Below are 44279 nucleotides of genomic sequence, written 5' to 3'. Positions count from 1 at the left end.
GAAAGTGGCGGGCATCCGCCAGCTGCTTTTAGGAAAAAAGCCCACAAATGCAAAATCAGGAGGAGAAAAACGATTCGGTTTTCTCCTCCTGATTTATTTTAGGGGCTATTTAGACAGCCCCTTTTTCCTATGCATAGGCCATATCCGCAAACAAAGAATGAAGATCTTCCACGATAAAATCCGGATAAATCTTTTTTCGGTCTACATCTTCAGGTCTTGCTATTCCTGTCAACACCAGACAAGTCTGAATTTCGTTAAATTTTCCCATTAAAATATCCGTTTCCAGACGGTCGCCGATAATCAGGCAGCCCTCCTTTTCAACATGTAAGGTTTGTAAAATGCGATTGCCATAAAAAACAGACGGTTTTCCTGTTACTTCGTAGATCGACTGCCCGGAAGCCACTTCAATAGCACGGGCAATGGCATAGGTATCGGGGATCAGTCCCCCGGGAACAGGACAGACCGGATCCGGATTGGTAACGATGATCTTCGCACCATTTCTGACAGCATCCATAGCCCGCTGCAATTTTGCATATGTAAAGGAGCGGTCAAGCCCGACCATGACATGTGTTGCCTTCAGCGGGTCATCGGTCATGCGGATCGACATGTGCTCAAATTCTGTATGGATGGCTGCCTCACCGACCACATAGACGACTGCATCCGGAAAAGTTTCGGCAAAATACAGAGCAGCAATATAAGGACCTGTCAAGATCTCCTCCCGGCACACTTCAATGCCAAAATCCTCCAGCTTTTTTTGGCATTCTGCCCTTGTCCTTGTTGGTGAATTCGTAATGAACAATATCCTTTTTCCCTTTTTCCTTAATGTGTTCAGGATTTCTTTGGCTCCCGGCAGCAATTCATCGCCTAAATAGATCGTCCCGTCCAAGTCAAAGCAGTATGCTTCAAAGTCTTCTATATTCATCGTTGGTCCCCCTGTGTCATGAAGAAGTAAGTAAAGTTTCGGTATATACGTGATCATTCCGCAGCCGTTTCTTTGTTTGTTTATCAAACAGATGGATGGATGATTCATCCATTTCCAGATGGACTTTGTCCCCGATCCTCAAATCATTGTTGGCCTTGCACCTGATGATGATCGGCTGGTTGGCCACACAGGTATGAACGATCATATCCGCTCCGTTTCTTTCAATCAGTTCCACTTCACCTCTCATGCTTGTTTCCTGGGCGGATATCGTCAGATCTTCCGGCCTGATTCCCAAGATGACCGGTTTGCTGCCGTTTTCCTTCACAAGTCTCTGCTGGCTCATTGAAAAAATCTGGAAAGCTTTCCCGGGTCCAAAGGCAAACCGGTTTCCTTCCACCTGCCCCTCCAGAAAATTCATTCCCGGCATGCCGATAAAGCTGGCGACAAAGATATTTTCAGGCGTTTCATATACTTCCGCAGGGGTGCCGATCTGCTGAACTTCACCGTCTTTCATAATGACGATTCTTGTTGCCATCGTCATGGCTTCCGTTTGGTCATGCGTCACATAAATGGTTGTTGTCCCCAGCTGGCGGTGGAGCCTGATGATCTCTGTCCTCATATGAACGCGCAATTTTGCATCCAGGTTCGAAAGCGGCTCATCCATGAGAAAAATACTGGAATTCCTCACAATGGCTCTTCCCAGGGCCACCCGCTGCCTCTGTCCACCGGAGAGTTCCTTTGGTTTTCTTTTTAATAAATTGGTTAAACCGAGGGTTTCTGCTGCCTCTTCCACTTTTCTTTTGACCTCGGCTTTCGGCACTTTTTGGCGGCGGAGCCCGAAGGCCATATTTTCAAAGACATTCATGTGCGGATAGAGCGCATAGTTTTGAAAAACCATAGAAATTCCTCTTTTTTTCGGTTCCACATCATTGGCTCTCTGACCATCAATGAATAGATCCCCTTCTGAAATGTCTTCGAGTCCTGTAATCATCCTTAAGGAAGTAGATTTTCCGCAGCCTGAGGGGCCGACCAGGACGATAAATTCCTTTTCCTCAATATCCATATTAAAATTTTTGACAGAATATTCATCGCTGCCATCGTATTTCTTATATACGTTGCGCAATTGGATCTTTGACATGATTCATCCTCCAGCTGTTTTCCACAAATTCCTTCGAATTTTGAGCCCGCTGTACGGTATTTGTTTCAAATACATATACCAGCTGCTTGCCGCGCAGCGCGTAAAGCAAAGGCATAAACGGAATAGTTCCTTCGCCAATCTGCAAATGTTCATCCTGCAGACCGTGGTTATCATTGATATGAAGTCCGAATAAATAAGGAAAAGCTTTTTCGCACTCGTTGAAAAATCCTACCCCTTTATTCATATAGCAGTGTCCCGTATCGAGCATGATCCCCATCCGCGTGTCATTCACCCGCTCGATAACAGAGATGAGCTGATCCATGGTAACACCCACTGCTCCTTCCGCAAAAGGAACATTTTCTATCACAAGTTTCATGGGTTCAGGCAGTTCTTTCAGCAGGTTTTTGAAAAATTCAGCTGCTGTCTTAATCCCCTCATTCATAAACGAGCAGTTACCAAGATGAAACAGTACATAATCGACATCCAGTACTTTCGCTGCGAGCAGAGCTTTGTTTACAATCCTTTTTGTCTTCTGGTCCGGGGAAGAAGGGTTGCAGCCGTCAATCGGCATATGAAAGCCCAGGGACACGCCATGGTCTTTTGCCAGTTTCGCGATCTTCTCCAGCTCCTTCCTGCTCATCTCCAGCAAAGGCCTGCCGTGGTGCTCGCCTTCCCCCATGATTTCGATCGATTTCCAACCTTTATGAATCAAGGTCTCAACGGCTGCTGCAGCAGGCAGCGAAAATAATGTATAGGTTGAAATGGCGTAAGACATTGTCGTTCATCCTTTCTGCTTATTTGATGCCTGAGTGCATGAAACTTGAAATGAACTGCTTTTGAAAAATAAAGAAAGCCATCAAAAGCGGCATAGCAACAAACAAGGTAGCAGCACCGACCACTCCCCACTGGGCACCCGAATCCGATGCCTTGGCAAACATGGAGAGCCCCACTGTCAACGGACGGTTCTGGTCTGAGTCCGTAATGATCAGCGGCCATAAAAAATTGCTCCATTGATGGCAGACAGAGATAAGCCCAAAAGCGATATACGTTGGTTTGGCCAATGGGACATAAATATGCCAAATCATTTGCAGCTTATTGGCCCCTTCCATCTTTGCAGCCTCTTCCAGTTCAAAGGGAACACCTTTAAACGTCTGTCTCAGCAGAAAAATTCCAAAGGCAGAAATAAAATAGGGAACCATAATTGCCCATTTTGTATCGTAAATCCCCAACTGGGCAATTGTATTTGAGTTGGGATAAATGAGCAGTTCAATCGGAATCATAATCTGTACGAGATACAACAGAAACACAATTCCCTGCCCGATAAAATTCATCCGTGCAAACGCATAGGCAGCAAGTGTGATGGTCACCAGCTGGACAGCCAAAATCACAATGACAATGATTAGCGTATTGATAAAATATTGGCCGAAAGGGGCGGTATTCCAGGCTTGAACAAAATTATCAAATGTCAATTGATAGTTTTCGGCTTTTGTATCTTTAAAGGCCATATAAATGATCCCGAACAGCGGGAGGCCCCAAAGCAAAGCCAATACATAGGTCGATAGATTAATCAGACGATTCAACGTAAACCACCTTAACTGTAATGAATTTTCCGGTCTGATCCGAAGAACTGAACCGCAGCTATCAGCACCATCAGGATCAAACATACGACCGTCGCGGTTGCCGATTTCCCGTAATCCATGAAACGAAAAGTGCTCTCGTAAATATAATAGAGAAGCAGATTGCTGGCATTGTTCGGTCCGCCCTGCGTCATAACAACCAGCTGGTCAACGGTTTTAAAGGCATTCGTTGTTGCAATCACAAAAGAAAATAAGGTTGTCGGCATGAGCAGCGGAAATACAATTTTTCTAAATTGAACCCACTTAGATGCACCGTCCATATAAGAAGCTTCCAGCAGTTCTTTGGGAATATTCTGCAGGGCAGCCAAATAAAAGACCATAAAGAAACCTGCTTCTTTCCATATAACCATCACAATGATGGCCATCAGGGCGGTTGAGGAATTACCGAGCAAATTCAATTCTCCGGCACCGAAAAACTTCAACATATTGTTGATCATCCCGTATTCCGGAGTATAGAAGAACAGCCAGATAAATGCTGCGGTCACCATTGGAATGACCACCGGGTAAAAGAAGAAAGTTCTTGCCAGTCCGCTCCCCTTGATTGCCCGGTTCACGAGCATGGCCAGCCCCAAGCCAATGAACACACTTGTTGGGACCGTTCCGGCCGCAAACCACAAATTATTGATAAAAGCCTTCCGAAATACCTCATCTTCCCACATCATCATAAAATTTTGAGCTCCGATATACACCGGGTCCTCTGTTGAAAGATCCGACTGAAAAAAACTCATGATCAGCGTTTTAATCATCGGATACAACGTGAACATGACAAGGAAAATGAGGGACGGAAGGAGAAAAAGCCAGGCTGTCGTGTTTTCTTTCCAGTAATTGCTTTTTCTCAATTCCTTCACCCCATCACATATTCATTATTTGTAAGGTTCCAACAGGACTTCCGCCTGCTTTTGCGCTTCATCCAGCGTCTGGTCGACATCCGCACCGTTAATAGCGGCTTGAATCGCATCAGATAAAATTTTGAGAACCTTGCCTTGTTCATAAACAGAGATTTCTTTATGTGCATATTCCAGTTGCTCCATAGCGGTCAGCGCCTGAGGGAATGAATCTGTATATTCTTTCAGCGCTTCGGTTTCATAGCTTGATTGACGAGTGGCAATATAGCCTGTATCAATGCTCCATTGGGCTGCACGTTCAGGATCTGTAATCCATTTGATGAACTCCATGGAAGCGAGCTGTCTTTCTTCTGAAATATCTTTAAAGATATAGAAGTTCCCTCCGCCCGTCGGCGTGGCCAGTCGTTCATTCGCCGGCAAGTAGGCCACACCAAATTCAAAATCTGCATTATTTTTTACATTCGTCAAGTTACCGGTGGTTGTCAGCATCATAGCCGTCTTGCCTTCAATGAAATCAGTCGGGACCGTATTCCAATCCAATACGCCTTCCGGCATAACTTTGTGGGTTTTTGCCAAATCCACCCAGAAATGAAGAGCTTCCTTGGCTGCATCAGAGTTGAAATACACTTCTTTTCCGTCATCGCTCATCAGGTTTTTGTCACCTGCCTGAAGAGCCAGAGCCTGATAAATCCAATATCCGCTGATCGTGGCAGGCAATTCAATTCCCCACTGTCCGTCTTTTGTCAGTTTCTTGCTGTATTCAGTGACCTCCTCCCAGGTTTCAGGAGCTTTTTCAGGGTCCAGTCCGGCTTCTTTAAACAGGTCCTTGTTGTAATAGAGCAAAACTGTGCTGCGCTGGAACGGCACAGACCATGTCTTTCCTTCCGCTTGAGAGTTCTCCATAAATCCCGGGAAAAAATCATCCATCATTTTTTGCGCTTCCGGATCTTTTTCGACCATGTCATCCAATGGGATAATGGAATCTTTCAACTGAAACAAATCAACTGACAGAAGAACAGCCATGTCAGGGGATTTTCCATTTTTCACTGCTGTTTGAACCTTCGTCATCGACTCATCATAGTTTCCGCTGTATACAGGCGAAACTGTAACTTTCTTGCCGTTGACTTCAATCCCTTCTTTGTTGAATTCTTCGGCATAGCCGTCAATCACTTCAGTAATCTCTCCACCGACATTCACCGGATAGTACCATGTCAGGTCAATGGTTTCTCCGCCGGATTCGCTGTCCGAATCTCCGTTATCGTCAGTCGAGCCCGCAGGATTGCTTCCGCATGCGCTGAGCAGGGTAAAAACAAATAGAATAAGTGCCAGAAATAAGGGGGTTTTCCTCATTGATTTGACCTCTTTCTTATTTGGAGTATGTATCCATTTTCTTCAAGGCGCGTTAGCTCAACCCTCCTTTCCAACATAAAGAGACCACAAATAGACTGTCTTTCCCAACAGTTATTTGTGGCCTCTCTCATCGCGCCTGTTTGCTATCTACTTTTCAATCATAAATATACAGGCTCATTATTGAATTCGTATCAATCCAATGTAAAGATTTATTAAAGATCATTCATATCCACTTTCCACAATTCCGTATTGGACGTCGAGACTGCAGCAGCCCCGTGTGCCAAAGCCTCCCGGGCATGATCCAATGTCGAGAGCAGTCCCCCGGTAATCACCGGAACAGGCGAAACCTCCGACAGCTTTTTTAAAAAGTCGCAGGCCCGGCTCGGCATGATTTCAATCATATCGGCTTGCCTCTGCTCCAAACCTGCAAGCAGATGCTCATACACTTCCGTGTCTATGAGAAATATTCGTTGAATGACATACAATCCTCCTGCTTTTGCCCTTTTAATAATTGCCGGCTTAGTCGTAACGATGGCAAACGGCTTAACATAATCACGGATAAAACCAATCCCGTGGGGATCCAGCTGCAGACCGCCGATCTTCTCAACATGGAGAATGACAGGCAGACCCGCATCCTGCAACACCCCCACATACTGCTTTACCTGCAAAATATTTCCTGTCATTAAAATAACAGCCGCTATATTCTCTTTATATTTTATCGCGCGTTCAATACATTTTGGTTCCTTGATCGCAGCAATCAGCTTATGCTTCTCCAATTTTTCTTCAAACGTCCGTTTCATTGAGTTCAACTGTGCGTCCCCCTTTGCAAACTCTATACACAAGTGTAACTTAATTTGCGGCGCTGTTCATTGATAAATGACTCCATGTGTAATATAGGAAAGTTGGCATTTTTAAAAAAGCCGGGTTTTCATAAAAAGCACAAAAATGTGCTTGAAAAGTCCCCTTCGTGCTGCCCCTTTTTAACGATTGCTTTTTTCATTTTATATTTGAATCAATCATACGTCCTTTGATTTACATGATAACTTTAAGCTCCCTAATGCTATGAATGATCCGATGGTTTCCTTTACTTTTGAAAAAGGTATGAATATAATAAAGTTATCTTCATAATGTAAAAAAGGGACGCCAGCTGCAACTGGCATCCCCGGGCATACCAGCTCCACTGCATGAAGTGGAGCGGCCCGAGCCAAGAAATAACTCTCCTCGCTCGTCCTAAAAGCAAGGGAGAGTTATTTCTTTTTATATAAAGAGATAACTACGGCGAACACTGATACGATGAGACTTGAACATAGAATCATCAAGACGATGGCATCGTATAGAGTTACCATCAGCGTCACCCCCCTCTCTATAAGGAAGTGCCGCTGCTCACCCTGCTTTTGAAGCTGTATGCTCACTATATTTTACCATAAAAGTTTCAATGTTTTGACATTATTTTTTGGGCGCCTTTCGCTTTCTATTCACCATATAATAGATCCCCGCTCCAATGAGCGCCACCACCAGAATAACAGGCAAATTTCCTACAAGGAAAACAAACAATCCGGATGCTGCCGCCAGCAAAAAGTTCAGGCTGACTGCCATCTGTTTTTTTGTCTTCTCCCACGTATCAAGATCATTACTTCCTACACCCGGAACGACTATTTTACTTTCCTGCATATTCAGTTGAACCGTCGAATAAGCGGTTTGATGTTCAAGATATTTCATCTTGCCTACAAGTACTTCAATTTCCTCCTGAACCTTTGCCAGGTCACCGGAAATTTTCAGCAGATCCTCTGTCTTTTGCGCATCCTTCATAAAATCCAGAAGCCTTTCTTCCACAGCCCGTTTCGATTTTAAACGTGACTCCAAATCTACGTACTCTTCCGTTACGTCCTGTCCCGAAACATTTCTGCTCAATACCTCAGCAGCTTCTTTCTCTGCGTCTTGTAAAAAGGCCTGAAAATATTTTTCCGGAATTCTCACAGTCAGAGTGCCGCTTCTCAGATCATTTTCATTCCGATATTCATTGGATTCAACTACGTAACCGCCGTATTCCTCTACCTTCTTTCCAATCTGCCGGCTGGCTGTGTCTAAGCTTTTCACCCCGATGTCCAAGTTGGCACGGTGTATAATCATCCGTTCGTCCATTTCGGCCTGTGCGTCTTTCTCCTCTTCAACCGGGACTTCTTTTTTCTGATCGAGCATGGCCATTTCGCTGGAACTTGCAGACTCATCTTGTCGTGTACTTTCATTCATGGATAGTGGTTCTTGTGAATCGCCCGAGCTGCAAGCACCCAGAAAAATAGTCAGAAAAGCGATGAACCCCCCTATGAGGTATCTCTTTTTCATCCGCACCCTCCCTTGAATCAATCTTCTTCACTCTTGGTCTTGCCAGTCCTCCATCATGCCGGGTTTTGCATGTCTTGAAGAGAATTTGGGGAACTTAATATCTGCCGATATCCATAAAAGGCATCCTTTATCACACCTGCTGCGGCATGAACGGCAGGCCAATGACTGACAGGACCACGAGGCTCCATTTCCATTTTTCTTTACAAACCTTTATGGATATGCCTATAATAGACTACTATACAGCATATAGGATGAAAAAAGGATACCCGCTGTAAAAAACGGGCATCCCAAGTATAAAAAGTAAAAAAGTGCACCGACCGAGTCAGAAGAGGTAGCTCTCCTAGCCGATCCAAGCCAGGAGAACTATCTCTTTTTTAGCGAAAAGGAAGGTGGGGTTACAAAAAAAAACAGACCCTCACAGGGCCTGCCTTTTACCATCATTAAACTTTTTGAACGTTTGTAGCTTGAGGACCACGCTGTCCTTGCTCAACATCAAAAGTTACATTTTGACCTTCGTCTAAAGATTTGAAGCCTTCACCTTGGATGGCTGAGAAATGAACGAATACGTCTTCTCCCGCTTCACGCTCGATGAATCCAAAACCTTTTTCTGCATTAAACCACTTAACTGTACCTGTTTCCATGTATCTTTTCCTCCTGGTGCGTTGAACCGCACTTGTATTACTATCCTTGCTCAAAACCTTAGACGAAAATCAAAATTTCTTCTCAATCTGAATTAGAGCAAAAATAATTCTCTTTAAGAATAACAGATGTATTTAAAAATAGCAAATGTTTTGACGTTTTATTTTTAAAAAAAGGATTTTCACCCGATAAATCAAGTATTTTCCTTTGCTGCAATCACGTAAAGTTACAAAGGGATGCCATCTTCACCGGCATCCCTTTACGGGTTTTCAGCGCACTCCGGCGTTGATGAAGTTCCTTGCGGACAGGTACTTCTTCAGCAGTTTCGATTTCATCCGTCAAGGCATCCGCCTTCTTTTCGAGCTGGACGGCGATTGATTCCAGCTGTTCGGGAGTCGCTTCCCCTACCGATAGACCCGTAAGCTCCATCTCCTCAGCTTCCGCAATTTCCCGGATCTCCTGAAGTGTTTCTTTAATCTTCTCCTTCAATTTCTCTTCAAAACCGATAGTAGATTTTTTCCATACGAAAGAATACTTATTGGCATTGGCTTCAATCTTTGTGCCATCCAAAAAGTAACTTTCCAGTGTAATGTGTCCGTCATCAATCAGCCGGAGAATCATGGTCTCGAACAATTCATCCATCAGGTGTTTCATGCGGTTGCCCCGGAAGTCATTGATGGTACGGAAATCCGGTTTTTGTCCGGCAGCCAGCCATATCGCCGGAAGGTTTTCTCGTGTCAGCTTTTCAATTTCACAGCAAGAATAAACTTTTTGTGAATAACCGTACAAAATGACTTTGAGCATTAATTTGGGATGAAAGGGAGGGCGTCCCCCACCAGAATAATGGGCGAAAAGCTGCTCATCCGGAATGGATTCGATCATCTCATCCACCACACGAGCAACATGATGTTCGGGGATCAGTCCCTCCACATCCAGAATGGCAAAGCTCTGGCGGTTATTATAAGGCTTAAACTTGGGAGCAGGGCGGATTTGTGAAACCGCAGCTTCTTCTTTTACTTCTGGAGGAAGGGTCATCTGTGTGTTATAATCATTAGTAGTGATCTTCGGATTACTCATAAAAAATCGTCCTCTCTAAAATGTTGGTGTGGTAACTTACATTTTACTAGAAAGGGCGATTTTTTTGTATGCCTTTTTTTGAAGTAAACGAAATAGGGCTTTCACAGAAAATCAGTTTTTACTGACTTTTTGTGAAAGCCCCGGAAATATAAGTCATGCTGAATGCAAAGCACAGCCGTATGGCGAGCTTGAAAAGCACGCTTAACCCTGTTCGGCGCAAAAATTATTTACTGCCCACATCATACACCACGCTTGTTTCCCCAAACGAGGGTATGAAGCTGCGGAAGAACCTTCACGTTCCTTAACTCTTGATCCGCTATCACTTTATTGACTAGCCATTCATATTTCCCCAATAAATAAGGGACAAGCTGCTGATCATCCTCAGATTTATAATCATCATTCCCTACCTGCAAAAAGAAGGGGATGTCCGGATATGTATGATGCACCTTTTTGGCATAGTCGAAATCCTGTTCATCAAAAATGACCACCTTTACACTGCAGTTCGTTGTTGAGGATTCCTGGAGTTTTTCAATAATCTCATCCAATGTATCGAAGTTGGTATCCATCCCGGAACTTGGCGGCTTCGGAGAAATCGTTAATTCATCGATGTCCAAAAACCAGTCCTGCCACTTGCTTCCTTGCGTTTCCAGACCAATTTGTATCCCGTTCTCTTTTAAAAGATCAATCAAATAGCTGAGATTTTTTAATAATGCAGGGTTTCCGCCTGAGATCGTAACAAAAGAAAACCCATCCCCCCCAAGCAACTGAAGCTCCTGCCAAATCTCTTCTGCGTCCATTTGCCTGATCGAATCTTTTCCAGAACCATCCCAGGTAAAAGCAGAATCACACCACGAACATGAATAGTCACAACCGGCTGTTCGGACAAACATCGTTTTTTGGCCGATGACCATTCCTTCTCCTTGAATGGTCGGGCCGAATATTTCCATGACAGGTATCTTACTCAATCTCCATCCACTCCCGTCTTGCCTCTGCATAACTGGTAGGTGTTTCATATAAACGGACAAACTCAACTCGAATTCCATCATATTGATCCTGTCTGCTTTTCAGGGACTCCGTCATTTTTTCATATATCCAGACGACCATGTTTTCAGCAGTTGTATTCATTTTGGGCAATGTCTCATTGACATAGCGGTGATCCAGATAAATCTCAATTTCCTCTTTCCAGATCTTTTTAATATCCCCAAAGTCGATCACCAGACCAATGTCATTGACAAACCCGCTGATGCCAAATATGACTTTATACGTGTGTCCGTGAAGATTTTTACACTTCCCTTCATAACAGTGAAGATGATGGGCCGCATCAAACGTAAATTCCTTACTGACCAGTACGCGTTTGTGGTGGTATTTCAGTTCTTCTTTTGTGATATCCCGATCCAATTTTTGCAGATCTCCCACAATCCGAAACCCAAAGAAGTCTTTCCCCATTAACCTTCCGCTCCTTTTTGTGATGCCAGATATTTCTCCAGTCCTCTTCTTCGCAGTTTGCATGCCGGGCACTCTCCGCAGCCATCTCCTTTGACTCCTTCATAGCAGGTCAGTGTCTTCTCCCTGACGTAATCCAGAACATTCAGTTTATCTGCCAGTTTCCAAGTCTCTTCCTTATCCAGCCACATCAGCGGGGTATGAATCACGAACTGCTGGTCCATTGCCAGATTAATAGATACATTCAAAGATTTGATAAAAGCATCCCGGCAATCCGGATAGCCGCTAAAGTCGGTTTCACTCACACCGGTAATGATATGTTTTGCATCCGCCTGGCTTGCCAAAACAGCCGCAAATGAAAGAAAGATCAGGTTGCGTCCCGGAACGAAAGTCGAGGGCAGCTCCCTGTCTCCTCCGTCTGTTATGTCCATATCGTTTCTTGTTAATGCATTGGGCGTCAATTGATTCAGCAGCTGCATATCTAATACATGGTGCCTCACATTCAACTCTTGCGCGATGGCTTTGGCACATTTAATTTCATTTTTATTCCTTTGATTGTAGTTAAAAGTGACGGCTTCTACTTCTTTAAAAGTCTTCAGTGCCCAAAATAGACACGTCGTACTATCTTGTCCGCCACTAAACACTACGATAGCTTTTTCATCCTTAAGCATGGTCAAACTCCTTTGCAAAAGAAAAAGCAATACCCCAAGATAGAGTACTGCCTTATCTTAGTTTTTTTAACGAGGGGGGCTAGAACCTCTATTCATTTGATCCTATATTATGATAACAAACTTGGATAGAGCGGCACAAGGGGGCTTCTAATCACATATTGAAAAACGCATGAAGGATCATTAGTAAACACACGAAAGTTCTATTTACTTTATGACCATTATCTAAATTCTATTTTTATTACTTTGAATCTATTCCCCGCTATTTGTTAGGCAGTTATACTTAGAGAGTTTTACTGACTTTTTAATTATTTGAAAGTTCAAATAGGAATGCTATAATCATAATTGTTAGAAAATTACAGGAACAGGAGGTTTTTTTGTAATGGTTGTTAACGAACAAGCAAAAAAGGTCTATTTGGAAAAAGACAAGTTCATCTTAGAAAACAACATTAAACCGCTGGTAACAAAAGAATTAATTGAGGAACACCGGCGTACTCCCGTTGGAAAGCACAGCGCCCACCTGCTCAAAGTTCTTAATTACCTACGAAGACATCACGAAGAAATTGAAGACAAATATTTAATCATTAACTTGGAGCCCCATAAGAAGTGGTGTCTGGGCCGCCATCCCGGAGGCAGAGGTGTTCAATACGAAGTATTTGATGATGAAGTGTTTGACAGCCGGGAAGCTGCCGAGCACGCCCTATTCCTAAGACGTTTGAGAAAGTTTGGGCTGGTAGATGAAAATTACAATCCTTTAGGGGGGAAGGCCTAATGGCGATCAACGGATATACGGATAAAATGAGTGTTCAACCCGGACAAAATCTTAAGTTTATGGTAAACAGTGAAGGCGGAAAATATCGGACGGAAATCGTTCGGCTGATTCATGGTGACACCAATCCTGAAGGCCCCGGGTTAAAGGTAGAAAAAGTAAACGCCAGCGTCAACAAAGAATATAACGGTAAAAAACAAGAAATTTATATGGGATCATACATAAACTTTGACGATCCTCCCGCATTGCAAAACCTGGACAGTTTTTCATTGCAAGCGATGATTTTGTCAACCACTCCTGAATTGGGAGAACAGGCCATCCTATCCAAATGGGATCCTAAAGGAAATAAAGGTTACGGCCTATTTATAGATAAAGATGGATGCATAGCCCTATTTATCGGGGATAAAGACGGCAACGTTGAAAAAATCAGTACAGAAACGCCTCTATTGTATGGAGCCTGGTTCTTTGTGGGAGCATCTTTTGATGCGGCAACCGGCAAGGTGACTGTTTTCCAAGAAGCCAGAGTCACCAAAACCAACGGGAAATTTTCAAACAAGTATGGTGTGGAGAAACACAATGCAACTGTTAAAAAGACTACAAACATCCGACCTCAGGCAGCTAATGGCGCTCCCTTTATTATTGCCGGCGTGATTGACAAACAGGCAGATGGGAAGTTCAAAGCGATTCAACGCTATAACGGTAAAATCGACCGCCCCAGAGTAGCAAGCATTGCTTTATCCAAAGACGAAATGGACCAATGGATTGAAAACCCGACAGGCGCCTACGTCGCCGCTGCTTGGGACTTTTCCAAAGGGATTTCCAAGGAGGGCTTTGATGATATCCGCAGAGTTTATGACACCTCTCCCAACCAGATTCACGGGGTAACGGTAAATATGCCCACCCGTGCTGTAACAGGATATAACTGGACGTCCGAGGAGCATAATTTCGTCCATGCTCCTGAACAATATGGAGCGATCCACTTCCATGACGATGATTTAACAGATGCCGGATGGGATGTAGACTTTGAATGGACACTCCCTGACGACCTGCCAAGCGGCGTATACGCTGCACATGTTGTTTCCGGGGAGGATGAGGACTATATCACATTCTTCGTCAGACCGAAAAAAGGAAAGCCGACAGCCAAAGCAGCTTTAATCATGCCGACCGCCAGCTATCTCGCCTATGCCAATAACCGGTTCCAGGATGTGCCGCTGGCTCAAATCATGTTTGGGCGGGCCCCGGTTGTCCAGCAGGAAGACATGTACCTGGGAGAGCATGCAGAATACGGGCTGTCGACCTATGACTTCCACAACGATGGTACCGGTGTCTGCTTCTCTTCCAACCTGCGGCCGATTTTGAACATGAGGCCAAAATACCGCCACACCTTGTCTCCTTCTTTATGGCAGTTTAATGCGGACCTGCATTTAATCGACTGGCTTACGGAGAAAGGCTTCGAATTTGATATTATCACAGACCAGGACGTTCACTTTGAAGGAGCGGATCTCTTAAACCAATACAATGTCGTCATGACCGGTTCTCATCCTGAATATTATTCCGGGCCTATGATGGATGCGCTAGAGGATTTCCAGGATAATGGCGGGCGGCTCATGTACATGGGCTCCAACGGATTCTACTGGATTGTGACATTCGACCCGAATAATCCAAGCATCATGGAAGTGCGTAAGAACTTTGGAAACAACGCATGGAAAGCCTGGCCGGGTGAAGTTCACTTGAGCTTGACGGGTGAATTCGGAACCATCTGGAAACATAGGGGCCGTGCTCCTCAAAAAATTGCAGGAACAGGCTACGGCTCGCAAGGGTTTGAAGTATGTTCTTACTTCCGCAGAACAGAAGACAGTTATGATCCAAGCGTATCCTGGATCTTTGAAGGCATTGAAGATGAAAAGCTCGGTGACTTTGGATTGGTTGGCGGAGGAGCTGCAGGCCTTGAGCTGGATATCTACGACAATGAGTTGGGCACGCCGCCGCATGCAGTGATCATCGCATCGTCCGAAGACCATTCGAGCGTATATATGCCTGTAGCAGAAGAACTCTACTTTAATATTCCGGGAATGGCCGGGGATGAGAATCCAAGAGTAAGAGCAGACATGGTCTATTATCCAACCCCCAATGGAGGAGCGGTGTTCTCCACCAGTTCCATCTCTTACTGCGGCAGCTTGTCCCATAACAACTATGACAACAACATCTCGAAGCTGACGGAAAACGTATTGAAGAGATTTATTTCAGATGAGCCGCTGCCAACAGCCAAACGTGAAAAAGTTCAAGTATAGGAATCAGCAGCCCGGAAATCATGATTTGATTTCCGGGCTGTTTTTTAAAATGAACCGGATTTCGCGCTTTGAATCTGGATTTCGCGCTTTGAACCGGGGATTCGCGCTTTGAACCGGGATTTCGCGCTTTGAACCGGGAATTCGCACTCTGAATCAGGATTTCGCGCTCTTTAAACCGGGGATTCGCACTTTGAATCCGGGGATTCGCACTTCGAAACTGGATTTCGCGCTTTGAATCCGGGTTTCGCGCTTTGAACCGGGAATTCGCACTTTGAAACCGGGTTTCGCGCTTTGAATCCGGGTTTTCGCACTTTGAAACTGGACTTCGCGCTTTGAAACCGGGTTTCGCGCTTTGAATCCGGGAATTCGCACTTTAAAACTGGATTTCGCACTTTGAAACCGGGTTTCGCGCTTTGAATCCGGGGATTCGCACTTTGAAACTGGATTTCGCGCTTTGAAACTGGATTTCGCGCTTTGAAACTGGATTTCGCGCTTTGAATCAGGATTTCGCGCTTTGAACTGGGAATTCGCACTCTGAATCAGGATTTCGCACTTTGAAACCGGGTTTCGCGCTTTGAATCCGAATTTCGCACTTTGAATCCGGATTTCGCACTTTGAATCCGGAATTCGCACTTTGAATCCGGATTTCGCACTTTGAATCCGGATTTCGCACTTTGAACTGGGAATTCGCGCTTTAAACCGGGTTTCGCGCTTTGAATCCGGGTTTTCGCACTTCGAAACCGGGTTTCGCGCTTTGAATCCGGGGATTCGCACTTTGAATCCGGGGATTCGCACTTTGAATCAGGATTTCGCGCTTTGAATCTGGATTTCGCGCTTTGAAACTGGACTTCGCGCTTTGAAACCGGGTTTCGCGCTTTGAATCCGGGTTTTCGCGCTTTGAACCGGGTTTTCGCGCTTTGAACCGGGTTTTCGCGCTTTGAACTGGGAATTCGCACTTTGAAACTGGAGTTCGCACTTTGAAACGGGGATTCGCGCTTTGAAACCGGGTTTCGCGCTTTGAATCCGGGTTTTCGCGCTTTGAACCGGGGATTCGCGCTTTGAACTGGGAATTCGCACTTTGAAACTGGATTTCGCACTTTGAAACGGGGATTCGCACTTTGAATCCGGAATTCGCGCTTTGAATCCGGAGTTCGCGCTTTGAAACCGGGTTTCGCGCTTTGAATCCGGAATTCGCACTTTGAATCCGGAATTCGCACTTTGAATCCGGAATTCGCGCTTTAAACCGGGGATTCGCACTTTGAAACCGGGTTTCGCACTTTGAAACGGGATTTCGCGCTTTGAATCCGGATTTCGCGCTTTGAATCCGGAATTCGCACTTTGAATCCGGAATTCGCGCTTTAAACCGGGGATTCGCACTTTGAAACTGGATTTCGCGCTTTGAATCTGGATTTCGCGCTTTGAACCGGGGATTCGCGCTTTGAATCCGGATTTCGCGCTTTGAATCCGGGAATTCGCACTTTGAAACTGGATTTCGCGCATAGCACGCAGATCCATGAAGCCCATAGCAGCCAAGTAAACAACAAAATGGATAATTTTAAGCAGCCTTAAGGAACAAAATGCATTTAACCGGAATGGATAACATCGTCCCCTTTTCTGGCCATTGACTCGGAAATCGCCATTGAATTTTTGAATGCAAGAGAAAACAAAATGCTTTCCCTCGATCTTTTGGAATTTTATCTTGAAAAAGCATTGTAAGGCTTCAAGTTCCTTTAAGAACGCTGAAGCCGTTTTTTTATTAAAACAATCAGGCCTGGACGCATGCGCACGTATCTTTCCAACTAGAAGCAAAGTGCTTTGTATGACTGGAACATCCTCCCCTTTTAAAACACTGTCTGGCCATTTTGTTCTTTAAGAACGGCAGAATCAAATGTAACCGCGCATCGGTGATACACCCAGTAATACCGATCCGGCTCCATCGTACATGCTTTCATTAAGAAATGCATGCTGAGTAACAACCCACGCATCGCGAAGATGGCGCTGAAGAGGGTGGCTGTCAAAGATTGCCGCGGTGCCAGCTAGCAGGTAGGCTTCCTGCACCGCACGTGCACCCTCACGGGCAGCTTGAGCGGCTGATAAGCGAAGCATGCTGGTTTGATCATCGGAAACACCGTCGCCCTTTAAAATAGATTCCCACGCTGATTCAGTAGCCTCATAGAAGAAAGCGCGTGCGGATCTTAGGGATGCTTCAGCCTTTGCCAAGGAGATTCGCAGGTATGCGCGTTCAGCCATCTTCGGTGCCCCTGTGATACCGGAACGGATGCTGGCTGTCTCAGAAATTTCATCTAGAGCAGCACGGGCTATCCCAAGATTGACTACAGCCAGTACCTGAGCTGCATAAGCAATAGATGGATACTGAAAGATCGGCTCTTCAATAGAAGACTCACCACCCCGGACAAAGGTCCAATCATCAGAGACAAAGACATCTTTCACCCGCAGGTCATGGCTGCCCGTACCACGCATTCCGATGACTTCCCAATTATCGACAATTTCTACATTCTCAGGTTGCAGGACAGCGGTAAGTGGTTTTCCTCCTTCTCCGGAACCAATCCCGACACCAAGAAGATCTGCTCCCATACAGCCACTTGCGAACTTCCAAAGGCCGTTAACTCGCCAGCCCCCGTCAACTCTCACTGCGGGTTGAACCGGAAACAATCCCCCTGCGAAAGCCACATCTGGCCCTTCTTTGTATATTTGTGCAAGTGTTTCACGCGGCAGGGCCGCAAGGTAAAGTGAGGAAGAACCAAAACTGGCTACCCATCCGGTGGAGCCATCTGCCTCTGAAATAGATTCTATTAATTTGAGAAACTGCGAGGGTGAAAGTCCATCTCCTCCAAAGCAGCGCGGCGTGTGAGCACGGTAGACACCCAACTGTTTTAGCTGCTCCACCATGTCCCGAGGAACGTGACGTTTCGCTTCAAATTCGTCCCGCCGGTTACGGACCTCAGTCAACACACGGTTAAGCAGGTTCTTACTTTTTATTTCAACAGACATCATACTTTCCTCCCCATATATTTTTAATGTCAAGTAAACTATCCAGTGAAGCATACGGACTTTATCTCATCAGCCTGCCGCCATTCAGATCAAACGTTGCCCCGGTAGTAAATCCCCCGGATTCGGAAGCTAAATAGGAAACTAAATCCGCTACCTCCTGTGGCTCTCCTACACGTTTAAGAGGAATGGTCTCTATCATTTGTGCCAATTTATCAGGATCCATTTTATCCATCTCTGGTGTACGTACAGAGGCTGGGGCAACAGCGTTAACTGTAATCCCATAAGCAGCCAACGATCGTGCAAATGCTTTACTCAATGCTATTTGCCCTGCCTTGGAGGCAGAATAATGGGCACCTGAAGTCAGTGGACCTGCCTGTCCTCCAAAAGAAGACATATTAATGATTCGTCCCCACTTTCTCTCTTTCATTGCAGGAATGACAGCTTGTGAAAAAAAGAACGTACTTTTTAAATTTACAGACAGAACGTGATCCCACTCTTCCTCATGAATCTCCTCAATCGGAGTTTCAAAACGAATTCCTGCATTATTTACCAGAATATCAATTCTGCCCCATTTGCTTAAAATGTGGCTGACAACTTCTTGAATGCCGTCAATATCAGATACATCTAATTGACAGAACATGACTTGGTCTTGTTCTGCTTCCTTTTGAAAAAGCTGTTTAGTCTGTTCAAGATTTTCCTTGTTTCTGATGACAAAAACTGTCTTTTTTCCTTCGTTAACAAAATTTTTGGCAATAGCCAACCCAAGACCTTTATTTGCTCCGGTAACAATTGCAACTTTCTGATCGTTAAATTCCATCATTCAAACCTCTCTTTCACAAAAGTAATAGTCTTTAACAATGTTAAAACATCTATTCTTAATAGCATCCGTCAAACAAAGACGCTGCATTGAAAAAACTCAATGCATAACTTAAAACGTTTACATCAAGTGATCCGAACTACAAATGCCGGTTTAAAAGATTATCTTTAGAACCATAGTAAGATATTAGAAAAACTCAAACCACACCACAATCGGTTTGAATATTCCGGGAAACTTAGTATGATTCGTACCATATCCATACGGGTGGAGAAAAGGACGTTATCCAAAATTGATGGTCACTGCAGAAATGGTAAGTAACTATTTAAGGAAGGTGAAATGATATTAAAAAGCGCTGAAATTGACAAAAAGCCAGCTATTTTCTAAGTCATATCTAACTGTTATATTCATTCTATAAAGGCGAATCATACCAGAAAAACTTCATTCGGCTATGTACCATTACATTTACGCCTGCCTTGCTGTGACGGACAAAACACAAACTGATTTTCAGGAGACAAATTATTCCAAATAGGGGGCTTATAAAGCTTTGGCAAATGACTTTTGACGAAATCACATCAGTTGCCTCTTATTGTTCAGCAGGTCATGTATGAATCACATAATGGATAGTTCCTCTAGTTATAAAAAGGAAAGGTACCCTTAGTGAAGGGCTGGATCCATTAGTAAAAATTGGTGTAAGCACCGATAATAAAACCGCATGAAATCAAGGGTTGCAAATTTGATTTCATACGGTGTTCAGATTTTTAATGGGATGTGTCCCCACCTCTATAGATGATCATTCTAATTTTCACTCAATGTTTTCAACAGCAACGGATATTCCCTGCCCGACACCAATACACATCGTGGCCAGTCCGCGCCTGGCTTTACGCCTCCTCATTTCATAAAGAAGAGTCGTCAGTATTCTCGCTCCACTCGCTCCCAAGGGATGGCCAAGTGCGATGGCACCTCCATTGACATTGACTCTGCCCGGGTCAAGCCCGAGCTGCCGGATGCACTCTATCGACTGGGAGGCAAATGCCTCATTCAATTCCACCAGTTCAAAGTCTTCAACAGACAGTCCTGTCCTTTCCAGAAGCCTGCGGGTGGAATAGATAGGGCCAAGCCCCATAATTGAAGGATCCAAGCCGGCCGCGGCAGACGCGGTGAACCGGGCCATCGGTTCCAGACCGAGTTCCTCCGCTTTATCCGAGCTCATAAGTAGCAGCGCAGACGCACCGTCGTTTATTCCAGAGGCGTTTCCGGCCGTGACCGTCCCGCCTTCAAACAGGGGGTGGAGATCCCTTAGTTTTTCCAATGTGCTGTCCGGACGCGGATGTTCGTCGGCAGCCACTATCGTTTCCCGGCCCTTCCGGTCTGTGATCGTCACCGGTACAATTTCCTCATCGAATCGCCCGGATTCCATAGCCGCTTTGGCCTTCTGCTGGCTGTGATAAGCGAACTCATCCTGCTCCTCGCGTGTGATGCCGCATCGTTCGGCAACATTCTCCGCAGTCTCAGGCATAGAGTCCGTCCCATACATCTTCTCCATCATCGGGTTGATGAACCTCCAGCCAATGGTCGTATCAAACAGTTCCATGTTTCCGCGCGGGAACTCCTTTTCCGGTTTGCCTGTAACAAGTGGAGCCCGCGTCATGCTTTCGGTCCCGCCTGCAATGAGTATGTCCTCTTCACCGGACAGGATAGAGCGGGCAGCCAGGCTCACGGCATCCAGGCCAGATCCGCACAACCGGTTGACCGTTGTCCCGCTAACGGTCTTCGGCAGACCCGCCAGCAATAGCGACATCCGGGCCACGTTTCGGTTGTCCTCCCCGGCCCCGTTGGCATTTCCAAATATTACGTCCCCCACCGATTCCGGCAGCACATTTGGATTCCGGTCCATTAACGCTTTGATGACAATGGCTCCCAAGTCGTCCGGGCGGACGTCCTTTAAAGCGCCGCGGTACCGGCCGATCGGTGTCCGAACAGCATCAACGATAACTGCCTCGCGCATCAGCACTCCTCCTTCAGGAGGAGTGCATCACTCACGCGGAAAGCAGCAGTTGTCTTTTCCCTAACTTCCTCCAGCGTTGCTTCCCCCATCAGCTCAACCAGCTCATACCCTCCGTCTTTCCAGCGGAACACTGCAAGGTCGGTAATGACAACATCTGCCACACGGGTTGATGTAATCGGGTACGTGCAGCGCTCTACAAATTTCGGCGAGCCGTCCTTGGATACGTGCCCCATCGTAATAATAATCTTTTTTGCCCCCGAAAGAAGATCCATTGCACCGCCCACCCCGATGATATCCTTGCCGGGGATGGCCCAGTTCGCAACCTGACCATTTCCGTCCACCTGCAGGGCGCCGAGGATGGCCACATCCACGTGCCCTCCTCGGATCATGGCGAAAGAATCGGCACTGTGGAAATACGCCGCGCCTTCAGCTTCCCCAACCGGAAGCTTGCCCGCATTGACCAAGTTCGGGTCAATGTCCTCCTCGTCAACTGACGTCACTCCCAGGAGCCCGTTTTCGGTATGCAAGTAAAACTGGCTTTCATTCAAATAATCGGGAACAAGCGTCGGGATGCCTATCCCCAAGTTGATGACCGAATGAGGAGAGAGCTCCTGTGCGGCCCTTTTGGCAATCAATTCTTTAGTTCCCAACCTTCCTTCACCCCTTCTTTGGTCAGTATCAGGCGACTTGTCACGATGGCATCTACATATAGGTACGGGGTCACGACCTCCTCAGGGGACAATTCCCCTTCCTCCACAATCTCATCCACTTCGGCTATCACGTACTTTGCAGCCGTCGCCATGATCGGATTGAAGTTCCTTGCGGTCTTATAATAGACCAGGTTGCCCTTGGTGTCGGCTTGTTTGGCGCGGATCAGGGCGACATCGGCCTTTAGGGCTTTTTCAAAAAGATACGTCTCTCCATCAATCACCTTTGTCTCCTTTCCCTTGGCAAGTTCCGTACCGACGGCTGTCGGTGTGTAGAATCCGCCGATGCCCGCGCCGCCTGCGCGGATCGCCTCGGCAAATGTTCCCTGGGGGAGCAGTTGCAGCTCGAGCTTCCCCTCGTTGTACCAATGCGCCACTTCCCGGTTGCTCGTAAAATAGGAGCCGATGGCCTTTTTAATTTTTCCTTGGCGGAGCAGGAGGCCAAGCCCCCGTCCAGCCTCCCCGACATTATTGCTGATGATCGTTAGCCGGTCTGCGTTATGTCTCGTCAGCTCGTCGATCAGCGTGAGCGGACTGCCTATAAGTCCGAATCCGCCAACCATGATGGTATCCCCTGGTTTAATGATTTTGCGAACGACATCCTTAGACCCTTTGATTTTCATGGTGTCACTCCTTTATATGCTAAAAATAACTGTACCTTTTCATTGAGCTCCGGCTGGCGGTTGAACACAAGCTCGTAATGGTTGGCCGGTGACGTTTCCGACCAGACGTTATAAAGCAATTCCTTCGATCCGGCATAACTTTCTTCCTTGAAAAGGGGACCTTTATTGCCAAGGGATCCAGTCGCTATGAGCAGGAGAGTCGGGCACCGGACCTCGGGGAAGATGTCTTCCGGCCGGAAATCATAGAAACTTTTAAAGTCCCTCTTGACGGTGCTGATTTCCGCCTTATTCCTCCAGATGCCGGCTTCTTGCCTGATCTCATAGCTGACTGCATCCTCCATGTGCGGACCCCACTCAACACCAAGTCTTCTATAAAGAGATTTTGCTTCCCCGGTATACTGGTCACGAGACTCATACGTTTTTTCCAGACGGCTGAGAGAAGGGAGGACCAGGTTTCTTGTGTCTTCATCTGCTTTACCCGCACCATCAAGTAAGATCAGTGCTTCTGTATCCTGTCGCCGGCTGGCAGCCACCGCACTGATATAGGCACCCATCGAATAGCCAAGAAAAATCGGCCGCCGGATCCCAAGCCTGTCGATAAGGTCCAGCAAATCTGCAGCATGTGTGAAAATGGAACTATCTTCCGGAGCGGGTCCACTGTTTCCGCGTCCTGAAAGATCATAACTGATGAACCGGTATCCGGCAGCAGCCAGTGCTTCTTGGTAAAAGTGAAGCTGTTTGTGGTTTCCTGTGAGTCCATGGACCCCGATAATTGTTCCCCGGTCCCCCGCTGTGTCATGAATAAAGAGAGTACGTCCTTTTTGGGTCGTTACATACTGCCCCACTTGTACATCACCCTCGCTTTCCGAGTATTAATCAACAGTGTAAATGGAATAGTTCACCTTGCCGGGCAGCCGAATGCCTCTGGAAACAAACAGCCGCCGGTTCAGCCAGTCATATTTTTCTGAGGCCGTCTCAAAGACGGGAGCAGTCCGGAAATAGTATTCGTCCGGGTTGACCTCCTCGTTGTTGTCGAGACGCTTCAGTACTTCCGGCTTACCGGTGCGGATGCCCCTGTAAGTCATCATGATCAGTTCACTGTCTTCCGTCCTCAGAAGGATGCGTACATCTTGGATGATTGTGCCATCCTCGCGTACGGTGATCCAGTCGTCTCCGCCGGGAACAACCTCAGCCGTCAGCAGGTCACCGCGCAGAGAGCCGCCGGTTACACGGATGATACGCCTGTTGCCGATAGGGGTTTTCCCCGGGAGGTGTCCACTTTCCACTGTCAGCTCCATATCGCATAGGAAAGAAAGAGAGGGAGCAGGCAAATGTCTCATCGGGTCAGCGCTCCTTTCTGTTCTGTTCTCCGGTATTTCTTCAATTTATCCTCATCCAGCTCCACACCGAGACCGGGGCCGTCCGGAACCAAAATGCACCCGTCCTCATAGACGAGAGGGTTGATTACCGGATCATCGGCGAGCCAGGAGGGGCCAAACAGCTCGCTTCCATAGTCGAGGTTGGGAATAGAAGCGTAGGCGTGAAGGCAGGCGGCTGTGCCGATCGAGCTTTCCAGAGAAGTTCCCCCAAAGCAGGAAATTCCCGCCGCTTCAGCAATCCCAGCAATTTTAACGGTATTTTTCATCCCTCCGGATTTATGTATTTTCAAGGAAAAAATATCTGCGGCCCGTGTTTCCGCCAGTCGTAATGCGTCCTGCACGGAACTTAGGCTCTCATCTGCCATGACGGGCACCTTCTTCATTTCCGACAGGCGTGCCAGGCCTTCGATGTCTTCCGGCGGCAGGGGCTGTTCCAAGAAATCAATGCCCGCTTCAAAGAAGGCATCCATCCACTTTACTGCAGTGATCCGGTCCCACGAACCGTTCGGGTCTATACCGATCGTAGACTTGCCTCGCAGGCCTTCGGCGATCCGGATATTTCGCTTGGCGTCATCCTCCGGCGCCTCTTTTCCGGATTTAGTCTTGAAATTGACGTAGTTCCCAGAGTCTACAAGGCTTTGGGCCTCTTCGATATCACCGTCAGGTGTGCCGGACGCCAGAGCCCAGCGAACCGGTATCCTGTCACGGTTCTGGCCGCCCAGCAACTGATGGACCGGGACTCCGTATGTTTTCCCAAGCCCGTCAAACAGCGCCATTTCTATAGATGCTTTAGCAAAGACGTTACCTCTGATCCGGCGGTTGAGCTTCTGGAGCAGATGCTCAATCTGTGCCGGATCCTCATCAAGCAAAAGTGGAGCGGCATATCGATCAAGGACCACCTTCATCGTCTCAACGCTTTCACCGTTCCACCAGATTCCCGGTGTTGTCCCTTCCCCGATTCCGACCACGCCGTTGCTGAATTGCACCCTGATCAGGACAAAGCTCTTGTCTGCAACTTTCTCCGTGGAAAACTGATGCGGACGCTTTATGGGGATGTCCAAAAGTTCCGTTGTAAGGCCTTTGATTCGCAAGGTACTCAACATGATCTCCTCCTGTATTTTTCAAGTCACAAACAAAGAAAAAAGGGGACACAGAATATGCCCCCGGCAGCCGGCACTACTCCCGGCGCATCACGAAATTTAATGAAGACTCTTTATGATCGCCTTTGTCTTCAAGCGACGTAATTAACTCCGTACGGACACCATCCGCCACGTCTGTTTCCAGCCATTTATCGCCTTCGAAGAAAACCTGCGTGATCAAAGTCTCGTGTCCGTCGGCCTCAAACATGAAGTGGAGATGGGCCGGGCGCATGGGATGCTGGTCCATATACCCCAGGAATTCACCGGTTGGGCCCTGATCCGGAATTGAGTAAGGGAGAGGGACAATCGACTTCACTTCAAAATCTCCATTTTGGTCTGTGTAAAAGTGGCCTCTCAAATTATACCGCGGTGCGTCGGCATCGAAAGCGGAGTATTTCCCTGTATGGTCGTTTTGCCACATTTCCACCTTGGTGTTCGCCAGCGGCATGCCATCTGTAGAGCTGACGTTTCCTTTAAAGATCAAAACTTCCCCGGCTTCATCGGGACGCTGAGTAAGCGTATAAGGTTCCCCCGGGACTTTTTCCAGTTCCGGTGACCCTTCAATAAAGTAGGGTCCAAGCAGAGAAGGCTGCGTACCCGGCTTGTCGGTATACATGGCCCGGAGTACATGAGTCTCAAGGAACACATCCGCAAACAGCGGAAGTTCGCCGGCTCTGCCCAGCCGGTCTGCCCAGTTGACGAAGTTTGTATATTCCTCGTGGTTTAGCTTCGCTTCTTTTAAAAACTCCTGAATATGCTTGATGAACAGATTAAATACTTCTTCCACACGCTCGTTCTTTTTAATCGCTTGTTTTTGCAAGATCCTTACCTCCATTTATCCCTCTATTAACCCCAATCCTGCTTAAAAGATCAGCCGGCTTTGAAGACGCGGTTTCATAACATGCCAAACCAGTCCGTATGTATCGAGATCCCTGTTCCGAAGGTGTCTTAAAAGCCCGGCTATTATTTCGAAACTCAGCATACAAGATTCGGGTTATTTAAAATTGTAGCAATATTCGAGTTCCCATAACACCGCATAAACCTATGAAAATATCGTATATAACTATACGGTTATGTCTGATATACCAGTTAGGAAATAGACAAGCACCTCATCTGCCTGCCGTTCGATTGTCTATATTAAAAGCCTTCTGCATTTGGAAACTTGCACGGATCACCATCAAATGGCTCATCCGAAATTTTAATCGACTCTGTTGGGCATCCTTCATGAGCATCTTCCAAATCATCGATCAATTCGTCAGGAACCGGTTTGCTGCCATAATTATCATCTAATACGGCAAACGACAGTCCTTCTTCATCATAGTCAAAAATATCCGGGGCAGCTGCACCACAAGCACCGCAAGCTATACAAGTATCCTGGTCAACAATGGTATATTTGGGCATCTGATTTTCCCTCCTGTAGGTGTTTGAATGACCTAATTTGTTATGGTCTGCTTTTCTTCTCTTTTTTCCATTATTGTCGTACTATGAAGTGATTGCACTCTTGCCGTTGGATCAATAAACACTTTGGCATTACTAACGGCAGTGGCAGCCTCACCAAAACCCGTAGCGACCAATTTCACTTTACCGGGATACGTAGTAATATCTCCGGCTGCATATATTCCTTTAATACTTGTTTCCATGTTGGAGTTGGTCACAATTGAATTTTTCTCTATTTCTAAACCCCATTTCAATATAGGGCCTAACGAAGATACAAACCCATAATTAATTAACACTTCATCCACTGGGATATTGATTTGACGGTCACCTTTCGCTTCTTGCAGTATTATGGATTCTACCTGTTTCTCCCCTATAAGCTTAATTGGATTAAACGGGGTCAAAACCTCTGCCGTTGAGTTCTTTAATAATTCTACGCTGTGTTCGTGTGCCCTGAATGTGTCCCGGCGATGAACGACGGTTACTTGTCTGGCAATCGGCTCAAGCATTAATGCCCAATCCACAGCTGAGTCTCCTCCGCCAAAAACAGCCACCCGCTTATTCCTAAACGTTTCAAGATCAGTGATAAAATAATGAATATTAACCCCTTCATATTGACTGACCTCTTCCAGCTTTAACTTTCGTGGCTGAAAAGCTCCATTTCCTGCCGTGATGATCATTGTCCTGGAATAATGCACCCCGGCATTGGTCTCAATCCGGAAAATTTCATTTTCTCTGCCAATTGATTGGACAGTCTGGTTGAGGCAAATAGTAGTGTTGTCCTCAAACATATTCATCTGTTCAACCAGGTTATCGACAAGGTCTTGTGCCCGAATTTTAGGAAACCCGGCAACATCATAAATATATTTCTCAGGATATAAGGCACTTAATTGCCCTCCCAATTGAGGCAGACTATCAATAATTTTGGCGGTTGCCTGTCTCAGCCCAGCATAAAAAGCAGTAAATATTCCTACAGGCCCGCCCCCGATGATTGTAATATCACGTATTTCCTTGTCTTCCTGCATGACAATCCCTCCCTCAGACTAAAAAATATTTACTTTAAATTTTAAATTTACTAATTGGCCACAACAACAGCCCAATCGGTTGAAAAAATAGACAGTTTCAATAGGCTCCCCGTAGTTTTTGGCTGCACGGAGAAAAGGTACGGACTAACTGAACCACAATCTTCAATACGAGTGGACTATATTTGGTCATGCAGCCAGAGTTACCTGAACAGCCAATATACCTGCAGGGCTGCAAACGCCGGACCTAAAAGTCTTTACCTTGCATTTTAAACAATCCAATGACTGGAAGATCATATTCCAGCAAAATTTAATCTTACCCTTATGCCTGGTGCGGGATGGCGAAATTATAATAAAAAAGTTCAGCTCCTCAAGCAGAGCTGAACGTCTATTATTACTCTTTTACTGCCAATTGGCCTACTGCTGGTTTTGGCATGTATCCCAGATGCTCCAACAGGTCAATGAATTTTTGAATAGTCTCTGCTTGGTATTGACTAATACTTTGTTCATCGAATTGATAAAAGCCTTTTTGCGCTTTCATTCCAATTTCTCCCCGTTCCATTTTTTCACGAATGATCTGAGGAGGAGAAAATCTGTCTGCATCCAGGGATTGCTGTAAATGATTGCCGGCATGGTAAAGGGTATCCGCCCCGCCCCAATCAATGAACTCTAAAAGTCCCAGCACCGCAAATCGTAATCCAAACCCTACCCGGACCGCTTGGTCAATATCTTCGGGAGAAGCGACTCCATCCTCAACAAGTCTGGCTGCCTCATTCATAGCCAGTGCCTGTACTCTTGGAACAATATATCCTGGAGAAGGCGCACATTTGACAGGCACTTTTCCGATTCGTTCCAGCAACTGAAAGACATCCTGCAGGACTTTTTCACTTGTCGCTGCAGCCGGGCTGACCTCTACCAATGGTATAAGGTATGCAGGGTTCAGCCAGTGAGTATTTAAAAACCTGTCTTTTCCTGTAACCATTTCCGCCAGCTCATCAGCAGAATACGCGGAAGATGTAGAGGCGATTGGCACCTCAGGCGGAAGCTCCAAACAAATATGTTTAAATGTCTCTCTTTTCACCTCAGCAATTTCCGGCACCGCTTCAAATACTATATCTGCTTGTCTCCAACCACATTCCTCATTGCTGCTGCGGATATTTATACGATTCAAAACCCATTCAAGCGCCTCTTCAGACAGAACACCACTTCGGGACAGAATAGTCAACTGGCCTTTAATTTCTCTCTTTGCGTCTACAATATACTGAGCAAACTCCTGATCTGTTCTTTGCTTAAAATCCACCAAATCAACTTGGAAGCCCTGATAGGCGAATGTCAGCGCGATGCCCCTGCCCATTCTCCCCGCCCCGGCAATCAGGATAGATCCATTAATTGATTTCATATTGAATGAACCCTTTCTTAAGCAGCTCTTTGATCTCTTCCGGTGTTTTAGACGAAAGACCGATGTTCTCCAAGGTTCGCCCTGTGTTCCTCAGATTCTCCCCCACCATACTGCTGGCCACCGCAAGCAGTCCTGCTGCTGTCGGGACCGGGATATTCAGCCATTCGCCCAGCGAGACCAAAAAAGCCAGCCCACAGGCAATATCTTCTCTCATATACCGGTGTGTCTGTAAATCCAAGGGTTCATACCAATCTTCCCCGTCCACCAGCTCTTCATGGGCCCCATTCCCATACATCCACTCGTCTCCATCCAAATTGTAATGATTGTCCAAAGGAAAGTGCGGAGCGGTATACCCGAGTGTTTCCCTAATTTTGATTCTCTCTGCATCAAGAGCTTTATGGACATTCCTCACTGATGGCTGAGTCCCTTCATCATGTATATCCCATCTGTCAAAATGTTCAATTGGTCCAGCGTTCATTATAATAAGAGGCGGATGGATAATCGGACCTGCATTCATCAAGGCTCCATCTAAGGCATCCTGTATGGGTTCAATGGATGGATAGGCTTCTTTCAATATCTGAAAAGCATGCTCTGATTGGTTTACAGGAAAGACACCGGTCGGGAGCCTCGTCGCACGCCCTGAAATGGAAACGGTTTCTTCATCATATTTCCTGGCCAAATAAGGCAAGGTGCCTGTCTCTGCAAAGGTTATGTTCGCCCGGCATCCTTCCTCTGCAAGTGTTTTTGACATCAGATAGCTCCCAAAGGTGCCTGGAGGCAAAAAGATGACCTGTCCGTCTTCCAGAATAGGAGCCAGCCGCTTTGCCAAAGAAATCTGCGTTGTCGCAGGCAACGGAATGACAATCAGCTTTGCATCTTGTACAGCATCTTTTAAGTCACTTGTCGCTTTATAGAGGGGTACCTCCCGTATTCCTTTTCGGTCTTTCAGAGTAATAGCCTGTTTATCAAGCACTCCTTTAAACGCTTCTTGGTTTCTTCTCCATAATTTGACTTGGTGTCCCTGTTCGGTTAAGTCCACTGCTGCTGCATAGCAGCCGTTGCCTCCCCCAAGTACGGCTATTTTCATGTGATTTTCCCCCTTAAATCATTATTTAGTGTATTCTTCTATCAGTTCGTACAGCCTTTCCCGATACTCCTTGGCCGGCAGACCTTGTGCCTCTGCTCTTTCAACTGCATCATTCTGCACCGTCTCCAATAACTCATCCCACTTTTCTTGATCCGTTAACGAAACAACGCTCAGCCCTTCCTCTTCTTCACTCCATTGCATCGACTCTCTCACATGTTCATCCAGATACTTTCCGGTAAACTCACTCATTTCACTGCTTAAATCCTCAATGACCTTCTGAACATCTTCCGGCAAGGATTCCCACTTATCCTTGTTCATTACGGCTACGAAAGAAGTAATGGTTAACGGGTAATCAGTGACATGTTTTATCGATTCAGCAAGTTTCAAATCCTTCAGGACCTCTCTGGAAGAAATATTCCCCTCAATGACACCGGTCTGCAACGCTTCGGGAACTTCATTTTGTGACATCCCGACAGGGGCCGCTCCAAGCTTTTCCATAATCGGAGTCAAGCCGCCGGATATCCGCAATTGTTTACGTGACAAATCTTCCAAACTAGCAATGGGTTCCACACTTTGAATATAAGAAGGCTCCGTAGCAAATGCGGTAATAATTTTAAATTCTTCCAGGGCTTCAGGTGGATACTCCTGGATCAAATCATGAACTACTTGGCTGGCAACTTCCGAATTAGGATATCCGGAAGGCAAATCTGATATTTCCAACAATGGAAACCGCTTGGGTTCATAAGTTGTTGCGGTAAGTCCTATATCGGCGGTGCCGTTGGCAACTCCTTCAAACATATTGCTCGCTTCCAGAAGGGTTCCTCCAAAAAACATTTCCACTTTGACTTGACCATCGGTTCTTGACTCCAATTCTTCCGCCCACTTCTTCATTTGAACAGCCGGAAAAGTATTATCAGGTGCAAAAAAAGCATAAGACAGTGTAATAGGCTTGGATCCATCTCCCGCAGTTTCTTTTGAACTGCATGCTGCCAACAAAAAGATCACAAAACAACAAACGTAAAGAGCCAAGTATTTCATTTTCGGTATAAACCTCATCTTATTCTCCCCCTTTTTTATGAAAGATTGAATTGTACGTAGTTTTGATTCTTTTTTAAAGCAGCTGTCCAGGATTCCGAACGCTCATAACAATCAGCAATTTCCAGTATCCGCCGGTCGGCAAATGGCTTTCCTATAATTTGGAGCCCGACAGGAAGGTGTTCTTTTGTAAAACCACACGCTACAGTTAAAGCCGGGAAGCCAAGAATATTGGCAAGTGGTGTCTTTCCAAGAACAAACATATTGCTAATCGCCTGTTCTGGAACCATTGTACCTATTTCAAAGGGAATCTGAACGTTTGTCGGTCCGATCAGAGCATCCACTCCCTTCAATTGATCCATTGTTGATTGAATGAACCTCTTCCTGATTCTTTGTGCACGAATATAATCTGTTGCAGATACACCCCGCCCATACCGGAATCGGTACTGTAAATCATCCCCGTATTGATCACTATATTTCTCCAAAAAAGGTTCATGATAGGCGACAACCTCGGACTGAGCTATGGTTCTTAACCCTTCCAGTGCCTTGTCAATGCCCGGAAGGTCTACCGGGATGATTTCTGCTCCAAGTATCTCAAACTGCTTAAATGCTCTCTCAATCACAGATTTAACGTCCGAGTCTATGCCTGAGTACATATATGGCTCATAAAATCCAAGCTTGATATTCTTTAAGTCTTCCAATTTCTTGAAACTTTCAGCTTGTGTGAAACTTGTTTCCTTTCGCCCAATCATTGCATCCAGCATGATGGCCAAGTCTTTGATGGTCCTGGTCATGGGTCCGATATGATCAAGCGACCAGCTGAACGGAAGACTTCCTTCACGGCTGACCAAGTCATATGTAGGCTTGATTCCCACGGTTCCGCACATAGCTGCAGGCAGACGTATCGAACCTGCTGTATCCGTTCCCACGGCACCAAATGCCATCCCGGCTGCGGTTGCCACTGCTGATCCGCCGCTGGAGCCGCCTGGGGTATATTTCAGGTTCCAAGGATTTCTGGCAGGGCCATAATGTGGATTTTCAGTTGTAGCTCCCATTGCAAATTCATGCAAATTTGTTTTTCCTATAATAATTGCTCCTGCTTCTTTCAGGTGCCTGACCGTAACAGCATCCTCATCAGGCACCCAGTCTTTCAATATCTTAGATCCTCCTGTGGTAAGTATATCTTTCGTCTGTACCATATCTTTGACAGCGATCGGTACACCGTGCAAAGGACTGCGAATGTAACCTTTTTGCACCTCTGCCTCAAGGTCTTTTGCCTGTTCCAACGCTTGCTCTTCCGACACGGTAATGAATGCGTTTAGGGCTGGTTGGAACTGTTCAATACGCCCGATGGTCCATTTGGTCAACTCTACAGGGGACAATTCCCGCTTCGTGATTTTCCTGCTGATTTGATCAATCGTTTCAAACAAAATTTCACTCATTTTTATGCTCCCGGAAGTCTTCTAATGAAAAGGAAAAAGCCGGGTCCGTGAATAATAGGTCTTCTTTATTTACCAGCAGTAAATGATATATATATTCTTCCAAAGACAAACTGCACACCCCATTTTTTCATAATCCTCTTATTTAGACTAAGAACAGAACGATTTGCGGGAAAAGCAGCAGCAAGCCGATAAATATGGCATATGTGACGAGAAAATATCCTGCTCCCTTAAATATTGTGGTAATCGGTGTTTTAGGGGTAAGACCCTGTACGACAAAGACGTTCACGCCAACAGGCGGAGTGATGGCTCCCATGCTTGTAACAACACATAGAATTACAGCAAACCAAACCGGATCAAAACCAAGTGCCATCACGGTCGGATAAAATACAGGGATGGAGATGATTAAAAATCCCAATGCATCCATGATCGATCCGCCGATCAAGTAAATGATCAAAATGGAAATCAAGACAAGCATTGGAGGTACCGGCAAATTACTTACCCATTCGGCTACTACATACGGTAATCTTGTAATCGTCAGAAACCGGCCAAACACCATCGCTCCTACGACCAGCATCAAGACCATGGCCGACGAGCGAAGCGCACCTGCAATGGCTGACTGGAAATTTTTCCAGTTCAGCTTTCCCATGGCCAGAGACAGGATAATGGCCCCTGTCGCTCCGAATGCTCCTGACTCAGTCGGGGTAAATAAACCTTGGTATAACCCGCCAATGACAAAGATAAACAATAGGGCAATCGGGATAACATCCTTCAGAGATTTCAGTCTCTCTCCCATGCTGAATTGATCCCCTGCCGGTCCAAGCTCGGGGTTCCTTTTACATAAAAAGACAATCGTTAAAATGAGTAAAGCTGTTAGAAAAATACCAGGAATGATACTTGCTATAAAAAGGTCCTTGATGGACTGCTCCATTTGCAGTGCCAAAATAATCAATACCGTACTTGGCGGGATGATAATTCCCAGTGTTCCCCCGGTTGCGATACTCCCTGTGCTGAGTGCTTTGTTATAGCCGTACTTGTCCAGCTCGGGGAGCGACATCGTTCCCATTGTTGCAGCCGTAGCCGAATTGGAACCACAGATAGACGCAAATCCCGCACTGGCCAATATTGTTGTACTTGCCATTCCTCCCCGGTAATGGCCCACCCATTTATAAGCCGATTCGAAAAGCTTTTCCGCAATACCTGTTCGAAAGACTACCTCGCCCATTAATATATAAAGCGGAATAACGCTTAAAGAATAGCTGGAGAATTGGTTCCATAAATCTGCACTTAACACGTTATACGCGGCGTTTGGTGAAGCGGCTAACAGCAATCCGATAAATCCTACAATAAACATGGCAAAGCTGAGCGGCATTCTCAAGAACATCAACACGAAAAGTATACAGATGCCCAATATCGCCAAAAGATTCGGGTCCATTTATATTTCCTCCTTCCACACTTCAATCGTTTCTTTTACTATGGCTAACACAAGGCTGAAAAAGCCCAAGGAGCATAATATTACCAAGGGATAAAATGAAATTTGCATGGTTTCTGATACAACTCCGCTCTGTTTTAAACTAATGCCATACAAGGAAATTTGCCACCCGGCCATGATAAAAAATAGGATACTGAGGACATTTACCAGTGAATGTGTCAGCTTATGTAAGGCCGGCGGAAATTTCACTATAAGCAGATCGATAAATACATGGCCCTTGTGTAATTGTGCATAACCAAGTGAAAACACGGCAGTCATGGCCCCTAGCCAGCTGACCAGCTCAACTGTTCCGGAAATAGGATCTGAAAACAGGCGTTTGATCGAGTTGAAGACAACCAATAGCATCATACAAATGAGAGAGAGACCGGCCAAATAAGCCAGTCCTTGATTTAAATAATCAGTGAATCTAAAAAATATATTAGGTTTTTCGTCTTTCAATGGAGCATCTGCCGGGTGATTAGGCGCTGTTCGTTCTGATTTTTCAGCTTCTAATTGGATAGACTGTTCTGTTCCCATATAAAAACCTCCTATACTCCATTACTTAAATTCTTCGTTATATTTTTCAATAAGAGATCTCATATCCTCTGCGTACTCTTTTGCGGGATGCCCTTCTTTTTCCAGTTCCTCAACATATTCCTCCTGCATAGCGTTCAAGCGGTCATCCCATGCTTTCTTTTCGCTGTCCGACAACTCAACAATTTCCAAGTCATGAGTTTCCTGGCTCCAAACAATGGAATCCTGAACATGGTGATCCAAGTAATCGCCAGTAAATTCAGTCATCTCTCTGTTTAACTCATCGATTACTTGCCGGACATCCTCAGGAAGCGAGTCCCATTTGTCTTTATTCATAACCGCAATAAACGTGTTTAGAGCTAGTGGGTAGTCAGTTACATAACCCACCATTTCTGCCAGTTTCGTATCCTTCAAGATTTCCCTTGATGAGACATATCCTTCCACTACTCCTGTTTGCAGCGCCTCAGGCACTTCAGCCTGTGACATTCCGACCGGTGCAGCACCGAGTTCTTCCATAATGGGAATCAGTGCTCCGGCAATCCGAAGCTGTTTACCTTTTAAGTCGTTGATAGAAGCAATTGGCACCTTACTTTGAATATAGGCCGGCTCAGTAGCGAAAGTAGTGATGATTTTAAAATCCTTCAGGGGCTCGGGCGGATACTTTTCTACCAAATCAGCCGTTACATGGCTGGCAGATTTAGCGTTGGCATAACCTGATGGCATGTCGGAGATGGCCAGTAAAGGAAATCTGCCGGGTTCATAGGAAGTAGAGGTGAGACCGATATCAGCGGTGCCGTTTGCTACTCCGTCAAACATGTTGTTTGCTTCCAATAAAGATCCGCCAGGAAAGAGCTCGACTTTTACCTTCCCATCCGTTCTTTCCTCAAGACGATTTTTCCACTCCTCCATTTGTACTGCCGGGAAGGTGCCTGCAGGTGCAAAGAAAGCATACGTTAATTTAATAACCTCATCATTTCCTTCTGATGAAGCAGATTCGGAGTTACCGCTGCCCCCGCATCCACTAAGGACAAGAGCTGTCAATACCAATGGCAGTACCCATAACAATCTTTTCATTTTTCCATCCTTTCATAAATTTCTTCAGCAAATTACTTTTCTACCAGGAAAAAAGGGCGACCAATTGATGCTTCCAGGCGGAAATACCGGTCCAAACCTGCTTCGCGGAAGGAGTGCGTCATGTTTGTAATCGTTTGCATGTCTGGAATATTGAATAAGAAGCATGCGTGCCAATTGTTTGGACCTGCATGGCCGGCTGTAAATATGTCCCGGTCAAAGGTGCCTAACAATTCGGAGCCATTGTTTCTCCAGCTCTCCAATATGTCATTCAGCGCCGGCAAAATCTCTTTTTCTTTCTGTTCTTTGGTCGTATCAAACCAGCCGGTAGATTCAAATGTCATAAAAACTCTCAATGGATTAGGAATTTCAGGTGCTCCATGTTTGATTTCGCTCATTTTGTTAACTCCCTTCAATTATGATCTTTATCTTCTGAATAGGCGCATAGGGTATCACTCTGGTTATAAAAATGTGCTGGTTTGGAAAATATCCAAACACGAATTCATCTTATCCATGTTTTCTCAGTGAACATTGAAGTAATAACTCATCCTGTCATTTCCGCTGGCATTTATGTTAAAATTTCTTTCATCACACGCATGGCATTACCGCCGGCAACTTTGGTAATTTCCGCAGAAGAATAGCCTTCCATCACTGTCCAGGCAATCATGTTTTTCATGGCTTCTGCAGGATTTTCAAGTCCCTTTACATACGATGCTTGTAAAAACTCCTCTCCTTTATGTGAGTCAGCAATCCCCAGCATCTCATCAAACGCGTGCTGTACAGCTGTATGATCACCGAAAAAAGTATCCGGCCCAAAGCCCACATGGTCAATACCGACTAAATCTACCAGATATTTAAAGTGTTCCATGACGGAGTAAATAGAATGTTCACGGTAATTTCTTGTCAGAGTCGTATTAGGTGCGGCACATACCCCTATGATTCCGCCTTTTTCCGCACAAGCCTTTAACACCTCATCAGACTTCATCCGGGGAGTATTCCATAACGCCCGCGCCCCGGCATGGGTAATAAGAACTGGTTGTTCACTTGCTTCTATGACATCCAGGCTTGTCCTGTCTCCACAATGGGAGATATCAATGATCATCCCTAAGCGGTTCATTCTTTCAATCACTTTTCGGCCAAAATGAGTAAGACCGCCATCAACTGTCTCTCCAAGCCCGGATCCTAAAGTATTTGCATGGTTATACGTGATCCCCATGCACCGTATTCCTAACCCATAGAGGATATCCACACGGTCGATTTCATTCTCTAATGCACTTGCCGCCTCCAGGGACGGCAATAGTGCTATTTGCCGGCTGTCTTTTGCTCTTTGCAGTTCCTGGAAGTTACTGGCAATGTATACTGTCTCCTGCTTTTGAATATCTTCATACCTGCTTCCAAGCAAATAGATGACATCGTCCCATTTCAGGCCGCTTTTAGAAGTTATCAGGGAAATTCCATCCATAAAATTCTCAAAAATGATATCTATGCCTGATTGGGCTAAACCTTCATAATGGAAATGCGTATGAATCCGGCTGCAATACGGAACGATATCTCTCTCATTTTTTGGTGCGATAAATCCGTGATCCCGCAGTGATACGATCGTCTCCTTCTCAATAATCTCTTGTAAAACTCTCTCTTCCTCTTCTGTCATTTCCAGGGTAAACCGGGGAACGCGGTCAAGTTCGTAAGAGAGTTCCACATCTCTATATTCTCTGCCGGGCTCCAAATAACTAAAAGAGCGGTATCCAGTGTACTTTTTCACATTTACAGAAATAATTATTGTCCTACCTTCTTTCTTGGTTCAAACTGTTCTTTCAATGGGAAAGCTTCCTGCCATGTTTTCCGATTGTCATCATACAGACCATCACTGTACAGTGTCTTTAATGAATCATTATCCAGCGGCATCGGGTCTGTCCCGTCCCTGAACGCTTTTGCCTGTTTCAACAGAAGACGGCGCATATGAATGATGGGCACATCACTTGTTCCCAGTCGCTCTCTCGAACGGTCGACAATCGTTCCCATTGTTTCTGTTGCAGCATGGTCCTGGTTCGCGATTCCCCTGATACCTGTAAAGTTTGCTGTTTTCTGCAACTGCCGATCTTGGAGGTATTCATTGTCCATGTTGATCTTTTTCCTGTAATTTTCATCCAATTCCAACCCGCGTCTCGCATGCTGTGCTTCCACGTCGATTTTTCCTTTATGGGTAAATTGGACATCCCACGCCCAGGTACTGTGGTCATCTCTTGGAATAAAGGCGTGCCACATGCCGTCTTCCCCGCCGAATCGCGGCGGATACGTATAGAATGGGAATATATAATGAATTTCCATAAAGGCATTTTCTTTTTCGTTTCCTATTCCTACTGCAATACAGCGCTTCCCATAGTTCGTATCCTGGACTGCCTGTTTGACCGGCGGATTCTTAACAAGCGGATGGTTCGGATCAATACCAAGGTCGCTGCTCAAAATTCCGTCCTTTACGTTTTGTTCCATATGGGCCCTATGCAGGAAGGCTGCGTGAACAAAGTCAAGGTCATTTTCCATCACTTGCGCATAGTTACATTCCTGCCAGACGCGCTCTACCAATTTGCTCTCCTCGGGTAAGCCCATCCAATAAAAATCGGGGAACGGCGGCATTTTCTCTTCAGGACCCATATATGTCCAGATGATCCCGCTAACTTCTTTCACAGGATAATTTTTTAACTTAATAGATTGCCTGAACTTTCCGTCTGTTGGCTCCGAAGGGATTTCCATGCAGTTTCCTTCTGTGTCAAATTTCCACCCATGGTACATGCAGCGAAGTCCGCAATCCGCATTGATCCCGTAATAGAGAGAGGTTCCTCTATGCGGACAACGCTCATCTATCAATCCAACTTTCCCTCTGGTATCACGGAAAGCAACGAGGTCCTCTCCCAAAAGCCTGATACGCTGCGGCTTACCGTCTTTTTCAAGTTCTTCGGATCGAAGTGCAGGAATCCAATATCTCCGAAACATATCTCCCATAGGTGTACCAGGACCTGTTTGAGTTAATAATTGGTTGTCTTCTTTCGTCAGCATTTACCTTTCCTCCTAATGAAAAATCGGTATATGAATTTAGTAGATTGCCAAGTCTTTTACTTGCCTTATCTCCCCTCTGAAAAATAACAGAGGATCTTTTTCCATATCATAATGGGATCTCTTCACTTTTCCGATAATGATTTTATGGTCGCCACCCTCATATATCTTTTCAACATGACATTCAAGAGTGGCCAGGTTCCCTTGAAGAATAGGGACTCCGTCTTCCGAAAGCGTGTAATCGGCATTCGCAAACTTATCCTCCCCTTTTTTGGCAAATCCCCAACATTCTTCCACCTGACCCTGTTCAAGAATATTTACAGCAAAAGGGCGTTGCTTTTTGAAAGCCCCAAGGCTTCCAGCTTTTTTATCTATACATACGAGGATCAAGGGCGGTTCCAGCGAGAGGGAGGAAAATGCATTCGCTGTCAAACCGATATTCTCGGTTCCGGTTGTTGTCGTTATGACAGTTACACCGGTTGCAAAGTGGCCCAAGGTGTTTCTGAATTCTCTTGGTTCCATTCAGTATGCCTCCTTATTATGTTTTAGTGATTGAGCTAAGCTGTTGTTAAGTGATCTACGTTGCCAAGCAAGAGCAATATTTGCAGAGAGAGTTGCACCTGAAATCTGCTGTTGGAATCTGATAAATCCGTATCCAGCAACTCCTCAATTTTTTGAACCCTGTACCTCATTCCGCTGATGGAAATACACATTTCTCTTGCTGTTTTATGAAGGTTAAATTCATTCTGAGAATACTGCATAAGGGTATGTAACAATTCTGAATTTCTTTTTTTATCGTACTCAATCAGGGATCTTAAATTTTCATTTGCAAAGGCTTCCAATTCTTCGGGATCCCTCGCACTCAGAAAGAGTGTCAGATGTCCCAGTTCATTAGAAAGCACCACTTTATTTTCGGCTTTTTTCCAAATAGCCAGTTCAACTGCACGTTTTACTTCCTGAAACTTTTTATAGAAGTCAGATATATCTTTTGTTTGGTCGCTTAAACCAATATATACGTTGGTAAAGCCCAGTTTTTTGATCAGCTGTTCAGCAAAGTGTTTGGGAGACTTATACCGATTATCAATTGAATGTTTATCAATAATGGCTTGTATAGAATTTAATTTAGGCAATAATAAAGGCTCGTACTCTTCATATAAAAAATCCTGATAGATATATTCGGAAATTTTGTTTCTAATATTTAAATATGCATAATCTTCGATCTCTTTTGAATTGACTTCCTCTTCAATGACTACATACATGACGTAGTGTTCGGTAGAAAGGTTATAGTCGAGGTATGAAAACCTGTCATAAATTTCATTTCTGTCTATGCTTTTATTATTAAGCAGCTGCTCCAGAAGTTCTCCTTTTAAGCGCTGCTCTGTTTCAATAGCAACTCTTTCATTTTGCATATGAAGCGCTGAAATAATTGCCGCTCTTTCTAACAGGTCCTTGTAAAATTCATCACTCTCGTGATCGATAACGATGGTGATGTAACCGAAAATTTTACTCTTTATTAAAATGGGGGTTGTTAAAAATTTAAAGGTCTTATCTTTTAGGGACCATTCAATGAAAGAATTGCCGGTAAGGTCATTTAATCTTTCTCTTATATTGGTGACACTCATATATGTATGAATCCCCGGAATGTCACCATATGAAGCCAGTTTTTCATAATGCCTGCCTTCAATCAACACAGGGCAGTGGAGGGTTTTCCCTATAGTTTCTGCAAATCCCGGAAGACCCTTTCCTTGAAGCATATCCTGAGTAAGGTTTTGACTAAGGGTATAGCCAATTTTCAGTTTCTCTTTCTGCTGTTCAATTCTTTTGTACATATGATCCAATTCAACGGCCATGTCCGTATCTTCATAGTAGAAAAGCTCTTCTGAAATATCATCGCCCCACTCATCTACTGTCTTTCCAATATAACTGCAATGGTCATCTCCTTTCGCTTTGCACTTTACCTCTTTAAAGATTACTTTTTTGCCCATGCATTCGGTTGTGTATCCGCTTGCATAACCGATTAAATAATAGCAGACAGGTTCATGGTACTTACCAGAATACGTCAAATGCTGTTTCGCCTCATAAGAATCGATCCAGTAGCCAGAAACATTAAATTGGCCCTTTTCCATATCCACTTGGAAATTTTCAGGGTACGAAAGGACCCTCCCGGTAAGGTGATGCACTTTTGAGCCGGCGATCAGCCATTCCACATCATCTTCCCAATCAATGACCTTCTTTAGAATTCTTGCTTCATGAACACCACAGTTCCATCCATAACGCATTAAGAATCTTTTTGCCCTGCTAATCCCAAGTGCACTAGTTAAGTCCTTACGCAGTAATCCCCAGGCATCTGTACTATTAAAAGTCAGCTGTAAGTCCTTTAATTTCACTCCAGATTTTTCCTGAGTTGTGATTAGATGGCTTAATGAGAGCTCTTGTGCCTTCATCCCCAAAGATATCACCCTTATTGTTTTTATTTCTCATTTAAGCACTTATCGGCTAAGTAATAAAGGCAGTTTTTGACTTAAACCACCTTACCTTGATCTGGCTGTAAACATATTTGTTTCCTTTCGGCAGGTAAGTTTGCCATTGGATAATCGAAAAACAAATTGTCAAGCAAGACCTTCACTGACTGTATATGATGGATTCGGGAAGATTGTCGTAATCCGCCCTCTGCCTGTTGCCTGTGAATGTTGTTTCATCATTTTGGTTTGCACTTAAGCATCAATACCACTCTCACCTTCCAGAAAAGTTTTTTGAGGAACACTTAATAATAGTTTTAATTTTTTATACTATCCTAATATTAATTCCTGGTATATTAGCAAACAACCGCATATCCTGTCTAAAAAATGACTATATTCTGTATGATTCATACTAATATGGGTTGCTATAGTCTTGGCAGAGTAAATGCATCCCTTTAAAATGGTCCTGCCAGGACATATTTTTATCCCTTACTGTCACCGGGGAAGAAACCTGTCGAGGAAATGGGGTCAGGGGGAAAAGATCGGCTTAAAAGATTGACCTGGATAACATTGATTTCATTAAAAAAACAAAAAGGGATTGCAGACTGCGTCCGGTTCCTCCCCATAATAAATAACCCCTTTCCGTAGGAGTCGGTAAAAATAGACAGGTTTAGCGGACGGCGTGTATTTTCTAAAGTTCCCATACTTTTTCAAAAAACCTCTACTATCAACACGATGCTTAAACAAAAAAAGCAAGAGCCCTTTTAGCCCTTGCCTTTCATTATTGTAGGAGGTATCAATATTCTCGAATAGTTTAATGATTAACAATTCCAAAAGCAAATCTATTATTCAATAGCTGAAATGTATTTATCAAATTGACTGTTCTTTTCATATATAGGTTGAACTGCTTCCTTCAGTGATTCAATATCGATTTTTCCATCAGCTTTACGAGTAACCTCTACACCCGAATCTATTGCTTCCTGGAAAAGAGCCTTCTCCATTTTTTCACTCTCTACCGTTCCATCTTTTGCATACTTAGCTCCCAGTTCCAAGAAAATATCTTGAATTTCCGGCTCAAAACTATCAAACAAATCTTGATTAATTAAAATTAAGGAGGCTGAGAATGTCATTTGTATCTCACTTAAATAATCTGTTACTTCAAAGATCTTAAAATTATCATGGGCAGGCATATCACCTTCATAGCCGTGCGCCACCCCTTGTTGTAATGCTGTATACATTTCAGGTGCAGCAATAGGAGTGGGATCCGCACCTAATGCCCTGTACACATCCGTTGTAAGCGGGTCTTCGTTCACCCTCATTTGAAGTCCTTTTAAGTCTTCGGCGTTCAGGATTGGTCTTTTAGAGTTACTTAAGCTTTTAAAACCATTGCCTATATATCCTAAGTTTTTCATCCCTACTTCTTCTGCTTTTTCATTTAAAAGTTGTCCAAATTCCCCCTCTAAAGAATCATACACATGTTGAACATCATCAAAGAGAAAGGGCATTTGAAAGACAGCAAAGTCTGCCGCAAAATTGGACAAAGGACCTGTTGAAGTAATAACCATATCTAACGAACCTTGCTGAACTTCTTTAGTCATCTCCACTTCATTACCTAATTGGGCTGCAGGGTAAACCTCAATCTTGATCTTACCATCAGTTCTTTCTTCCATCTCTTCCGCGAATTTTTCTGCCGAGTTAAAATAAGTGACCCCTTCGTTTGCTTGATGCCCCAGTCTGAGTGTAATGGTTTCATCGGAAGTTGCTGAACCACTATTAGAGGCCTCACTGCTCCCGCATGCAGCTAAAGCAAAACTCAAAGCAATTACACATAATAAATTAAGTATTTTTCCTTTAGCAAATATCTTCAAAATGCCCATCCCCTTATTAATGTTTTTAAAAAACTTTATTTCTTATTCATTTATCCCATTGGAGCCTATCAGCAAAAGTTCCAAGTTTGGACTGTATATCCACATCCCGCCTCCTTCCACTGTGCATTTCTCTCAATTATCTAAACAACCTGCAGTAATATAGGTAAGTAGTTTCTAATATTAATTGAACATTAGTTCAGCAAACCCGGAACTTATTTGAGGAAGAAAAATGATAAGGATTAAATCAACAATCATGATGAGAATAAAAGGAATTACCTTCCTTACTGCCCCTTCAAAAGTTGTATTTGCCACTTTACTGGCCACAAATAAATTTACACCCAGGGGCGGCGTCAATACCCCAATGCTTAAGTTAACGATCAAAATAATTCCGAAATGGATAGGATCAAATCCAAGATTGACAGCCACCGGCAACAGGATGGGGGTTGTAATGATTAAAGCTGCAGCTGCATCCATGAATGTTCCAAGCAGCAGCAAAAGCAGATTGATTAATAACATCGCTGCAACGGGTCCCAAATTCGCACTTTCTATGGCTGCTGCAAGGTTTTGCGGGACCCGGTCCAGTATTAGGAACATTCCGAAAAAAGAAGCTGTGGCAATGATCAGACAAAGGGAAGATGTCGTAAGCACCGTTGATATTAAGATTTTCCTTAATATTGACAGGTTGATTTCTTTGTAAACAAATGTTCCGACAATAAAGCCATATGCGACGGCAACTGCTGCTGCTTCCGTAGGAGTAAAAATCCCACCGTATATTCCTCCAAGAATAATGACAGGCATCAGCAAAGCCAAGATGGACTTTCGGAAAGTTACAATCAGATCACCATATCCCCTTTTTTCCGTGGTTTCGTATCCTTCCTTACGTGCAATGAAATAGGAAAGGAACATAAATGATACCCCAATCAGCAAACCTGGGATAATCCCTGCTATAAACATCTGTCCTACAGACACACCGCCTGCAACAGCATATAAGACCATTGGAATACTGGGTGGGATAATCCCCCCTATGTTCCCTGCAGAAGCATGGAGAGCAGCAGCGAAGTTCCGATCATAACCAAGCTTTACCATTGAGGGGATCATAATCGATCCTATCGCAACAGTAGTAGCAATAGCCGAACCTGAGATAGCTGCAAAAAATATACTGGCCATAATGGAAACATGAGCTAAACCGCCCCTGTAATGGCCAACGAAACTTTTAGCCAAATCTATCAGTCTTTCAGAGATCCCGCCAAATTCCATCAGTTTGCCTGCCAAAACAAAAAAGGGAATGGCCATAAGCGTAATGGAATCCAAGGAGGAGAACATCGATTGCGGAAGCTTAATCAGCTGAATATCACCTGACAGCGTAACAACAGCCAATGTTGCTAATCCAATGCCTATAAATACTGGAACATTCATAAAGAATAACACCAATAAAATAATAACCAGCAGAAAAGCCATTTAAGTCCCCTCCTCTCCTGGAACGTATTGTCAAAACTTTTATATTAAATAGGCTATAGAATGTCTTTATAGCGGGCTTTATAAGCAAAAAAATTGCCACCCCCTGAATTCTAAGGATAATTGAAGTTACTACACACCCAAAAACCT

Annotated in this window: 42 protein-coding genes; 2 read left to right on the top strand and 40 right to left on the bottom strand. The window is 44.9% G+C overall.

Annotation, left to right across the window (positions count from 1 at the left end):
• Window positions 1–127 precede the first annotated feature (127 nt).
• The 13 genes from ACFSCZ_RS20135 to queC form a co-directional block, all read right to left on the bottom strand.
• Complete coding sequence (locus tag ACFSCZ_RS20135; RefSeq protein ID WP_380776950.1) at window positions 128–922, bottom strand: HAD-IIA family hydrolase; 795 nt, start codon at window positions 920–922, stop codon at window positions 128–130.
• A gap of 16 nt (window positions 923–938) precedes the next feature.
• Complete coding sequence (locus ACFSCZ_RS20130; protein ID WP_380776948.1) at window positions 939–2060, bottom strand: ABC transporter ATP-binding protein; 1122 nt, start codon at window positions 2058–2060, stop codon at window positions 939–941.
• On the bottom strand, window positions 2029–2835 hold the full coding sequence (locus tag ACFSCZ_RS20125; protein ID WP_380776946.1) for a sugar phosphate isomerase/epimerase family protein: 807 nt from the start codon (window positions 2833–2835) through the stop codon (window positions 2029–2031). The genes ACFSCZ_RS20130 and ACFSCZ_RS20125 overlap by 32 nt, the downstream gene beginning before the upstream one ends.
• A 19-nt stretch (window positions 2836–2854) precedes the next feature.
• Window positions 2855–3640 carry a carbohydrate ABC transporter permease gene (locus ACFSCZ_RS20120; RefSeq protein ID WP_380776944.1) on the bottom strand — a complete coding sequence of 262 codons (786 nt, stop codon included), beginning with the start codon at window positions 3638–3640 and terminating at the stop codon, window positions 2855–2857.
• A gap of 11 nt (window positions 3641–3651) precedes the next feature.
• Complete coding sequence (locus ACFSCZ_RS20115; RefSeq protein WP_380776942.1) at window positions 3652–4545, bottom strand: carbohydrate ABC transporter permease; 894 nt, start codon at window positions 4543–4545, stop codon at window positions 3652–3654.
• Between the two features lie 15 nt (window positions 4546–4560).
• Window positions 4561–5892: an ABC transporter substrate-binding protein gene (locus ACFSCZ_RS20110; protein ID WP_380776941.1), complete on the bottom strand. Its 1332-nt coding sequence runs from the start codon at window positions 5890–5892 to the stop codon at window positions 4561–4563.
• Window positions 5893–6104: 212 nt separating this feature from the next.
• A complete protein-coding gene (locus ACFSCZ_RS20105) occupies window positions 6105–6692 on the bottom strand; it encodes a glycerol-3-phosphate responsive antiterminator (RefSeq protein ID WP_380776952.1) in 588 nt (195 codons plus the stop codon).
• A 646-nt stretch (window positions 6693–7338) separates the two neighbouring features.
• Complete coding sequence (locus ACFSCZ_RS20100; protein WP_380776939.1) at window positions 7339–8235, bottom strand: DUF4349 domain-containing protein; 897 nt, start codon at window positions 8233–8235, stop codon at window positions 7339–7341.
• Window positions 8236–8675: 440 nt separating this feature from the next.
• Window positions 8676–8876, bottom strand: coding sequence for a cold-shock protein (locus ACFSCZ_RS20095; protein ID WP_380776937.1), 201 nt, complete (start codon window positions 8874–8876; stop codon window positions 8676–8678).
• Window positions 8877–9090: 214 nt separating this feature from the next.
• Window positions 9091–9951: a transposase gene (locus ACFSCZ_RS20090; RefSeq protein WP_380776935.1), complete on the bottom strand. Its 861-nt coding sequence runs from the start codon at window positions 9949–9951 to the stop codon at window positions 9091–9093.
• Between the two features lie 239 nt (window positions 9952–10190).
• Window positions 10191–10916: a 7-carboxy-7-deazaguanine synthase QueE gene (gene queE, locus ACFSCZ_RS20085; RefSeq protein WP_380776933.1), complete on the bottom strand. Its 726-nt coding sequence runs from the start codon at window positions 10914–10916 to the stop codon at window positions 10191–10193.
• The gene (queD, locus tag ACFSCZ_RS20080) at window positions 10909–11397 is read right to left on the bottom strand and encodes a 6-carboxytetrahydropterin synthase QueD (protein ID WP_380776931.1); all 489 of its coding nucleotides are present in this window, start codon (window positions 11395–11397) and stop codon (window positions 10909–10911) included. The genes queE and queD overlap by 8 nt, the downstream gene beginning before the upstream one ends.
• Window positions 11397–12083, bottom strand: a complete 687-nt coding sequence (gene queC, locus ACFSCZ_RS20075) for a 7-cyano-7-deazaguanine synthase QueC (RefSeq protein ID WP_380776929.1) — start codon at window positions 12081–12083, stop codon at window positions 11397–11399. Before queC ends, queD begins: the two co-directional genes overlap by 1 nt.
• Window positions 12084–12444: 361 nt before the next feature.
• Here queC and ACFSCZ_RS20070 point away from each other — a divergent pair, with 361 nt between their 5' ends.
• Window positions 12445–12834 carry a N,N-dimethylformamidase alpha subunit family protein gene (locus tag ACFSCZ_RS20070; RefSeq protein ID WP_380776927.1) on the top strand — a complete coding sequence of 130 codons (390 nt, stop codon included), beginning with the start codon at window positions 12445–12447 and terminating at the stop codon, window positions 12832–12834.
• The gene (locus tag ACFSCZ_RS20065) at window positions 12834–15122 is read left to right on the top strand and encodes a N,N-dimethylformamidase beta subunit family domain-containing protein (RefSeq protein ID WP_380776925.1); all 2289 of its coding nucleotides are present in this window, start codon (window positions 12834–12836) and stop codon (window positions 15120–15122) included. Before ACFSCZ_RS20070 ends, ACFSCZ_RS20065 begins: the two co-directional genes overlap by 1 nt.
• A gap of 153 nt (window positions 15123–15275) precedes the next feature.
• On the opposite strand, the gene ACFSCZ_RS20060 is transcribed toward ACFSCZ_RS20065, so the two are convergent.
• The 27 genes from ACFSCZ_RS20060 to ACFSCZ_RS19930 form a co-directional block, all read right to left on the bottom strand.
• Window positions 15276–15896, bottom strand: coding sequence for a hypothetical protein (locus ACFSCZ_RS20060; protein WP_380776923.1), 621 nt, complete (start codon window positions 15894–15896; stop codon window positions 15276–15278).
• Between the two features lie 27 nt (window positions 15897–15923).
• Window positions 15924–16637, bottom strand: a complete 714-nt coding sequence (locus tag ACFSCZ_RS20055; RefSeq protein WP_380776921.1) for a hypothetical protein — start codon at window positions 16635–16637, stop codon at window positions 15924–15926.
• A gap of 369 nt (window positions 16638–17006) precedes the next feature.
• The gene (locus ACFSCZ_RS20050) at window positions 17007–18134 is read right to left on the bottom strand and encodes an acyl-CoA dehydrogenase family protein (protein ID WP_380776919.1); all 1128 of its coding nucleotides are present in this window, start codon (window positions 18132–18134) and stop codon (window positions 17007–17009) included.
• Window positions 18135–18195: 61 nt separating this feature from the next.
• Window positions 18196–18954 carry an SDR family NAD(P)-dependent oxidoreductase gene (locus ACFSCZ_RS20045; protein WP_380776916.1) on the bottom strand — a complete coding sequence of 253 codons (759 nt, stop codon included), beginning with the start codon at window positions 18952–18954 and terminating at the stop codon, window positions 18196–18198.
• A gap of 799 nt (window positions 18955–19753) precedes the next feature.
• Window positions 19754–20956 (bottom strand): acetyl-CoA C-acyltransferase, encoded by a 1203-nt coding sequence (locus ACFSCZ_RS20040; RefSeq protein WP_380776914.1) that lies wholly within the window; start codon window positions 20954–20956, stop codon window positions 19754–19756.
• Entirely contained in the window at window positions 20956–21606 is a 651-nt protein-coding gene (locus ACFSCZ_RS20035; protein WP_380776912.1) for a 3-oxoacid CoA-transferase subunit B, read from the bottom strand. Before ACFSCZ_RS20035 ends, ACFSCZ_RS20040 begins: the two co-directional genes overlap by 1 nt.
• Window positions 21588–22286 carry a CoA transferase subunit A gene (locus ACFSCZ_RS20030; protein ID WP_380776910.1) on the bottom strand — a complete coding sequence of 233 codons (699 nt, stop codon included), beginning with the start codon at window positions 22284–22286 and terminating at the stop codon, window positions 21588–21590. The genes ACFSCZ_RS20035 and ACFSCZ_RS20030 overlap by 19 nt, the downstream gene beginning before the upstream one ends.
• A complete protein-coding gene (locus tag ACFSCZ_RS20025; RefSeq protein ID WP_380776908.1) occupies window positions 22283–23131 on the bottom strand; it encodes an alpha/beta fold hydrolase in 849 nt (282 codons plus the stop codon). Before ACFSCZ_RS20025 ends, ACFSCZ_RS20030 begins: the two co-directional genes overlap by 4 nt.
• A gap of 27 nt (window positions 23132–23158) precedes the next feature.
• Complete coding sequence (locus tag ACFSCZ_RS20020; protein WP_380776906.1) at window positions 23159–23626, bottom strand: DUF3237 domain-containing protein; 468 nt, start codon at window positions 23624–23626, stop codon at window positions 23159–23161.
• On the bottom strand, window positions 23623–24768 hold the full coding sequence (locus ACFSCZ_RS20015) for a muconate cycloisomerase family protein (RefSeq protein ID WP_380776904.1): 1146 nt from the start codon (window positions 24766–24768) through the stop codon (window positions 23623–23625). The genes ACFSCZ_RS20020 and ACFSCZ_RS20015 overlap by 4 nt, the downstream gene beginning before the upstream one ends.
• Before the next feature lie 73 nt (window positions 24769–24841).
• The gene (locus ACFSCZ_RS20010; RefSeq protein WP_380776902.1) at window positions 24842–25624 is read right to left on the bottom strand and encodes a dioxygenase family protein; all 783 of its coding nucleotides are present in this window, start codon (window positions 25622–25624) and stop codon (window positions 24842–24844) included.
• A gap of 317 nt (window positions 25625–25941) precedes the next feature.
• On the bottom strand, window positions 25942–26205 hold the full coding sequence (locus ACFSCZ_RS20005; protein WP_380776900.1) for a ferredoxin: 264 nt from the start codon (window positions 26203–26205) through the stop codon (window positions 25942–25944).
• A 32-nt stretch (window positions 26206–26237) separates the two neighbouring features.
• Window positions 26238–27263, bottom strand: coding sequence for an NAD(P)/FAD-dependent oxidoreductase (locus ACFSCZ_RS20000; protein ID WP_380776898.1), 1026 nt, complete (start codon window positions 27261–27263; stop codon window positions 26238–26240).
• A 391-nt stretch (window positions 27264–27654) separates the two neighbouring features.
• Window positions 27655–28659, bottom strand: a complete 1005-nt coding sequence (locus ACFSCZ_RS19995; RefSeq protein ID WP_380776894.1) for a 3-hydroxybutyryl-CoA dehydrogenase — start codon at window positions 28657–28659, stop codon at window positions 27655–27657.
• Entirely contained in the window at window positions 28646–29746 is a 1101-nt protein-coding gene (locus ACFSCZ_RS19990) for an NAD/NADP-dependent octopine/nopaline dehydrogenase family protein (protein WP_380776890.1), read from the bottom strand. Before ACFSCZ_RS19990 ends, ACFSCZ_RS19995 begins: the two co-directional genes overlap by 14 nt.
• A 21-nt stretch (window positions 29747–29767) precedes the next feature.
• Window positions 29768–30802 carry a TRAP transporter substrate-binding protein gene (locus ACFSCZ_RS19985; RefSeq protein ID WP_380776886.1) on the bottom strand — a complete coding sequence of 345 codons (1035 nt, stop codon included), beginning with the start codon at window positions 30800–30802 and terminating at the stop codon, window positions 29768–29770.
• Between the two features lie 17 nt (window positions 30803–30819).
• The gene (locus tag ACFSCZ_RS19980) at window positions 30820–32223 is read right to left on the bottom strand and encodes an amidase (RefSeq protein ID WP_380776882.1); all 1404 of its coding nucleotides are present in this window, start codon (window positions 32221–32223) and stop codon (window positions 30820–30822) included.
• Between the two features lie 142 nt (window positions 32224–32365).
• Window positions 32366–33655, bottom strand: a complete 1290-nt coding sequence (locus ACFSCZ_RS19975) for a TRAP transporter large permease (RefSeq protein WP_380776880.1) — start codon at window positions 33653–33655, stop codon at window positions 32366–32368.
• Complete coding sequence (locus ACFSCZ_RS19970) at window positions 33656–34228, bottom strand: TRAP transporter small permease (protein ID WP_380776878.1); 573 nt, start codon at window positions 34226–34228, stop codon at window positions 33656–33658.
• A 21-nt stretch (window positions 34229–34249) separates the two neighbouring features.
• Complete coding sequence (locus ACFSCZ_RS19965; protein WP_380776875.1) at window positions 34250–35299, bottom strand: TRAP transporter substrate-binding protein; 1050 nt, start codon at window positions 35297–35299, stop codon at window positions 34250–34252.
• Between the two features lie 32 nt (window positions 35300–35331).
• Window positions 35332–35694, bottom strand: coding sequence for a hypothetical protein (locus ACFSCZ_RS19960; protein WP_380776871.1), 363 nt, complete (start codon window positions 35692–35694; stop codon window positions 35332–35334).
• A gap of 170 nt (window positions 35695–35864) precedes the next feature.
• On the bottom strand, window positions 35865–36995 hold the full coding sequence (locus ACFSCZ_RS19955) for a dipeptidase (RefSeq protein ID WP_380776866.1): 1131 nt from the start codon (window positions 36993–36995) through the stop codon (window positions 35865–35867).
• A gap of 77 nt (window positions 36996–37072) precedes the next feature.
• Window positions 37073–38350 (bottom strand): Rieske 2Fe-2S domain-containing protein, encoded by a 1278-nt coding sequence (locus ACFSCZ_RS19950; RefSeq protein ID WP_380776863.1) that lies wholly within the window; start codon window positions 38348–38350, stop codon window positions 37073–37075.
• A 36-nt stretch (window positions 38351–38386) separates the two neighbouring features.
• Window positions 38387–38869 carry a flavin reductase family protein gene (locus ACFSCZ_RS19945; protein ID WP_380776861.1) on the bottom strand — a complete coding sequence of 161 codons (483 nt, stop codon included), beginning with the start codon at window positions 38867–38869 and terminating at the stop codon, window positions 38387–38389.
• Between the two features lie 35 nt (window positions 38870–38904).
• On the bottom strand, window positions 38905–40791 hold the full coding sequence (locus tag ACFSCZ_RS19940; protein ID WP_380776857.1) for a XylR N-terminal domain-containing protein: 1887 nt from the start codon (window positions 40789–40791) through the stop codon (window positions 38905–38907).
• 860 nt (window positions 40792–41651) lie between these two features.
• Window positions 41652–42674, bottom strand: a complete 1023-nt coding sequence (locus ACFSCZ_RS19935) for a TRAP transporter substrate-binding protein (RefSeq protein ID WP_380776855.1) — start codon at window positions 42672–42674, stop codon at window positions 41652–41654.
• A 180-nt stretch (window positions 42675–42854) separates the two neighbouring features.
• On the bottom strand, window positions 42855–44132 hold the full coding sequence (locus ACFSCZ_RS19930) for a TRAP transporter large permease (RefSeq protein WP_380776854.1): 1278 nt from the start codon (window positions 44130–44132) through the stop codon (window positions 42855–42857).
• Window positions 44133–44279 lie beyond the last annotated feature (147 nt).

The sequence above is a fragment of the Siminovitchia sediminis genome (assembly GCF_042680885.1).
Lineage (GTDB): Bacteria > Bacillota > Bacilli > Bacillales > Bacillaceae_C > Siminovitchia > Siminovitchia sediminis.
This window is presented reverse-complemented; position numbering and strand designations above follow the sequence as displayed.

Bases quoted from the DNA above. Each gene is read 5' to 3' on its own strand.
- ACFSCZ_RS20135 (WP_380776950.1), bottom strand. From the start codon at position 922: ATGAATATAGAAGACTTTGAAGCATACTGCTTTGACTTGGACGGGACG.
- ACFSCZ_RS20130 (WP_380776948.1), bottom strand. From the start codon at position 2,060: ATGTCAAAGATCCAATTGCGCAACGTATATAAGAAATACGATGGCAGC.
- ACFSCZ_RS20125 (WP_380776946.1), bottom strand. From the start codon at position 2,835: ATGTCTTACGCCATTTCAACCTATACATTATTTTCGCTGCCTGCTGCA.
- ACFSCZ_RS20110 (WP_380776941.1), bottom strand. From the start codon at position 5,892: ATGAGGAAAACCCCCTTATTTCTGGCACTTATTCTATTTGTTTTTACC.
- ACFSCZ_RS20105 (WP_380776952.1), bottom strand. From the start codon at position 6,692: ATGAAACGGACGTTTGAAGAAAAATTGGAGAAGCATAAGCTGATTGCT.
- ACFSCZ_RS20100 (WP_380776939.1), bottom strand. From the start codon at position 8,235: ATGAAAAAGAGATACCTCATAGGGGGGTTCATCGCTTTTCTGACTATT.
- ACFSCZ_RS20095 (WP_380776937.1), bottom strand. From the start codon at position 8,876: ATGGAAACAGGTACAGTTAAGTGGTTTAATGCAGAAAAAGGTTTTGGA.
- ACFSCZ_RS20090 (WP_380776935.1), bottom strand. From the start codon at position 9,951: ATGAGTAATCCGAAGATCACTACTAATGATTATAACACACAGATGACC.
- queD (WP_380776931.1), bottom strand. From the start codon at position 11,397: ATGGGGAAAGACTTCTTTGGGTTTCGGATTGTGGGAGATCTGCAAAAA.
- ACFSCZ_RS20070 (WP_380776927.1), top strand. From the start codon at position 12,445: ATGGTTGTTAACGAACAAGCAAAAAAGGTCTATTTGGAAAAAGACAAG.
- ACFSCZ_RS20065 (WP_380776925.1), top strand. From the start codon at position 12,834: ATGGCGATCAACGGATATACGGATAAAATGAGTGTTCAACCCGGACAA.
- ACFSCZ_RS20055 (WP_380776921.1), bottom strand. From the start codon at position 16,637: ATGGATCTGCGTGCTATGCGCGAAATCCAGTTTCAAAGTGCGAATTCC.
- ACFSCZ_RS20050 (WP_380776919.1), bottom strand. From the start codon at position 18,134: ATGTCTGTTGAAATAAAAAGTAAGAACCTGCTTAACCGTGTGTTGACT.
- ACFSCZ_RS20045 (WP_380776916.1), bottom strand. From the start codon at position 18,954: ATGATGGAATTTAACGATCAGAAAGTTGCAATTGTTACCGGAGCAAAT.
- ACFSCZ_RS20040 (WP_380776914.1), bottom strand. From the start codon at position 20,956: ATGCGCGAGGCAGTTATCGTTGATGCTGTTCGGACACCGATCGGCCGG.
- ACFSCZ_RS20030 (WP_380776910.1), bottom strand. From the start codon at position 22,286: ATGAAAATCAAAGGGTCTAAGGATGTCGTTCGCAAAATCATTAAACCA.
- ACFSCZ_RS20020 (WP_380776906.1), bottom strand. From the start codon at position 23,626: ATGAGACATTTGCCTGCTCCCTCTCTTTCTTTCCTATGCGATATGGAG.
- ACFSCZ_RS20015 (WP_380776904.1), bottom strand. From the start codon at position 24,768: ATGTTGAGTACCTTGCGAATCAAAGGCCTTACAACGGAACTTTTGGAC.
- ACFSCZ_RS20005 (WP_380776900.1), bottom strand. From the start codon at position 26,205: ATGCCCAAATATACCATTGTTGACCAGGATACTTGTATAGCTTGCGGT.
- ACFSCZ_RS20000 (WP_380776898.1), bottom strand. From the start codon at position 27,263: ATGCAGGAAGACAAGGAAATACGTGATATTACAATCATCGGGGGCGGG.
- ACFSCZ_RS19995 (WP_380776894.1), bottom strand. From the start codon at position 28,659: ATGAAATCAATTAATGGATCTATCCTGATTGCCGGGGCGGGGAGAATG.
- ACFSCZ_RS19990 (WP_380776890.1), bottom strand. From the start codon at position 29,746: ATGAAAATAGCCGTACTTGGGGGAGGCAACGGCTGCTATGCAGCAGCA.
- ACFSCZ_RS19985 (WP_380776886.1), bottom strand. From the start codon at position 30,802: ATGAGGTTTATACCGAAAATGAAATACTTGGCTCTTTACGTTTGTTGT.
- ACFSCZ_RS19980 (WP_380776882.1), bottom strand. From the start codon at position 32,223: ATGAGTGAAATTTTGTTTGAAACGATTGATCAAATCAGCAGGAAAATC.
- ACFSCZ_RS19975 (WP_380776880.1), bottom strand. From the start codon at position 33,655: ATGGACCCGAATCTTTTGGCGATATTGGGCATCTGTATACTTTTCGTG.
- ACFSCZ_RS19970 (WP_380776878.1), bottom strand. From the start codon at position 34,228: ATGGGAACAGAACAGTCTATCCAATTAGAAGCTGAAAAATCAGAACGA.
- ACFSCZ_RS19965 (WP_380776875.1), bottom strand. From the start codon at position 35,299: ATGAAAAGATTGTTATGGGTACTGCCATTGGTATTGACAGCTCTTGTC.
- ACFSCZ_RS19960 (WP_380776871.1), bottom strand. From the start codon at position 35,694: ATGAGCGAAATCAAACATGGAGCACCTGAAATTCCTAATCCATTGAGA.
- ACFSCZ_RS19950 (WP_380776863.1), bottom strand. From the start codon at position 38,350: ATGCTGACGAAAGAAGACAACCAATTATTAACTCAAACAGGTCCTGGT.
- ACFSCZ_RS19945 (WP_380776861.1), bottom strand. From the start codon at position 38,869: ATGGAACCAAGAGAATTCAGAAACACCTTGGGCCACTTTGCAACCGGT.
- ACFSCZ_RS19940 (WP_380776857.1), bottom strand. From the start codon at position 40,791: ATGAAGGCACAAGAGCTCTCATTAAGCCATCTAATCACAACTCAGGAA.
- ACFSCZ_RS19930 (WP_380776854.1), bottom strand. From the start codon at position 44,132: ATGGCTTTTCTGCTGGTTATTATTTTATTGGTGTTATTCTTTATGAAT.